The 54902-nt window shown below is 75.6% G+C and carries 60 protein-coding genes, 1 tRNA gene and 1 riboswitch (2 of these 62 cut by a window edge); of the genes, 34 read left to right on the top strand and 27 right to left on the bottom strand.

Annotation, left to right across the window (positions count from 1 at the left end; genetic code table 11):
* The 5 genes from FB458_RS05420 to argS all read right to left on the bottom strand — a co-directional run.
* Window positions 1–535: the 5' portion of a Re/Si-specific NAD(P)(+) transhydrogenase subunit alpha gene (locus tag FB458_RS05420; RefSeq protein WP_141847424.1), read on the bottom strand. 1001 nt of this gene lie to the left of the window's left edge; only the first 535 of its 1536 coding nucleotides appear in the window; it begins with the start codon at window positions 533–535; its stop codon lies beyond the left edge, outside the window.
* Window positions 536–696: 161 nt separating this feature from the next.
* Window positions 697–858 (bottom strand): hypothetical protein, encoded by a 162-nt coding sequence (locus FB458_RS21225; RefSeq protein ID WP_170185574.1) that lies wholly within the window; start codon window positions 856–858, stop codon window positions 697–699.
* A 196-nt stretch (window positions 859–1054) separates the two neighbouring features.
* The gene (locus FB458_RS05425; protein ID WP_141847426.1) at window positions 1055–1816 is read right to left on the bottom strand and encodes an FAD:protein FMN transferase; all 762 of its coding nucleotides are present in this window, start codon (window positions 1814–1816) and stop codon (window positions 1055–1057) included.
* Entirely contained in the window at window positions 1813–2049 is a 237-nt protein-coding gene (locus FB458_RS05430; RefSeq protein WP_141847428.1) for a hypothetical protein, read from the bottom strand. Before FB458_RS05430 ends, FB458_RS05425 begins: the two co-directional genes overlap by 4 nt.
* A gap of 115 nt (window positions 2050–2164) precedes the next feature.
* Window positions 2165–3910: an arginine--tRNA ligase gene (gene argS, locus FB458_RS05435; RefSeq protein ID WP_141847430.1), complete on the bottom strand. Its 1746-nt coding sequence runs from the start codon at window positions 3908–3910 to the stop codon at window positions 2165–2167.
* 139 nt (window positions 3911–4049) lie between these two features.
* Between argS and FB458_RS22030 the strand changes: the two genes are divergently transcribed.
* From FB458_RS22030 to FB458_RS05450, 3 genes are read left to right on the top strand one after another with little or no spacing between them, the layout of a single operon-like run.
* Window positions 4050–5135, top strand: coding sequence for a DUF4328 domain-containing protein (locus tag FB458_RS22030; RefSeq protein ID WP_141847432.1), 1086 nt, complete (start codon window positions 4050–4052; stop codon window positions 5133–5135).
* A 23-nt stretch (window positions 5136–5158) separates the two neighbouring features.
* On the top strand, window positions 5159–5638 hold the full coding sequence (locus tag FB458_RS05445) for a heme-degrading domain-containing protein (protein WP_141847434.1): 480 nt from the start codon (window positions 5159–5161) through the stop codon (window positions 5636–5638).
* A gap of 54 nt (window positions 5639–5692) precedes the next feature.
* The gene (locus tag FB458_RS05450; RefSeq protein WP_141847436.1) at window positions 5693–6289 is read left to right on the top strand and encodes a GNAT family N-acetyltransferase; all 597 of its coding nucleotides are present in this window, start codon (window positions 5693–5695) and stop codon (window positions 6287–6289) included.
* Window positions 6290–6340: 51 nt separating this feature from the next.
* On the opposite strand, the gene FB458_RS05455 is transcribed toward FB458_RS05450, so the two are convergent.
* A complete protein-coding gene (locus FB458_RS05455; protein WP_141847438.1) occupies window positions 6341–6982 on the bottom strand; it encodes a hypothetical protein in 642 nt (213 codons plus the stop codon).
* A gap of 53 nt (window positions 6983–7035) precedes the next feature.
* Between FB458_RS05455 and FB458_RS05460 the strand changes: the two genes are divergently transcribed.
* The 4 genes from FB458_RS05460 to FB458_RS05475 are packed head-to-tail and all read left to right on the top strand — an operon-like array spanning window position 7036 to window position 9105.
* Entirely contained in the window at window positions 7036–7791 is a 756-nt protein-coding gene (locus tag FB458_RS05460) for a RecA family protein (RefSeq protein ID WP_141847440.1), read from the top strand.
* A 52-nt stretch (window positions 7792–7843) separates the two neighbouring features.
* The gene (locus FB458_RS05465; protein WP_141847443.1) at window positions 7844–8449 is read left to right on the top strand and encodes a GNAT family N-acetyltransferase; all 606 of its coding nucleotides are present in this window, start codon (window positions 7844–7846) and stop codon (window positions 8447–8449) included.
* Between the two features lie 9 nt (window positions 8450–8458).
* The gene (locus FB458_RS05470) at window positions 8459–8779 is read left to right on the top strand and encodes a nucleotidyltransferase family protein (protein WP_141847445.1); all 321 of its coding nucleotides are present in this window, start codon (window positions 8459–8461) and stop codon (window positions 8777–8779) included.
* Window positions 8776–9105, top strand: coding sequence for a HepT-like ribonuclease domain-containing protein (locus FB458_RS05475; RefSeq protein ID WP_141847447.1), 330 nt, complete (start codon window positions 8776–8778; stop codon window positions 9103–9105). The genes FB458_RS05470 and FB458_RS05475 overlap by 4 nt, the downstream gene beginning before the upstream one ends.
* A 4-nt stretch (window positions 9106–9109) precedes the next feature.
* Here FB458_RS05475 and FB458_RS05480 read toward each other — a convergent pair whose 3' ends face one another.
* On the bottom strand, window positions 9110–10753 hold the full coding sequence (locus FB458_RS05480) for an AMP-binding protein (protein ID WP_141847449.1): 1644 nt from the start codon (window positions 10751–10753) through the stop codon (window positions 9110–9112).
* A 104-nt stretch (window positions 10754–10857) separates the two neighbouring features.
* Here FB458_RS05480 and FB458_RS05485 point away from each other — a divergent pair, with 104 nt between their 5' ends.
* A complete protein-coding gene (locus tag FB458_RS05485) occupies window positions 10858–11433 on the top strand; it encodes a hypothetical protein (protein WP_141847451.1) in 576 nt (191 codons plus the stop codon).
* A gap of 3 nt (window positions 11434–11436) precedes the next feature.
* On the opposite strand, the gene FB458_RS05490 is transcribed toward FB458_RS05485, so the two are convergent.
* On the bottom strand, window positions 11437–12117 hold the full coding sequence (locus tag FB458_RS05490) for a nucleoside/nucleotide kinase family protein (protein WP_246061081.1): 681 nt from the start codon (window positions 12115–12117) through the stop codon (window positions 11437–11439).
* An 87-nt stretch (window positions 12118–12204) separates the two neighbouring features.
* Between FB458_RS05490 and FB458_RS05495 the strand changes: the two genes are divergently transcribed.
* Entirely contained in the window at window positions 12205–12816 is a 612-nt protein-coding gene (locus FB458_RS05495; RefSeq protein ID WP_141847453.1) for a 4'-phosphopantetheinyl transferase family protein, read from the top strand.
* 123 nt (window positions 12817–12939) lie between these two features.
* Here the strand turns inward: FB458_RS05495 and FB458_RS05500 are convergent, their stop codons facing one another.
* Together FB458_RS05500 and FB458_RS05505 are read right to left on the bottom strand one after the other, a co-directional pair.
* A complete protein-coding gene (locus tag FB458_RS05500; RefSeq protein WP_141847455.1) occupies window positions 12940–13401 on the bottom strand; it encodes a MaoC/PaaZ C-terminal domain-containing protein in 462 nt (153 codons plus the stop codon).
* A 10-nt stretch (window positions 13402–13411) separates the two neighbouring features.
* Complete coding sequence (locus FB458_RS05505; protein ID WP_170185575.1) at window positions 13412–14074, bottom strand: DNA-3-methyladenine glycosylase family protein; 663 nt, start codon at window positions 14072–14074, stop codon at window positions 13412–13414.
* A gap of 175 nt (window positions 14075–14249) precedes the next feature.
* Between FB458_RS05505 and FB458_RS05510 the strand changes: the two genes are divergently transcribed.
* The 6 genes from FB458_RS05510 to FB458_RS05535 all read left to right on the top strand — a co-directional run bounded on the left by FB458_RS05510 (window position 14250) and on the right by FB458_RS05535 (window position 21196).
* Window positions 14250–14663, top strand: a complete 414-nt coding sequence (locus FB458_RS05510; RefSeq protein WP_141847459.1) for a hypothetical protein — start codon at window positions 14250–14252, stop codon at window positions 14661–14663.
* A 228-nt stretch (window positions 14664–14891) separates the two neighbouring features.
* A complete protein-coding gene (locus FB458_RS05515; RefSeq protein ID WP_141847461.1) occupies window positions 14892–16469 on the top strand; it encodes a prenyltransferase/squalene oxidase repeat-containing protein in 1578 nt (525 codons plus the stop codon).
* Window positions 16466–17476: a hypothetical protein gene (locus tag FB458_RS05520; protein WP_141847463.1), complete on the top strand. Its 1011-nt coding sequence runs from the start codon at window positions 16466–16468 to the stop codon at window positions 17474–17476. Before FB458_RS05515 ends, FB458_RS05520 begins: the two co-directional genes overlap by 4 nt.
* A 26-nt stretch (window positions 17477–17502) precedes the next feature.
* Window positions 17503–18663 carry a CbiQ family ECF transporter T component gene (locus tag FB458_RS05525; protein ID WP_211355938.1) on the top strand — a complete coding sequence of 387 codons (1161 nt, stop codon included), beginning with the start codon at window positions 17503–17505 and terminating at the stop codon, window positions 18661–18663.
* Window positions 18660–20327 (top strand): ABC transporter ATP-binding protein, encoded by a 1668-nt coding sequence (locus FB458_RS05530; protein ID WP_141847467.1) that lies wholly within the window; start codon window positions 18660–18662, stop codon window positions 20325–20327. Before FB458_RS05525 ends, FB458_RS05530 begins: the two co-directional genes overlap by 4 nt.
* The gene (locus FB458_RS05535; protein WP_246061082.1) at window positions 20318–21196 is read left to right on the top strand and encodes an ECF transporter S component family protein; all 879 of its coding nucleotides are present in this window, start codon (window positions 20318–20320) and stop codon (window positions 21194–21196) included. Before FB458_RS05530 ends, FB458_RS05535 begins: the two co-directional genes overlap by 10 nt.
* Before the next feature lie 21 nt (window positions 21197–21217).
* Here the strand turns inward: FB458_RS05535 and FB458_RS05540 are convergent, their stop codons facing one another.
* Window positions 21218–21694, bottom strand: coding sequence for a hypothetical protein (locus FB458_RS05540; protein ID WP_141847469.1), 477 nt, complete (start codon window positions 21692–21694; stop codon window positions 21218–21220).
* On the bottom strand, window positions 21691–22791 hold the full coding sequence (locus tag FB458_RS22035; RefSeq protein ID WP_211355939.1) for a prenyltransferase/squalene oxidase repeat-containing protein: 1101 nt from the start codon (window positions 22789–22791) through the stop codon (window positions 21691–21693). Before FB458_RS22035 ends, FB458_RS05540 begins: the two co-directional genes overlap by 4 nt.
* 117 nt (window positions 22792–22908) lie before the next feature.
* Window positions 22909–22988: riboswitch (cobalamin riboswitch) on the bottom strand.
* A 216-nt stretch (window positions 22989–23204) separates the two neighbouring features.
* On the opposite strand from FB458_RS22035, the gene FB458_RS05550 reads away from it, so the two are divergent.
* The 5 genes from FB458_RS05550 to FB458_RS05570 are packed head-to-tail and all read left to right on the top strand — an operon-like array spanning window position 23205 to window position 29188.
* Window positions 23205–24338: a polyprenyl synthetase family protein gene (locus FB458_RS05550; protein WP_141847471.1), complete on the top strand. Its 1134-nt coding sequence runs from the start codon at window positions 23205–23207 to the stop codon at window positions 24336–24338.
* A complete protein-coding gene (crtI, locus tag FB458_RS05555) occupies window positions 24323–25864 on the top strand; it encodes a phytoene desaturase family protein (RefSeq protein WP_141847473.1) in 1542 nt (513 codons plus the stop codon). Before FB458_RS05550 ends, crtI begins: the two co-directional genes overlap by 16 nt.
* On the top strand, window positions 25861–26811 hold the full coding sequence (locus FB458_RS05560; RefSeq protein ID WP_141847475.1) for a phytoene/squalene synthase family protein: 951 nt from the start codon (window positions 25861–25863) through the stop codon (window positions 26809–26811). The genes crtI and FB458_RS05560 overlap by 4 nt, the downstream gene beginning before the upstream one ends.
* Entirely contained in the window at window positions 26808–27569 is a 762-nt protein-coding gene (locus FB458_RS05565) for a class I SAM-dependent methyltransferase (protein ID WP_141847477.1), read from the top strand. Before FB458_RS05560 ends, FB458_RS05565 begins: the two co-directional genes overlap by 4 nt.
* Window positions 27566–29188 (top strand): FAD-dependent oxidoreductase, encoded by a 1623-nt coding sequence (locus tag FB458_RS05570; RefSeq protein WP_141847479.1) that lies wholly within the window; start codon window positions 27566–27568, stop codon window positions 29186–29188. Before FB458_RS05565 ends, FB458_RS05570 begins: the two co-directional genes overlap by 4 nt.
* On the opposite strand, the gene FB458_RS05575 is transcribed toward FB458_RS05570, so the two are convergent.
* Window positions 29149–30165: a DUF5914 domain-containing protein gene (locus tag FB458_RS05575; protein WP_211355940.1), complete on the bottom strand. Its 1017-nt coding sequence runs from the start codon at window positions 30163–30165 to the stop codon at window positions 29149–29151. The genes FB458_RS05570 and FB458_RS05575 overlap by 40 nt on opposite strands.
* Before the next feature lie 31 nt (window positions 30166–30196).
* A complete protein-coding gene (locus FB458_RS05580; protein ID WP_141847481.1) occupies window positions 30197–30685 on the bottom strand; it encodes a DUF4385 domain-containing protein in 489 nt (162 codons plus the stop codon).
* Between the two features lie 123 nt (window positions 30686–30808).
* Here FB458_RS05580 and FB458_RS21565 point away from each other — a divergent pair, with 123 nt between their 5' ends.
* A complete protein-coding gene (locus tag FB458_RS21565) occupies window positions 30809–33427 on the top strand; it encodes a glycoside hydrolase family 25 protein (RefSeq protein WP_211355941.1) in 2619 nt (872 codons plus the stop codon).
* Between the two features lie 20 nt (window positions 33428–33447).
* Complete coding sequence (locus FB458_RS05590; protein WP_141847483.1) at window positions 33448–34290, top strand: retropepsin-like aspartic protease; 843 nt, start codon at window positions 33448–33450, stop codon at window positions 34288–34290.
* Window positions 34291–34302: 12 nt separating this feature from the next.
* On the opposite strand, the gene FB458_RS05595 is transcribed toward FB458_RS05590, so the two are convergent.
* Complete coding sequence (locus FB458_RS05595) at window positions 34303–34509, bottom strand: hypothetical protein (protein ID WP_246061083.1); 207 nt, start codon at window positions 34507–34509, stop codon at window positions 34303–34305.
* 106 nt (window positions 34510–34615) lie between these two features.
* On the opposite strand from FB458_RS05595, the gene FB458_RS05600 reads away from it, so the two are divergent.
* Entirely contained in the window at window positions 34616–34936 is a 321-nt protein-coding gene (locus tag FB458_RS05600) for a PASTA domain-containing protein (RefSeq protein ID WP_211355942.1), read from the top strand.
* 10 nt (window positions 34937–34946) lie between these two features.
* Window positions 34947–35873: a threonine/serine dehydratase gene (locus FB458_RS05605; protein ID WP_141847487.1), complete on the top strand. Its 927-nt coding sequence runs from the start codon at window positions 34947–34949 to the stop codon at window positions 35871–35873.
* Between the two features lie 25 nt (window positions 35874–35898).
* Here FB458_RS05605 and FB458_RS05610 read toward each other — a convergent pair whose 3' ends face one another.
* Entirely contained in the window at window positions 35899–36573 is a 675-nt protein-coding gene (locus tag FB458_RS05610; protein ID WP_141847490.1) for a VOC family protein, read from the bottom strand.
* A 156-nt stretch (window positions 36574–36729) separates the two neighbouring features.
* On the opposite strand from FB458_RS05610, the gene FB458_RS05615 reads away from it, so the two are divergent.
* A complete protein-coding gene (locus tag FB458_RS05615) occupies window positions 36730–38493 on the top strand; it encodes an HNH endonuclease signature motif containing protein (RefSeq protein WP_141847492.1) in 1764 nt (587 codons plus the stop codon).
* A gap of 32 nt (window positions 38494–38525) precedes the next feature.
* Here the strand turns inward: FB458_RS05615 and FB458_RS05620 are convergent, their stop codons facing one another.
* Entirely contained in the window at window positions 38526–39341 is an 816-nt protein-coding gene (locus FB458_RS05620; protein ID WP_141847493.1) for an SDR family NAD(P)-dependent oxidoreductase, read from the bottom strand.
* Between the two features lie 17 nt (window positions 39342–39358).
* Between FB458_RS05620 and FB458_RS05625 the strand changes: the two genes are divergently transcribed.
* On the top strand, window positions 39359–39766 hold the full coding sequence (locus FB458_RS05625) for a hypothetical protein (protein WP_141847495.1): 408 nt from the start codon (window positions 39359–39361) through the stop codon (window positions 39764–39766).
* Between the two features lie 29 nt (window positions 39767–39795).
* Here FB458_RS05625 and pdxR read toward each other — a convergent pair whose 3' ends face one another.
* A complete protein-coding gene (gene pdxR / locus FB458_RS05630; protein ID WP_141847497.1) occupies window positions 39796–41172 on the bottom strand; it encodes a MocR-like pyridoxine biosynthesis transcription factor PdxR in 1377 nt (458 codons plus the stop codon).
* Window positions 41173–41237: 65 nt separating this feature from the next.
* On the opposite strand from pdxR, the gene FB458_RS05635 reads away from it, so the two are divergent.
* Window positions 41238–42122 carry an EamA family transporter gene (locus tag FB458_RS05635; RefSeq protein WP_141847499.1) on the top strand — a complete coding sequence of 295 codons (885 nt, stop codon included), beginning with the start codon at window positions 41238–41240 and terminating at the stop codon, window positions 42120–42122.
* Window positions 42119–42616 carry an anthrone oxygenase family protein gene (locus tag FB458_RS05640; RefSeq protein ID WP_170185576.1) on the top strand — a complete coding sequence of 166 codons (498 nt, stop codon included), beginning with the start codon at window positions 42119–42121 and terminating at the stop codon, window positions 42614–42616. The genes FB458_RS05635 and FB458_RS05640 overlap by 4 nt, the downstream gene beginning before the upstream one ends.
* Before the next feature lie 12 nt (window positions 42617–42628).
* On the opposite strand, the gene FB458_RS05645 is transcribed toward FB458_RS05640, so the two are convergent.
* Window positions 42629–42907: a hypothetical protein gene (locus FB458_RS05645; protein WP_141847503.1), complete on the bottom strand. Its 279-nt coding sequence runs from the start codon at window positions 42905–42907 to the stop codon at window positions 42629–42631.
* Window positions 42908–43040: 133 nt separating this feature from the next.
* Between FB458_RS05645 and FB458_RS05650 the strand changes: the two genes are divergently transcribed.
* Window positions 43041–44345 (top strand): MFS transporter, encoded by a 1305-nt coding sequence (locus tag FB458_RS05650; RefSeq protein ID WP_141847505.1) that lies wholly within the window; start codon window positions 43041–43043, stop codon window positions 44343–44345.
* Window positions 44346–44372: 27 nt separating this feature from the next.
* On the top strand, window positions 44373–44726 hold the full coding sequence (locus FB458_RS05655; protein WP_170185577.1) for a ParB/RepB/Spo0J family partition protein: 354 nt from the start codon (window positions 44373–44375) through the stop codon (window positions 44724–44726).
* Between the two features lie 50 nt (window positions 44727–44776).
* On the opposite strand, the gene FB458_RS21230 is transcribed toward FB458_RS05655, so the two are convergent.
* From FB458_RS21230 to FB458_RS05665, 3 genes are all read right to left on the bottom strand, one after another.
* The gene (locus FB458_RS21230) at window positions 44777–45028 is read right to left on the bottom strand and encodes a hypothetical protein (protein ID WP_170185578.1); all 252 of its coding nucleotides are present in this window, start codon (window positions 45026–45028) and stop codon (window positions 44777–44779) included.
* A 52-nt stretch (window positions 45029–45080) separates the two neighbouring features.
* Window positions 45081–46046: a cupredoxin domain-containing protein gene (locus FB458_RS05660; protein WP_141847509.1), complete on the bottom strand. Its 966-nt coding sequence runs from the start codon at window positions 46044–46046 to the stop codon at window positions 45081–45083.
* Between the two features lie 166 nt (window positions 46047–46212).
* Window positions 46213–46285, bottom strand: a tRNA-Arg gene (locus FB458_RS05665).
* 318 nt (window positions 46286–46603) lie between these two features.
* On the opposite strand from FB458_RS05665, the gene FB458_RS05670 reads away from it, so the two are divergent.
* A complete protein-coding gene (locus FB458_RS05670; protein WP_141847511.1) occupies window positions 46604–48481 on the top strand; it encodes a phosphoenolpyruvate carboxykinase (GTP) in 1878 nt (625 codons plus the stop codon).
* Between the two features lie 101 nt (window positions 48482–48582).
* Here FB458_RS05670 and FB458_RS05675 read toward each other — a convergent pair whose 3' ends face one another.
* The 4 genes from FB458_RS05675 to FB458_RS05690 all read right to left on the bottom strand — a co-directional run bounded on the left by FB458_RS05675 (window position 48583) and on the right by FB458_RS05690 (window position 50933).
* Window positions 48583–48786, bottom strand: coding sequence for a cold-shock protein (locus FB458_RS05675; protein ID WP_141847513.1), 204 nt, complete (start codon window positions 48784–48786; stop codon window positions 48583–48585).
* Window positions 48787–49023: 237 nt separating this feature from the next.
* Window positions 49024–49767, bottom strand: coding sequence for a dienelactone hydrolase family protein (locus tag FB458_RS05680; RefSeq protein ID WP_141847515.1), 744 nt, complete (start codon window positions 49765–49767; stop codon window positions 49024–49026).
* A gap of 10 nt (window positions 49768–49777) precedes the next feature.
* Window positions 49778–50440 carry a sulfotransferase family protein gene (locus tag FB458_RS05685; protein ID WP_141847517.1) on the bottom strand — a complete coding sequence of 221 codons (663 nt, stop codon included), beginning with the start codon at window positions 50438–50440 and terminating at the stop codon, window positions 49778–49780.
* 13 nt (window positions 50441–50453) lie between these two features.
* Window positions 50454–50933, bottom strand: coding sequence for a hypothetical protein (locus FB458_RS05690; RefSeq protein WP_141847519.1), 480 nt, complete (start codon window positions 50931–50933; stop codon window positions 50454–50456).
* A 296-nt stretch (window positions 50934–51229) separates the two neighbouring features.
* Here FB458_RS05690 and FB458_RS05695 point away from each other — a divergent pair, with 296 nt between their 5' ends.
* A complete protein-coding gene (locus FB458_RS05695) occupies window positions 51230–51967 on the top strand; it encodes a response regulator transcription factor (protein ID WP_141847521.1) in 738 nt (245 codons plus the stop codon).
* The gene (locus FB458_RS05700) at window positions 51945–53522 is read left to right on the top strand and encodes a sensor histidine kinase (protein ID WP_141847523.1); all 1578 of its coding nucleotides are present in this window, start codon (window positions 51945–51947) and stop codon (window positions 53520–53522) included. The genes FB458_RS05695 and FB458_RS05700 overlap by 23 nt, the downstream gene beginning before the upstream one ends.
* Before the next feature lie 80 nt (window positions 53523–53602).
* Here FB458_RS05700 and FB458_RS05705 read toward each other — a convergent pair whose 3' ends face one another.
* Entirely contained in the window at window positions 53603–54169 is a 567-nt protein-coding gene (locus FB458_RS05705) for a CGNR zinc finger domain-containing protein (RefSeq protein ID WP_211355943.1), read from the bottom strand.
* Window positions 54170–54206: 37 nt separating this feature from the next.
* On the opposite strand from FB458_RS05705, the gene FB458_RS05710 reads away from it, so the two are divergent.
* Window positions 54207–54902: the 5' portion of an MFS transporter gene (locus FB458_RS05710; RefSeq protein ID WP_141847527.1), read on the top strand. Its footprint extends 570 nt past the window's final position; the window shows 696 of its 1266 coding nt (coding positions 1–696); the start codon lies at window positions 54207–54209; its stop codon lies beyond the right edge, outside the window.

Raw genomic sequence — 54902 nt, forward strand, 5'->3', positions numbered from 1 at the left:
CGAGGCCGGCGACCCCCGCGCCGATGACGAGGACCGTGGCGGGTGGGACCTTGCCGGCCGCCGTCACCTGCCCGGTGAAGAGGCTGCCGAACTCGTGGGCCGCCTCGATGACGGCGCGGTAGCCACCGATGTTGGCCATCGAGGAGAGGACGTCCAGGGCCTGCGCCCGCGAGATCCGCGGGACGGCGTCCATGGCGAGGACGGTGACCGGGCGGCCGGCGAGCCGCTGCACGAGCTCGGGCTTGAGGGCCGGCGAGATGAGGCTCGCGAGGACGGCGCCGTCGCGCAGCGCGTCGATCTCGACGTCGCTCGGGGCGTTGATCTTGAGGACGACGTCGCTGTCGAGGGCCTCGGCCGCGCTGCCCAGCCGTGCCCCCGCGGCGACGTACACCTCGTCGGGGAAGGCGGCCAGCGCGCCGGCGCCGGTCTCGACGAGGACGTCGTACCCGAGCGCGCGCAGCTTCTCGACCGAGGCGGGGGTGGCCGCGACGCGCGTCTCCCCCGGGGCGGTCTCGCGGGGAACTCCGATGCGCATGGGACCTCCGGGTCGGCGTCCGCTGCTCCCGGCGGTGGGAGCGGGGGCGTCGGCCACGGCGGTGGCCGGCACGGGCAACCTACGGGGTCGGGCGCGTCCCGGGGAACACCGTGTCCACCGGGCGCGCCGTGGTGGTCCTCACAGGCGGCCCGTCGCGGGGGTCAGAACAGGCCCTGCCAGACGAGGACGACGAGCAGCACGATGATGACGACGCCGCCGAGGAAGAGCGACGAGCCCACGTCGCGCTGCCGGCGGTCGTACGACGTCGGGCCCGGCACCTGCGCGGGCGGCGGCTGCGCCGGAGGCTGCTCGTCGTCGGTCATGCCTGGTCAACGAGGGGGCCGCCGCCGGGTCACGCGAGCGGCGCCGCCCGTCCCGGGACGGTCTGAAGGCCCGCGAGCGTGGTCATCGCGGGCCTTCAGGGTCGTGGGGACGGCTGCACCGTCCCGTCACGATAGCGAAGCGTTACCGCGCGGCGCGAGGGTTCCGAGACAACTCACACCAGTGTCTCGGGGTCGGTCACAGCTCGGCCCCCTCCGGCCAGTCGCCGACGAGGACCGGCGCTCCCGGGCCCGGGGGGACCAGGCGCGCCGGCCAGCCGTCCGCGTCCCGCACGCGGCCCCGCACCAGCCCCGTCGCCAGCCCGCGCGCGGCGACGGCGTCGGGCGCCACGACCGTCGCCGCCGACCACGGGTCCCCGTCGACCCCGGCGGCCGTGGCCAGGGCCAGGCCGGTGGGGACCGCGACGAGCGCGGCGGGCCCGCCGTCGGCGTGCTGCACGAGCACCTCCCAGCCGAGCTCGGCCCCCGAGCCGTCCGGACCGGCGGTGGCGATGTCGCCGCCGATGCTCACGAGGCAGGCGACGTCGAGCTGCGTCGCGACGACCTCGGCGCAGCGGTCCGCGCCCCACGCGCGGGCCACCACGCCGACGTCGAGCGTGGCCCCGGGCGCGACGCGCACGAGCCGCTGGTCGACCACGACCTCGAGACCGCCGACCAGCCCCCGCTCGAGACCGGCCGCGACGAGCGCGGTGAGGGTCGCGGACGTCGTCACCCACCGACCGGAGGGCAGCCGGTCGGCCTCGCCGTGCGGGCCGGCGGCCAGCTCGACGTGGGCGAGGACGTCGTCGACGAGCCGCTTGGCCGAGCGCAGGGCCGCCGGGTCCGCCGTGACGAGGCGCACGGTCGTCCCCCACAGCGCCCACTCGTAGGCGGGGCCGTGCAGCTCGAGGGCCGGGCCGGGGGGTGTGAGGGAGCCGGGGTCGACGGCCTGGGCGCTCATCGCTGGCCCCCCGTCCGGGCCACGGCGCCGACCGTGCCGGTGACGGCGGAGAGCCCGGCGCCGAGGGTGCCGGTGGCGGACGCGGCGGACGTGGCGGTGGTCGCGACGGCGGCGGTCGCCGCGGGCAGGTGCCCGACGAGCGAGCCACCGAGCAGGACGGCGAGGCCGCCGGCGGTGGCGGTCGCCCGCAGCCGGGTGCGCCGGGCGAGGGTGGTGGCGGGGGTGGTGGGCATCGCGGGCTCTCCTGGGCGTCGGGGCGGCTGCTGACCCCTCGACGGTCCCGTCCGGCTCTGTCGGGCGGCTGTGCCCGGCGTGTGGGGTGCCGGTGCGCTGCGCCTCCGCCGCTCGTCACATCTGCTGCGGGGCCTCGATCCCGAGCAGCCCCAGGCCGAGCAGGAGGACGCGCAGGCTCGCGGCGCACAGCGCGAGCCGCGACTCACGGGCCTCGCTGGTCGCGGCCTTGAGCACCGGGCACTCCTCGTAGAACGCGGACAGCGTCTGCGCGAGGTCGAAGAGGTAGACGCACAGCCGGTGCGGTTCCAGCTCGTCCCCCACCGCGGCGACGACGCCGCCGAACCCGAGCAGCGCCAGCGCGAGGGCGCGCTCGGCCGGCTCGGTGACGACGACCCGGCGAGCGACCGCCTCCTGCGGGTCCAGCCCGGCCGCGCGGAAGATCGAGCGCAGCCGGGTGACGGCGTACTGCAGGTAGGGGCCGGTGTTGCCGGTGAGGGCGAGCATCCGGTCGAGGTCGAAGACGTAGTCGCTGTCGTGGGCGACCGACAGGTCGGCGTACTTGACCGCCCCGATGCCGATCTGCCGCCCGATCTCGGCGCGGGTGGCGGCGTCGAGGTCGGAGCGGCGCTCCTCGACGACGGCGGTCGCCGCGGTGACCGCCTCCTCGAGCAGCGCCATGAGCCGCAGCGCGCTGCCGGCCCGGGTGCGCAGCAGCTTGCGGTCCTCACCGAGGACGCTGCCGATCTTGACGTGGACCACCTCGACGTCGTCCGGCACCCAGCCGGCCAGCCGCGCGGTCTGCCACACCATCTCGAAGTGCTGCGCCTGGGTGACCCCGACGACGTAGAGCACCCGGTCGGCGTGCAGGTCGTGCACCCGGCGGCGGATGGTCGCGAGGTCGGTGGTGCCGTAGCCGTAGCCCCCGTCGGACTTGCGGACGATGAGCGGCACCGGCTTGCCCTCGCGACCGGTGTACCCGTCGAGGAAGACGCACAGCGCGCCGTCCGAGACCGTGGCCAGGCCCTTCTCCTGCAGCTCGTCGCAGATCCCCGCGAGCTCGTCGTTGTACGTCGACTCCCCGGCCAGGTCGACGTCGGTGAGGGTGACCCCGAGGGTCGCGTACACCTTGTTGAAGTAGACCCTGGACAGGCCGACCAGCCGCTCCCAGGTGGCGAGGGTGCCCGCATCGCCGGACTGGAGCGTCGTCACCCGGGCGCGGGCACGGGTGGCGAAGGCCTCGTCGCCGTCGAACTTCACCCGGGCCGCCTGGTAGAAGGCGTTCGGGTCGGTCTCGAGCAGCGCCGCGTCGGGGCTGTCCTCGCCGACGTCGAGCAGGTGCTCGATGAGCATGCCGAACGGGGTCCCCCAGTCGCCGACGTGGTTCTGCCGCACGACGGTGTGGCCCAGCTCCTCGAGGGTGCGCGCCAGCGCGTCGCCGACGATGGTCGTGCGCAGGTGCCCGACGTGCATCTCCTTGGCGACGTTGGGCGAGGAGTAGTCGATGACGACGGTGCGCGGGTCCTGGACCGGCACCCCGGCGCGCTCGTCGGCGGCCAGCGCCGCCGCCTGCGCCGAGACCCACGCGTCGGAGACGGTGAGGTTGACGAAGCCGGGCCCGGAGATCTCCAGCCCCGAGACGACGTCGCGCACCCCGAGCGCCTCGAGCTCGGCGACGATCTTCGCGGCGACGTCGCGCGGCGGCATCCCGACCCGCTTGGCCAGCGCCAGGGGCGCGTTGCTCTGCAGGTCGGCGAACTGGCTCGGGCGTAGCACCGGGTCCGCGCCGCGGAAGTCCTCCCCGAACGCCTGCGCGATGGCGGCGGTGACGAGGGGGGCGAGCGCGGCGGACGGCGAGACCATGGGTCCAGCCTAGGGCGGTCGGCCTCCCCTTTCCGTCGACGTCCCGGCGAGGCCCCGCGGGGCCCGTCCCGTCCGAGTGGCGCCGTGGCCTGGACGTTCGGACGACGACGAGACGCGGCTTTTGCACCACGATGTCCGGGTGAACGGTGACCTCGACGCCCCGGGCTGGACCCTCCCCGGCGACGCTTCCGCCCCCGCACCCACCGGCACCGACCTCAGCCGGGTGACGAGCCGGGCCGAGGCGCGCGCCCTCGCCGAGGCGGCCGCCCAGGCGCAGGCCGCCGCGGCGGACGAGGAGGAGGCGTCGTACGGCCTGGGCCGGGCCGTCCCACCGCCCGCCCCGGTGACCCACACCGACCCGTTCGCCCCTGCGCGGCGACCGGCCGCACCCCGCCCGCCGATCACCCCCGCACCCGTCCCGAGCCCGCACGCCCCGGCGTCGCACGTGCCCGGGCAGTGGGGCGCCGCGGCGCCGACGCCGCCGCGCCCCTACACCCCCGTCGCCGCGCCACCGCCCGCCGTCGAGCCGCCCCCGCTCAAGGCCCAGCGCTCCGGTCTCAGCCTGTTCGGGACGACCGTGCGTGTGCTCAGCATGCTCTCCGCGGCCGTTTGCGGTGCCGGAGCACTGGCCTGCCTGGCCATCTCGAACGACCTGACCGCGGCCGGTGCCGGGTCGCTCTCGGACCCGCGCACCCCCTCCCCCTCCGGGGTCGTGCTGCTGGTGCTGCTCGCCGCGCTCCTGGTCAGCAGCCTCTCGCAGATCTGCCTGATCGTCTGGCTGGCCATGCTGGCCCGGGACCCCCGCGCGGACAGGCGCAAGATCAAGCACGGTCCCGTCGGCACGGTCCTGGGCTTCCTCCTGCCTGGCCTGCGGATGGTCTGGCCCTACCAGTCGATGCGGGACGTGTGGCGCGCCACTGACCTGCGGCCCGCGAGCAAGCCCACGCCGATGTCGATCCTCGGGTGGTGGGCGTTCACCCTCGGCTCCTACGTGGCCATGTTCTTCACCGGCTTCTACGCCCAGCCGTACCTGACGACCCCGGACGGACGCGGCCTGGTCGCCCACCTGTGCCTCGGGACGGCCCTCTACTGGCTGCTGTCGGTGGGCGCGGAACTGTGCCTGTCCTTCGCCATCGGTCGGGTCTGCTTCCACCTCGACGCGCACGACCTGCTCGTCGCCCACCACGAGCGCACCCACCCCTCCTCGCTCTACCGGACGGCCTGACCCGCACGGGCTAGCGTTCCCCCGTGCCCGACGACGACCTCGCCGCCCTCATCGCCACGCTCGAGGAGCAGGAGCGCGAGCTCGTGCTCACCCGCTTCGACCACGACGACGCGTGGTCGCTCGGGAGCCGGCTCGTCGCGCTGGCTCGCGAGCGGGGGCTGCCGGTGACGATCGACATCCGCCGCGGGTCGCACCAGCTCTTCCACGTCGCGCTGGCCGGGACGACCCCCGACAACGACCGGTGGGTCGAGCGGAAGGTCCGCACCGTCGAACGGTTCGGGGCGAGCTCGTTCCTCGTCGGTCGCCGTCTCGCCGCCCGGGGCCGGGTCCTCGACGCCGACGCCGGGCTGGACCCGGCCGAGTACGCCGCGCACGGCGGGTCCTTCCCGATCCGGGTGGTCCACGTCGGGCCGGTCGGCACCGTCACCGTCTCGGGCCTGCCGCAGGCCGACGACCACGCCCTCGTGGTCGAGGCGCTGCGCGCCCACCTCGCGCAGGGCTGAGGTCGGCGCGGTTCCGGACGCGGATCGTCCGCAGGACGCCGTACGGTGCCGGTCATGGCGAGACGCGCGAAGGTCACCGTCGACCTCGAGGAGCTGTCGGTCCGGCCGCTGACCCCCGAGACGTTCCCCGACTTCGCGGGGCTCGTCGAGCGCAGCGGCGGGATGTTCGCCTCCTGCTACTGCACGTGGTTCCACCCCGACTGCGCCGAGCGCGGGGTGAGCGCCGAGGGTAACCGGGCGCTCAAGGACCGGCTGGTCCGGGACGGCGTCGCCCACGCCGCCCTCGTCTACGACGGGGAGACCGCGATCGCGTGGGCGGAGTACGGCTCGCCCGAGGAGCTGCCGCGGATCCGGCACCGCAAGGAGACGGACGCGACGACGACCACGCCGCCGGACTACCGGGTCACGTGCCTGGTCACCGACACCGCCTACCGCGGCCAGGGCGTCTCCGAGCGAGCGCTGCGCGGCGCCGTCGAGCTCATCGCCGCCGCCGGAGGCGGTGTCGTCGAGGGTTACCCGCACGACCTGCGCGGCGCGCGGATGTCGGCCTCGTTCCTCTACAACGGGACCCGCGAGATGTTCGAGCGCGTCGGGTTCACCTACGACCGCCCCAAGGGCGAGAAGAACTGCGTCATGCGGATGACCGTATGAGCACGCACCCGCGGCCAGGTCATCACCACGTCTCAGGCAGTGGGGCTCCGGTCACACTCCCCGTCGGTACGCCCAGATCGCGTGATCGAGACGGTACGCGTCGACCCCCAGGGTGGAGGCGACGGCCTTGACCAGTCGCGAAGCCTCTGACGGGGGTGCGCCTGGCACCTTGTCACGGACGAACCGCACCACCCAGGTGTCCGCCTTCACATCATCGAGGTCGCAGAGCATGCGCAGGTAGGCCCAGGTGACGGGGCCACACCCGTGAACGCTCAGGTAGGCCTGTTTGGCAGCGACCGGGTCGCGTCGTAGGTCTTCGGCATGTCGGATCCCCATCGCGGTGAAGCTGCGAGCGACGTCCTGGACGACGTCGGCCTTGGGACGGCCCGCGACCTTCGCATCGTTCCTCAGCACCGACCGCACGCTCTGCGGATCATCCCGGGCCAAGACGTCCAGATCGTCCGCCGTCCCGCCTCGATGGCTGCGCCACCGATCGACCACGCCGATCACACCGGTTCCCCGGCCCCGGTCGCCGTACCTCGCACGGATCGAGAACACGGTGTCGATGACCGCCGCCTCGATCTCGTCGGGCCACCCCCCGGGCCAACCCTGGGGGTTCGTACCCACCGTTTCGGTCACGTACGTCATGAGGATGTCGACGTCCTGCGGATCGGGCACAGTTCCGTCGCTCATGCCGAGAACGTAGAGCAAAGACACTTGTCGGTGGGCGATGTCATCGTCGCCGCATGACGCGCGCCCCGGCCAGATCGTGGAGCCAGGCCGTGGCGATGGTTCCCGGCGGGGGCACCTGGCCGGTCGACGGGCTGCTGCCCGACGCGTCCGTCGGGCAGCGACCGACCGGCATCGTCCCGCTCGACGAGGTGATGGGCGGGGGTGTGTCACCAGGGGAGATCCTCGCGCTCGCAGGTCCGCCCCGAGCGGGCGTCAGCCGGCTCGCGGTCCGGCTGGCGCTCGGGATCGGGCGTGACGCCTCGGTGTGCATCGTCAACGGACACTTGCCAACTCGACGTCTGCTGCCGGTGATCGACGCGACGGGGCACGACCTCGGCGGCGACGGACCGAGAACGCTGGATGTGGCCTCCTGGATGCCGCTCCCCGACTCGCCGGCGCACCCCGCCTGGTTCGAGTCCACGTACGACGTCGTCGTCGTGGACTGTCTCGACGAGATGACGACGTCCCACTGGGTCCGGACGACATCACTCTCGGACGTCGGACGGCGGCTACGCGAGTGCGCCAGAAGGTCGTCCACCACCCTCATCATCACGGGGCGATCAGCTGCGGTCGATCGGGGGGCGGCAGCCGGCACTACGGACCGGGGGCCGGACGGTGATGTGTTCGACGACGTGGCCGACGTGCACCTTCGGCTGGGTGGAGGCGGGGACGACGTGGAGTTGGTGGAGGTCGAGGTGCGGGGAGGTCGGCGGGCGGTTCACCGACTCTCCTTCAGCCACACAGGCGTCGCGCGACTCCAACCGACCTGAGCGGCGTTCCGCCCAGGCCCCGTACGACGCCGCCGCGCCCTAACCTCGCGGCATGCCCGAGTTCACCTGGCGACCGGCCAACGAGACGAGCCGCGAGGACGTCGACGCCGTCTTCGAGGCGGGTGGCGCGGCGAGGTGCCGGTGCCAGGCGCTCAAGGCGCCGGGGTGGATCTGGCGCGACACCACCCAGGAGGAGCGCGAGGCCTCGCTCGTCGAGCAGACCGGGTGCGGCACGGCCGGGCCCACGTCGGGCCTCGTCGGGTACGTCGACGGCGAGCCCGCCGGGTGGGTCGCGGTAGAGCCGCGCGAGGGCTACCCGCGGATCTGGGCGCGGCAGAAGGCGTGGATGCGGATGGACCCGGACCTGCCGGGGGTGTGGTCGGTGACGTGCTTCGTCGTGCGCAAGCCGTTCCGCCGGCAGGGGCTGATGTACGAGCTCGCCGACGCGACCGTCGAGTACGGCCGGCAGGTGGGCGCGCAGGTGATGGAGGGCTACCCGACCGAGCCGCCGCCGGGGAAGGTCGTCATCTGGGACGAGGCCTCGGTCGGCCTGCTCCAGGTCTTCCTCGCCGCCGGCTACCAGGTCGAGGCGTCCCCGACGCTGCGGCGCCGCGTCGTACGGCACCGGCTCGGCGCGACTGCGATCACTGATGGCTAACCTGGGAGAGTGACGACGGACCCGACGACGAGCGAGGCGCTGAGGGCGCGCATCGCCGAACGCCGCGACGAGATCGAGGTCGTCCTGCGGCGGTACGGAGCCACGAACCTGCGACTTTTCGGGTCGGTGGCTCGCGGCACGGCCACGCACCAGAGCGACATCGACCTCATGGTCGACCTCTCCCCGTCGGCCGACAACGAGCTGCTCCGCGTCGCGGGGCTGACCGAGGAGTTGGGCGATCTCCTCGGAACCGGGGTCGATGTCGTCGCACCCACCCTCCTGCGTGAGACCGTGTCCGCGACGGCGATGTCGGATGCGATCTCGGTGTGAGTCGAACCGTCGACGACCGGATCGGCGACATCCTCGATGCCGTGGATCGATGTGAGGAGTACGCGCCTCGCGTGCGCTCGTCCGAGATCGGCACAATGGCCTACGACGCGATCCTCCGCAACCTCGCCGTCATCGGAGAGGCGGTCAGGTCGCTCCCGGAGGAGGTCAGGAGCGCCATGCCGACGATCCCCTGGTCGTCCATCTCCGGACTACGGAACGTCGTGGTGCACGAGTACTTCCGTGTCGACCACGACCTGATCGTCGCGCTGGTGGAGAAGGAGCTGGGGGAGCTCAAGCGGGCCCTCCGCGACTACACGAAGGAGTGAGAGCTCAGGTCGTCGGTGCCAGGCCGAGACCGGCGACGGTCTTCTCGCGCATCTCGACCTTGCGCACCTTGCCGGTGACGGTCATCGGGAACTCGTCGACGATCATCACGTAGCGCGGGATCTTGTAGTGCGCGAGCTTGCCCGTGGCGAACGCGCGGACCGACTCGGCCGTCACCGGCTCGGCGCCGGGGCGCATCCGCACCCACGCGCACAGCTCCTCGCCGTACTTCTCGTCGGGCACCCCGATGACCTGGGCGTCGAGGATGTCCGGGTGCGTGTAGAGGAACTCCTCGATCTCGCGCGGGTAGACGTTCTCGCCGCCGCGGATGACCATGTCCTTGATCCGGCCGGTGATCTGCACGTAGCCGGCCTCGTCCATCACCGCGATGTCCCCGGTGTGCATCCACCCGTCGCGCAGCACCTCGGCCGTCTTCGCCGGCTCCTCCCAATAGCCCAGCATCACCGAGTAGCCCTTCGTGGCGAGCTCGCCGGCCTGCCCGCGCGGCAGCACCTCACCGCTGGCCGGGTCGACGACCTTGACCTGCAGGTGCGGGCCGACCCGGCCGACGGTGCCGACCTTGCGCTCGAAGGAGTCGTCGACCCGCGTCTGCAGCGACACGGGCGAGGTCTCGGTCATGCCGTAGGCGATCGACATCTCGTCGATGCCGGCGGCCATGACCTTCTTCATCATCTCGGCGGGGCACGGTGAGCCGGCCATGATCCCGGTCCGCAGCGACGAGACGTCGTACGACGTGAAGTCCGGCAGTGCCCACTCGGCGATGAACATCGTGGGGACGCCGTACAGCGAGGTGCAGCGCTCGTCCTGGACCGCGCGCAGCGTCGCGGCGGGGTCGAAGCCCGGCGCCGGGATGACCATCGCCGCGCCGTGCGTCGTGCACGCGAGGTTGCCCATGACCATCCCGAAGCAGTGGTAGAAGGGCACCGGGATGCAGACCCGGTCGACCTCCGAGTAGCCGCACAGCTCGCCGACGAAGTAGCCGTTGTTGAGGATGTTGCGGTGGCTCAGGGTGGCGCCCTTGGGGAAGCCGGTCGTACCGGACGTGTACTGGATGTTGATCGCGTCGTGCCGGTCCAGCCCGCCCTGGATCTGCGCGAGCCGCTCGCTCGACACGTCGGCGGCCTTGTCCAGCAACGCCTCCCACGACTCGGTACCGATGAGGACGACCTGCTCGAGGCCGTCGAGCTGCGGCCGGACCTCCTCGAGCATCGCCGCGTAGTCGCTGGTCTTGAAGCTCGGTGCGGCCACGACCATCCGGATGCCGGCCTGGCGCAGGACGTACTCCAGCTCGTGGGTGCGGTAGGCCGGGTTGATGTTGACCAGGATGATGCCGACCTTCGCGGTGGCGTACTGGACCATCGTCCACTCGGCGCAGTTCGGCGCCCAGATCCCGACCCGGTCGCCCTGGACGATGCCGGCCCCGACGAAGGCGCGGGCCAGCCGGTCGACCTCGCTCGCCAGCTCGGCGTAGGTCCACCGCGCCCCCTGCGCGACGTCGACGAGAGCCTCGCGGTCCCCGAACCGCGCGACCGTCGCGTCGAAGCTGTCGCCGATCGTCGTCTCGAGGAGCGGGACGTCGGTCTCGCCGGCGGTCTGCGAGGGCGCGGTGGACGCGGTGGTGTCGGACATCGGTGGCCTTCCGGACGGTGGGCGACGCTGCTGAGGGCAGTCCACTACGCCGTACGGCGTGCCCGCAAGGGAACGATCGCACCGCCGGGTGGTGTCCTGGGGGTATGCGCCCGACCCGCACCCCCTCGTCCGCCCGCCGCGCCCGCGTCACCTCCTCGGCGCTCGGCGGCGCCCTCACCGTCCTCGCCGCCCTCGTCCTCGCCGGCTGCGGCTCGGTCGTCGTCGCCTCCGGCGGCCCGACCTCCGGCGGCTCCACCACGAGCGCCGCGACACCGACCGCCGGGACGACGACACCGACGACGACCACGTCCAGCGCCAGCACCTCGTCCACCGGTACGTCGACGCCCACCGCCACCGTCACCCCGCCGAGCGGCGACCCGACCGACCCGGTCATGCCGGTCCGCTCCGGCCCGGCGTCGGTGGTCGGCACGGTGACCCAGGGTGTCGAGCCGCGCTGCCTGCTCGTCGGGCCCTACGTCCTGACCGGCACCGAGTCGCTGCCGCAGGCCGAGCAGGCCCTGCTCACGGCGGGCACGCGGGTCGCGGTGACCGGCACGGTCGATCCCGGGATGGCGTCGTACTGCCAGCAGGGCACGCTGCTCACCGTCCGGTCCGTGCACGCGGTCCGCCCGATGGGTCCCGGCCCCCAGGCCACGCCCACGGTCTTCACGACCCCCTGAGGGTCACAGGCCCGGGACGACGAGGTCGGCCAGCTCCCGGGTCGAGGCCACGAGCCGCGCGTTGACCTGGTCGGGGCCGTGCGCCCAGGCGGCCGCCGCGTCCGGCTCCTTGCCGAAGACCTCGTGCCGGTGCACGAGCCGGGCCAGGCGCACCCGGTCGGGCAGGTCGACGTACCAGACCTGCGTGAGGTGCCGGCGCACGGCGAGCCAACCGGGCTCGGGCAGCAGCAGGTAGTTGCCCTCGGTGACGACGAGCCGCGCGCCCGCCGGCACGACGAGCGCGGCGGCCAGCGGCTGCTCGAGGTCCCGCTCGAAGCCCGGCGCGAAGACGTCGCACCGGGGAAGACCCCGCACGCGCGCGAGGGTGGCGGCGTAGCCGTCGACGTCGAAGGTGTCGGGGGCCCCCTTGCGGTCACGCCGCCCGAGCCGGTCCAGCTGCGCGTCGGCGAGGTGGAAGCCGTCCATCGGCAGGTGCGCGACCGCGGCGGGACCGAGCGCGGGGTGGTCGGCGAGCGCCCGCAGCAGACCCTCGGCGAGCGTCGTCTTGCCGGCCCCCGGGGCGCCGGTGAGGCCGAGGACGGCCGGCGGCTCACCGGGGGCGGCGGCGAGCGCCAGGGCCCGCTCGACCAGCGCCTGCGGCACACCGACCGGGGCGCTCACGGGGCCGGTCGCGGGCTCGGGCACGGACGTATTCTGCCGCCCCTCGGACGATCGGCCGACCTCGTCGCGATCTCCCCTCCGCGACCGTCGGCCCGATGGTGCAATGACGACGTGACCGACGTGACGGTCTGGTGGGTCCAGGACGACGGGGACCCCGACACGGCCCACACCCTCCTCCGGCGCGCCGTCGCGCGCCGCCTCGGCGTGGCCGCGGCCCGGCTCGACATCGGGCACCGCTGCCCCGCCTGCGGCTCCACCGAGCACGGCCGGCCCGTGCTGAACCAGCCCGCCCGGCGCGGGCTGCACCTCAGCGTCGCCCGCGCGCCGGGCCTGGCGGCCGTCGCAGTCTCGAGCGTCGGGCCGGTCGGCGTCGACGTCGACGAGTCGGCCCGGTTCGCCTTCGCGGGCTTCGCCACCGTGGCCCTGCACCCCACCGAGGACCGCGTCGCCGACCCCCGCGCCCGCGCCACGACCTGGGTGCGCAAGGAGTCGGTCCTCAAGGCGGCCGGCACCGGCCTGCACCTCGACCCGCGCCGGGTCGCGGTCGGCCCCGCGCACGAGCCGCCCCGGGTCGACGTCCCGCCGCCCGGGCTGGAGCCGGGCGGGCTCTGGGTCACCGACGTCGCCGTCCTCGACACCCACACCGCGGCCGTGACCGTGCTGGCCCGGGTCGCGCCCCGGGTCGACGTGGTCGCGCCGGAGCGGACGGGTCGGCGCCGCTGACCTCCGGGTCGCCGTACGGCGGTCCCCACGACAGCAGGCGGTCCGGTCCGCCCCCGGGCCGGAGGGACGAATCGGACTCGAGGCTGCCGGGAGGACCGGACGGCGCACCATCGGCCGCCGGGGTCAGGTGGTCGGTCGCCGCCGCAGGTAGGCCTCGAGCTCGACGGTGAGGACGTCGCGCTCCCCGTCGTGCAGGCGCCCGCGGGTGACCGCGAGGGAGCGCCCGGGGCGGGAGAGGTCGACGTCGGTGACGGTGAGCTCGCCGTACAGCGTCGTCCCCGCCGTCACCGGGGCGAGGAACTCGACCGAGCGCAGCCGACGGCCGGCGAGCACGGCCCAGCCGGTATAGGCCCCGAGGACCGAGAGCCGCTGGTAGACGGCCAGGGTGTGGATGCCGCTGGCGATGAGCTCCCCGAAGTGGCCGGCCGCGGCGACCTGCTCGTCGAGGTGGAAGACCTGCGGGTCCCAGTGGCCGGCGAAGTCGAGGATCTCCTCCCGGGTCACCGTGTAGGACCCGAGGTCGACGACCGCGCCGACCTCGACGTCCTCGGCCCACCGGACCCCGCCCGTCCCCGTGTCGCTCACGCCGCCGACGCTACAGCGGCGAGTCCGGGCCCTCGAGGAGCAGGTCCACCGGGGTCTCCACCCGGCCGCGCCGCTCGAGGTAGCCGTGCCACAGCATGCGCGCGGCCGACGCCCGCTGCGGCCGCCAGCGCTCGCCGATCTCGTCCAGCTCGCGCTGGTCCGGCACCTGCGGCAGGTCGAGCGCCTCGGCGACGGCGACCTGCAGGGCGCGGTCGCCGACCGGCCACACGTCGGGTCGGGCGAGCGAGGCGAGCAGGTAGGTGTCGGCCGTCCACCGCCCGATCCCGGGCAGCGCGACGAGCCGCTCGCGCACGGCGTCGTCGTCGAGGTGCGCGAGCGCGTCGAGGTCGAGGGCACCGGTGGCGACCGCGTCGGCGAGCGCCCGCAGGTAGCGGTCCTTCTGGCGGGACACCCCGTCCTCGCGCAGCTGCTCGCTCGTCGTCGCCAGCAGCGGCTCGGGCCGCATCGTCCCGATCCGCGCCCGCACCTTGCGGTACGTCGCCGCGCCCGAGGCCAGCGACACCTGCTGCTCGAGCACGAGCAGCACGAGCGCGGGGAAACCCGGCGGACGGGTCCACACCTGCGGGACGCCGTACGTCGCCACGAGCGCGGCGAGGTGCTCGTCGGTCGCCGTCAGCCCGGCGAGGGCCGCCTCGAAGTCCTCCTGCCGCACGCCGTGACCGTACGACGCCCCCGCGCCCGGCGTCCCGGCGGGTCGGCCGGTGCGAGGTCGGCCGAGCGGCCCCTTCCGGCTGTCGGTGCACGGGGTTAGCGTCGGCCCGACCACCCGCCGACCCCGCCCGACCCGCCGACCCCGCCCGACCCGCCGACCCGCCCGAGGAGGACCGTTGGGACCGCACCGCCTGCCGCACCGCAACGTCGCGACCGCCCTCGTCGCCCCGGGGCTGCTGCCCGACCTCGAGCTGCAGCTGGCCACCCACGACCTGTGGCTGTGGCCGGTCGCGACGGCCCCCGGGGTCGTCGACGGGGAGCGCCGCGCCGTGCAGGTGCGCCGCCGGCTGGTCGTCGCCGCCCGCGGGGCGTGGGACTGCGCGTGGGGGTGGGTGCCGGTGTGGGTGGGCTTCGGCGGCACCTGGGACGACGGCCGGGAGCCGCTGCCGTGGGCGGCGCACGCGGCGCTGTGGTCGGTCATGGCCGGCCACGCCGACGGCGTGCGCTACCGCAAGCGGCTGGGCGGCGTTCCCCGCGCGCTGCTCTCGGTGACCCAGGTTGACTCCCCCGCGGGCCGGGTGGTCGAATGACCGGGCTCCAGCGACATCAGGGAAAGCCGGTCGAAGTCCGGCGCTGACCCGCAACCGTAGGCCTGTGGCCCGACCCCGTCGGGACCGGAGGGCGAGCCGGACCACCTGGCCGGGGCGAGCTCCAGCGTCGTCGTGGTCTGCGTCGCGGGTTCACCGGTTCCGGCGGACGCGTCGGTGGGCCGCGGGACTCGCGCCACGGGCCCCCAACCAGGAAGTGCCGGGTCCCCCGTGCCGCACCGCCTCCTCGTCCGCCCGTCCGGTCTGCTCACCGGTGCGCTCGCCGTCGCCTCCGGGCTGGTGGTCGCCGCCGCCGGCCTCGTCGGGACGGCGCCGGGAGCCCGGGCCGCCGGGGCGGTGGACCTGCAGCGCGGGTCGGACTACCTGGCCGGTCAGCTCACCGGCGCCCCCGGGGTCACCGGCCGGTACGCCGCCGGCTTCGGCCAGGCCGACCTGGGCCTGACCATCGACACCGGTCTCGCGCTCGCCGCGACCGGGCGCGACCAGAGCGCCCTCGCCGACGTCGTCGCCTTCGTCGAGCACGGGACCGACCCCAACGGCCAGTCGCTCGGCAGCTGGACCGGCATCACCGACCACGCCGCAGGCGTCCGTCCGGACTACCGCTCCGGCGGCTCGATCGCCAAGGCCGTCGTCCTCGAGCAGGTCGTCGGCCACGACCCCGCGTCCGTCGGCGGGCTCGACCTGCTGACCAACCTCGCCGAGACGGTGTGCCGCAAGCCGGACGCCAACGGCTGCGCCGCGCGCGGCAACTACCGCTACGCCACCTCGGTCTTCAGCCAGGCCCTCGGCGTCGTCGCGCAGACCCGGGCCGGGCAGGACGCCACCCGCCCCCTCGCCTACCTCGCCGGTCTCCAGGCGGCCGACGGGTCGTTCCCCAGCCTGCTGCCCAGCAGCGGCGACCAGGACGTCGACAGCACGGCCATGGCCGCCATGGCGCTCGACCTCGTCCCGGGCCACTCAGCCGCCGTCGACCGCGCCGTCGCGTGGGTCGCCTCCCGGCAGGGCGCCGACGGCGGCTTCGCCGGCACCTCGGGCTCCTCGCTCAACACCGCCGGCCTCGCCGCGCAGGGGCTGGCGCTGCGCCCGAGCACGTACGGCGCCACCCTGGCCCGGGTCCGCGCCTTCCTCGGCGCCCACCAGAACGCCGACGGCGGCTTCGGCATCTCCACGACGGAGACCGCGTCCGACGTGCGCGCCTCGGCGCAGGCCCTGGGCGGCGCCGTCGGCACGTCGTTCGGGACGCTGCGGCTGGCGACGACGCTGCCCGGCGCCGGCGCCGGCGGGTCGCCGCCCCCGACCGGCACGCCGACGCCCCGCCCGACCGGCCCCCGACCGACGTCCCCCGCCCCGCGTCCGAGCACCCCCGCCCCGGTCCCCGCTGGCGCGGGCGGCAGCGGGAGCGGCGGCGGGGCCGTCGGTCCCCGCACGGGTCCGGCCCTCGGCTCGGGCGTCGGCCCGGGCGCCCCGGGCACCGGGTCCTCCTCGCCCACCCCGGCGGCCTCGGCGACGTCCACGCCGTCCACGTCGTCGCCGTCCTCGTCGTCGCCGTCCACGCCGTCCCCGTCGTCGCCGTCGTCCGCGTCGGGCACCGCGACCGCGTCGGGCGCCGGCTCCACCCCGCCGCCGACCGCCGGGGGCCCGTCGACGCAGCGCACCTCGGCCACCACCGGCGGGGTCAACCCGCTGTGGTGGGTCGTCCTCGCCGTGGCGGTCGGCTTCGGCGTCGTCCTCGTCCGCACCCTGCGCGGGCGGCCCACGCCGGCCCGCCACCCCGGGGCGCACCGGTGACCCGGCTCGCGCGGCTGCTGGCCGCCGCCGGTCTCGTCACCGCCGCCGCCCTCGCCCCGGCCGGCACCGCGACCGGGGCGACCGTCCCCGCGGGGTCGGTCGCGATGAGCGCCTGCACGAGCGCCGACGCCGTCGTCGCCGTCGACTTCGGGCACTGGGGCGGCCCGGTCGTCCGCGGCTGCGGCACCGTCCCGACGACGGGCTACCAGCTGGTCAACCAGGGCGGGTTCAGCACCACGGGCACCCGCCACGACGGCCCCGGGTTCGTCTGCCGGATCGCCTCCACGTCCTACGCCGGCGGCGCGGCCTACCCGACGGCGGCGCAGGACGCGTGCGTCCTCACCCCACCGTCCAGCGCGTACTGGTCCTACTGGCACGCCGCCCCCGGCGCGACGACGTGGAGCTACGCGACGCGGGGCGCGATGAGCACCAGCCCCGAGGCCGGCAGCGCCGACCTGTGGACCTTCGGCTCGACCGACACCAGCGGCTCCGGCGGCAGCGGCCAGCCGAGGGTCACCCCGGCGCAGGTGCGCGCCGGCGCGACCGGCTCGGGCGCCCCGGGCGGCTCCGGCGGCTCGGGGTCGTCCGGCGGCTCGGGGTCGTCCGGCGGCTCCGGTGCGTCCGGCGGCGGCTCGACCCCCGCCCGTACGGCGACCCCGGGAGCCGCCGGCGCCCCGGCCCCCTCGGCGGCGGGCGGGCCCCCGTCGAGCACCCCGCCCGCGGGGGCCGCGCGGTCCTCCGCCCCGACCTCGTCGTCCGCCCCGACCCCGGCCACCACCACCCCGGCCACCAGGCCGACCGGCAGCACCACGGCCGGCGCCCCGACCGGCAGCGCGTCCGGCGCGACGAGCGCCCCGCCGATGGTCGACGCGTCGGGCCGCCCGGCCGCGTCGTCCGGCCCCGACCTCGCCTCGACCGGACCGGCGCTCGCCGGGCTCGTCGTCGTGCTGCTCGTCGGTGGCGCGGCTCTCGCCGTCGCCCGCCGGCGACGCCGTACGGACGCCTGATCGCCCACCGGAGCATGCTGGCGACCGTGTCCCCACCGTCCAGAGCGTCCCTCGCGCCCGCCCGGCTGCCGCGCGCCCTGCACCCCCTCGCCTGGTGGGTGTGGGCGGTCGGGCTGGCGACGGCGGCGAGCCGCACCGCGGACCCGGTCGTCCTGCTGCTCACGCTCGCCGTGCTCGGGCTCGTCGTCTCCGCCCGCCGGGCCGACGCGCCGTGGGCCCGCGCGCTGCGCTACTACCTCTACGTCGGCCTGCTCGTCGTCGGCCTGCGGATCGTCTTCCGGGTCGTCTTCCCCGGGCCGGCCGCCGCCGACGACACCGTCCTGCTCCACCTGCCGCAGCTGCCGCTGCCGGGCTGGTTCGCCGGCGTCCAGGTCGGCGGCGCCGTCACCCTCGAGGCCGTGACGTCGGCCGCGCTCGACGGGCTGCGGCTGGCCACCCTCATCGCCTGCCTCGGCGCCGCCAACGCCCTGGCCAACCCGCGGCGGGTCCTGCAGCTGCTGCCCGGCGCGCTCTACGAGCTCGGCGCGGCGACGACGGTCGCGGTCTCCGCGGCGCCGCAGCTCGTCGAGTCGGTCCAGCGGATCCGGCGGGCGCAGCGGCTGCGCGGCGGCTCCGAGCGCGGGCTGTCGGCGCTGCGCGCCATCGCCGTCCCGACCCTGCACGACGCCCTCGACCGCTCGCTGCGCCTCGCCGCCGGCATGGACTCGCGCGGCTACGGCCGGTCCGGCACGGCGACCCCCGCCACCCGCCGCGCCGCCCGCGCGCTGCTCCTCGGCGGGCTGCTCGCGCTGTGCGTCGGCGTCTACGCGCTGCTCGACCCGACGACCCCGCGGGCGCTCGCGGGCGTCGGGGTCGGCGCGGGGGTCGCCGCCAGCGTCGCCGGGCTCGCGCTCGGCGGCCGCCGGGTCAGCCGCACCCGCTACCGGCCCGACCCGTGGCGCTGGCCGGAGAGCGTCGTCGCGGCCGGCGGCGTGCTCGTCGCCGCCGTCTCGCTCGTCCTGCCGACCTACGACCCCTTCGCCCCCGGGGCCGGGGCCGCCGCGGACGTCCTCGGCGGGGCGTCGTACGTCGCCCTCGGGGCCCTCCTGCTCGCCGCGGCGGCGGGGTTCGCCGCGCCGGTCCCCGCGGCCACCACCCCCTCGGCCCGACCCGCGCCGGCGGCCGACCGGGCGGAGGTGGCCGCATGATCGAGCTGACGGGCGTGAGCGTCACCTACCCCGACGCCGACCGGCCGGTGCTGCGCGGGGTCGACCTGACCGTCGACGAGGGCGAGCTGTGCCTCGTCATCGGCCCGACCGGCAGCGGGAAGAGCACCCTGCTCGGCGCGGTCACCGGCCTCGTCCCCCACTTCACCGGCGGGCTGCTCGAGGGCCGGGTCCGGGTGGCCGGGCGCGACACGGCCGACCACCCGCCGCGCGAGCTGGCCGACGTCGTCGGGGTCGTCGGGCAGGACCCCCTCGCCGGGTTCGTCACCGACACGGTGGAGGAGGAGCTGGCCTACACGATGGAGCAGCTCGCGGTGCCGCCCGAGGCCATGCGCGCCCGCGTCGAGGAGGTGCTCGACGTGCTCGGTCTCGCCGACCTGCGCCACCGCCCGCTCGCCGACCTGTCCGGCGGGCAGCAGCAGCGGGTCGCCATCGGCGCCGCCCTCACCGCCCACCCGCGGGTCCTCGTCCTCGACGAGCCGACCTCCTCGCTCGACCCGGTCGGCGCCGAGGACGTCCTCGCCGCCCTCACCCGGCTCGTGCACGACCTCGGGATCACCGTCCTCGTCGTCGAGCACCGCCTCGAGCGCGTCCTGCCGTACGCCGACTCGCTCGTCCACGTCGGCGGCGAGGGCGGCGTCGTGCACGGCGCCCCGGCCGACGTCCTGCCGCTCGTGCACCTCGTCCCACCTGTCGTCGAGCTCGGGCGGCTCGCCGGCTGGTCCCCCGTGCCGCTCTCGGTGCGCGACGCCCGGCGTCGCGCGACGGCCCTGCGCCCCCGGCTGGCGCCCGTGGCCGGCGTGCCAGCGGTGCCCGAGCGGCCCGGGGCCCCCCGCGACGGCGGTCTCGCCGCCCGCGGCGTCACGGTCCGGTACGGCGACCTGCTCGCCGTCCGCGGGGTCGACGTCGACGCGCCCGCCGGCGTCGTCACCGGCCTCATGGGCCGCAACGGCTCGGGCAAGTCCTCGCTGCTGTGGGCCCTGGCCGGCGCGCGCAAGCGGGCGGGCGGCAGCGTCGCCGCCGGCCCGGACGGGGCGGACCCGGCCACCCGGTCCCCCGCCGCCGCGCGACGCCTCGTCGCGCTCGTCCCGCAGACCCCGACCGACCTGCTCTACCTCGACACCGTGGGCGCCGAGCTGGCCCGCGCCGACCGCGACGCCGCCGAGGGCGGCCGACCCGCCCGCGAGGTGCTCGACGCGATCCTCCCCGGGCTGGCCGACGACGCGCACCCGCGCGACCTGTCCGCCGGTCAGCAGCTGGCCCTCGTCCTCGCCGTCCAGCTGTCCGCCGGCCCCGCCGTCCTGCTGCTCGACGAGCCGACCCGGGGGCTGGACTACCGCGCCAAGGCGGCGCTCTCGCGGGTGCTGCGCGACCTGGCCGCGCAGGGCCGCGCCGTCGTCCTCGCCACCCACGACGTCGAGTTCGCCGCGACGACCTGCGACCGCGTCGTCGTCCTCGCCGAGGGCGACGTCGTCGCGCAGGGCCCCGCCCAGGACGTCCTCACCGCCTCGCCGTCCTTCGCCCCGCAGGTGGCCAAGGTCCTCGCGCCGTCGCGCTACCTCACCGTCGCGCAGGTCCGCGCCGAGCTCGGCGACGACGCCGCACCGGACCCCGCGGCCGCGGACCGGGGGTCGTCGTGGCGCTGACCCTGCCCCGCGCACCCAAGGCCCCGCACGACGCCGTACGGCGACCCGGGCGCGACGACGTCCACGCGGTGCGGCTCGGCCGCACCTCCGCCCTCGCGCTGGGTCTCGCGACCCTGCTCGGGGTCGTCGCCTTCTGCTGGCCGTTCCTCGTCGCCCCCGGCCGCGCCGGCTCGGGCGCGGTCGCGCCGCTGATGTTCGGCGTGCTGCTGCTGCTCGTCCTCGCCGTCGTCTTCGCCGCGGTCGCCGACGGCGGCATCGACGCCAAGGCGCTGGCCATGCTCGGGGTGCTGTCGGCCGTCGAGGCCGGCCTGCGGCCCCTCGGCGCCGGCACGGCCGGGATCGAGACGGTGTTCTTCGTCCTCGTCCTCGCCGGCCGGGTCTTCGGCCCCGGCTTCGGCTTCGCCCTCGGCTGCACGTCGCTCTTCGCGTCCGCGCTGCTCACCGGCGGGGTGGGTCCCTGGCTGCCGTACCAGATGTTCGGCAGCGCCTGGGTGGCCATGGGCGCCGGGCTGCTGCCCCGCGCCCGCGGGAAGGTCGAGCTGCTCATGCTGGGGGCGTACGGCGCCCTCTCGGCCTACCTCTACGGCTTCCTGCTCAACCTGTCATTCTGGCCGTTCTCGCTCGACCCCGGCAGCGGCATCGCCTACCAGGCCGGGCTGCCGTTCGCCGAGCTGTGGCGGCGCTACCTCGTCTTCGACGCGACGACGTCCCTCGGCTGGGACACCGGCCGGGCCCTGACCAACCTCGTCCTCGTGCTCGTCACCGGCCCGGCGCTGCTCGCGGTGCTGCGCCGGGCCGCGCGCCGGGCGGCGTTCCGCCCGCCGGTGGAGTTCCGGCCGCCCCCCGGCGGCCGGACCCCCACCCCCTGACGAGCCCGTCCTCGGACGAGGTCAGGGGGCCTTGATGCTCGGGGCGGTGCCCGCCCCGAAGGCCCAGCCCTCGACCGTGCCGGGGGTCGGGACCGAGCTGCCGGCGCCCTGGCTGCTGTAGCTCCAGGCCCCCTTGTGCGGGGCCTTCCAGTAGGACCAGTAGGCGTTCGCCGGGGGCGTGACGACGCAGGGGTCCTGCGCCTTGCTCGGCTTGTTGTTGATCCGGCAGACGAACGCCAGCCCGTAGCGCTGGGTCCCGGTCAGCGTGTAGCCGACGTCCTGGAGGGCCTTGAGCCCGGTCGTCGGGTGCGCGGTGTCGCACTTCTTCTGCACGCCGCCGCCGAAGGCGGTGAAGTCGACGACGACGGTGACGCCCGAGCAGGCCCAGGCCGCCTCGGCCGGCGCGGCCGGGACCGCGACGGCGAGGCCGGCGACCAGGCTGGTCCCGGCGACCAGCCCGGCCAGACGACGGCGGCCGCGCCGCGTCCGGGTGCTCACGACGCGCACGCGAAGGTCGGCTCGGCGGCGCGCTGCGACGCGGCGTCGAGGTGGCCGAAGGGCACGCCGGCGAGGCCGAGGATGCCCTGGACGGTGGCGCGGGTCGCCGTACCGGCGTCGAAGCCCGTGGCGTCGTAGGCGAGGGCGCCGCGCTCGTCGGCGGGCCCGGAGCAGGTCACCTGGACCGTCCTGAGCCAGGCGCGGGCCTTGTTCGCGGCGCCGCCGCGGCCGGCGCCCGCGAGCGCCTGCGCCGCCAGGCCGGTGGTGTTGGCGTTCTCCGGCCCACCGGCGGCCGCGAACCCGCCGTCGGCGCCCTGGTGGGCGACGAGCCAGCGCATGCCCGCCGCGGCGGCCGTCGACCGGCCGGTGGCGGCGAGGGCCTGGACGGCGAGCGCGGTCGCGTCCGGGTCGCTCGTGCAGGTGGTGGCGCCGAAGGACGAGGGGTAGCCGCCGTCGGCGCAGCGCGCGCCGGCGAGGAAGGAGACGGCGCTGCCGGGGGCGCCCTTCGCGGTGCGGGCCAGCGCGAGCAGGGCGTAGGACTGCCCGAAGGAGTTGCTGAAGTCGCCGTACTGCGAGCGGTCGGTGAACCGGCCGCTGGGGGCGAGCAGCCCGCGCAGCTGGGCGACGAGGTCGCGACCGCCGACGGCGGTCGGGTCGACGTGGCGGACCTCGGCGGTGAGCGCGAGCTTCGCGGTCGCGCCGGCGTACGCCTCGGTCGTGCCGTCGCCGGTGTAGGCGGCGACGTTGTCGGGGGTGCTCAGCCAGCCCCAGGCCCGCGCGGCGGGGGCCGCGTTCGTGCCGCTCGCGGCGAAGGCGAGCACGGCGTCGGCGGTGAGGCCCTGGTCGGGGTAGTCGGTGCCGCCGAAGGAGACGACGAGGTGGTCGCCGTCGACGAGCTGGTGACCGACCCAGGTGGCGGCCGCGGAGGCGCGGCCGGCGATGGCGAGCCCGGCGGCGGGGGACGCCGACGTGCCGGGCGCGCCGGGCGACGCGGCGGAGGCGGGGGCCGCGAGCGCGGCGCCCAGGGTGCCGGCCACGAGGGCGGCGAGGGCGCCCGCCGCGAGCGGGCGCCGGGTGGTGCGGGTGGTGAGGGGCACGGGGGGCCTTTCCGGGCCCGAGACGGCGGGGCCGGGTCCGGTCCACCCACGGGACCGCACGGGGCACCCGCCCCGCAGACCTCGACGGGGGTGGTGGTGACGCTGGAGGAGCGGCGCGGGCATCCGGACTCGCCCGCGACCGTCTCCGGCCGGGGCACACCGTTGCGGGTCAGTGCCGGAGTCCCACCGGCTTCCCCCACGACGAACCGTGTCGCAGTCTGGGGCACGACGCCCGGCCGGGTCAACGCGGGTGGGTCGAGCGCGGGTCGCGGACCCGTCCGGACCCGTCCTGGGGAGCGGAACCGCTGCCGCTCTGCCTACGATGAGTCGACCGTGCGGCCCTCCTGCCGCCCCGGCGGGTGCTTCACACACCGTGGCGCTCCAGCCCTCGCGAGAGGACACGTGGCCCAGGCATGACGTCAGACCCGGTGCAGACCGACCCCCTCGCCCTGCTCGTGGGACCGGCGGCCGACTACGTCGGGGCGGTGGACCGCGCGCTGGAGGAACAGCTCTCGCAGGTCGCGCTCATCCTCGATCGCGTCGCGGGGGCCGACGCCGGCCCGGACGCCCTGCCCGAGGGTGGGGCGGGCGACGACCTGCGGGTCGACGTCGTGGAGGAGCTGGGCACGCGGCTGCGCCACCACGGCAAGCGGCTGCGCCCGCTCTTCGCGCGCTGCGGCTGGGAGGTCGCCGGCGGGGACGAGGACACCTTCCCCGAGCTCGTCGACGTGGCCGCCGCGCTCGAGCTGCTGCAGCTCTTCGCCCTCGCGCAGGACGACGTCATGGACCGCAGCGCCGAGCGCCGCGGCCGCCCCACGCTGCACGTCGAGGCCGCCCGGCGCCACCGGGCGGCCGGGGGGCTGGGCGACCCCGTGCTCTTCGGCGACAGCGTCGCCGTCCTCGTCGCCGACCTCGCGCTCAGCGAGGCGACCCTGCTGGCGGCCTCGGTCGGCGGCGCGGTCACCGAGACCTGGCGGGTGATGGCGACCGAGCTCGTCGAGGGGCAGCTGCTCGACATCACCCACACCGCCTCGCGCCGCCGCGACGTCGCCACCTCGCGGCGGATGGCCCGGCTCAAGAGCGGCCGCTACACGATCACCCGGCCGCTGCAGCTCGGTGCCGCGGTCGCCGGCGCCGATGCCGAGCAGCTGGAGGCCCTGGGCCGCTGGGGCGACCTCGTCGGCGACGTCTTCGCGCTGCGCGACGACGTCCTCGGCGTCTGGGGCGACCCCGCGCGCACCGGCAAGCCCGCCGGCGAGGACCTCTCGTGCGGCAAGGCGACCGTGCTGCTGGTCTGGGCCCGCGAGATGGTCCCCGCCCACGAGCACCACCTGCTCGACGCGTGCGACGCCGGCGAGCTCGACGAGGTCGGGGTGCGCCGGCTCCGCCGCGCCATGGAGGACGCGGGGGTGCGCGAGCGCGCCGAGGCGCAGGTCACGGAGCTCGTCGCCCGCGCCGCCGACGACCTCACCGACCTGTGCGGCCCCGACGGCACGCACGCCACCCTGCGCTCCGCCCTCGATCTCGTCGCGTGGAGGACCCGTTGAACGTCGTCGTCGTCGGAGCCGGGCTGTCCGGTCTCGCCGCCGCTTGCCACCTGCGCGCCGACGGCCACGAGGTGACCGTCCTCGAGCGCGACCCCATCGTCGGCGGCCGCGCCGGGGTGATCGAGCGCGGCGGGTACCGCTTCGACACCGGGCCGGTCGTCATGACGATGCCCGAGCTGCTGCACCGCCCGCTGGCCGCGATCGGCGCCGACGGCGAGGCGCTCGTGCCGATGCGCCGGCTCGACCCGGCCTACCACGCGCACTACGCCGACGGCTCGCAGCTGCTCGTCCGGGGCGACATGGGTGACCTGCGCGAGGAGATCCGCCGGCTGAGCGGTGACCGGGACGCCGCGGGCTTCGACCGCTTCCTCGACTGGCTCCAGGCGCTCTACGACGTCGAGATGGACACCTTCATCGACCGCAACATCGACAGCCCGCTCGACCTCGTGCGCTCACCCCTGACCGCCCTGCGGCTGCTGCGGCTCGGCGGGCTGCGGGCGCTCGGACCGCGGGTCGGGTCCTTCTTCGAGGACGACCGGCTGGAGAAGATCTTCGGCTTCCAGGCCCTCTACGCCGGTGTCGCCCCCGCCGCCGCGCGCGCCGTCTTCGCCGTCATCACCTACATGGACACCGTCCGCGGCGTCTTCTACCCCGAGGGCGGCATGCACACCATCCCGCGCGGGATGGCGCAGGCGCTGCGCGATGCGGGCGTCGCGGTCGAGTGCGGCGTCGAGGTCACCGAGGTGCTGCGGCGCGGCGACGGCGCCGTGGCCGGGGTCGCGCTCGCCGACGGCACGCGGGTCGCCGCCGACGCGGTCGTCTGCACGGTCGACCTGCCGGTCGCCTACGCCCGGCTCCTGCCCACCGTCCCCGCCCGGCGCACCGTCCGCCGCGGCGACTACTCGCCGTCCGCGGTCGTCTGGCACGTCGGCGTCCGGGGCCGCGTCCCGGCCGGGACCGGGCACCACAACATCCACTTCGGCGCGCAGTGGGACGAGGCCTTCGAGGCGCTCATCGACCGCCAGGAGCTGATGCCCGACCCGTCGCGGCTCGTCACGGTCCCGTCGGTGACCGACCCGACCGCCGCCCCCGAGGGCTGCTCGACGCTCTACGTCCTCGAGCCGGTGCCGCACCGCGGGTCGTCGCTCGACTGGTCGCGCGAGGCGGGCCCGATGCGCGAGCGGCTGCTCGCCTTCCTGGAGGAGAAGGGCTACCCGACGGACATCGAGCAGGAGCAGCTCGTCACCCCCGACGACTGGCAGGACGCCGGGATGCACCTGGGGACGCCGTTCGCCCTGGCCCACACGTTCCGCCAGTCGGGGCCGTTCCGGCCGCACAACATCGACAAGCGGGTGCCGGGCCTGGTCTTCGCCGGGTCGGGGACGACCCCCGGCGTCGGGGTCCCGATGGTCCTCGTCAGCGGCCGGCTCGCCGCCGAGCGGGTGCGCCAGTACGCCGGCCCGGCCGCGCCGGCGCCGCGCCCGGCCGCCCCGGACGACCGTGCGGCGAGCGTGGGGGCGCGGTGAGCACCCTCGCCCCGCCGGCCCACCTCGAGTCCGGTTACGCCACGTGCGCCGGCCTGACCAAGCGCCACGGGACGACGTACTACTGGGGGGCGCGGCTGCTGCCGGCCGCCCAGCGCCGGCACGTCTTCGCCGTCTACGCGCTCGCGCGGCTGGCCGACGACCTCGTCGACGAGGCCGCCGGGCAGGAGCCGCACGAGCGGGCTGCGGCGCTGGACGCCTTCGAGCGCCGCTTCCGCGCGGCGGTCGACGAGGGCACCTCGGACGACCCGGTGCTGGCCGCCGTCGCGGCGTCGGTGCGCGAGTGCCGCATCCCCGACGAGGCCTTCACGCGGTTCTTCGACGCGATGCGCCGCGACCTCACGTGCGGCGAGTACGAGACGTGGGCCGACCTGCTCGGCTACATGGACGGCAGCGCCGCGGTCATCGGCGAGATGATGCTGCCGGTGCTCCGGCCGGACACCGAGGCCACGCAGCCGGCCCGCGCGCTCGGTCTCGCGTTCCAGCTCACCAACTTCCTGCGCGACGTCGCCGAGGACCTCGACCGCGGCCGGGTCTACGTCCCGCAGGAGGACCTGCGCCGCTTCGGGGCCGACCCGTGGGCGCGCACCGCGACGCCGGAGTGGAAGGCGTTGATGGCCTTCGAGATCGCCCGCAACCGCGACCTCTACCGCGAGGCGGACGACGGCTTGGCCGCGCTGCCGTCCGGCTCGCGCCGCTGCGTCGCGACCGCGCGGGTGCTCTACGCCCGGATCCTCGAGCGGATCGAGGCGGTCGACTACGACGTCTTCTCCGGCCGCGCCCGGGTGCCCACCCCGACCAAGGCGTCGCTGGCGGCGCGGATGCTGGTCGCCCGCGACCCCGAGCGGATCGTGCGGCGCGACAGGGCCGCCCGCTCGCTCCCCGTCACCTCACCCCTGACCACCGACCCCGAGGAGCAGACCACGTGACCACGCAGGACTGGGTGCTGGCCGACGCGTTCGACCGGGCCGCGCCCACCTACGACGCCATGGTCGCGCTCTCCCCGGGCTACCACCACCAGCTGCGTACCGCGGGGCTCGCGCTCGTCGACGCCATGGGCTCGGCCGCCGTGACCGCCGGCTCGACCCGGGTGGACGACGCACCGCACGTGCTCGACCTCGGCTGCGGCTCGGGCGCGAGCACGCAGGCGCTGCAACGGGCCTGGGCGTCGCGCCACCCCGGACGACCGCTGCGGGTCACCGGGGTCGACGCCTCCGCCGGCATGGTCGGCGAGGCCCACGACAAGCCCTGGCCGGCGACGACGTCGTTCGTCGTGCAGGACGCCGTCGGCTTCCTGCGCGACCTGCCGGACGGCTCGGTCGACGGCGTGCTCGGCGCCTACCTGCTGCGCAACGTCCCCGACCGGGCCGAGCTCGTCGCCGAGGTGGCGCGGGTGCTGGCGCCGGGGGCGCCGTTCGTCGTCCACGACTACTCGGTCGCCGGCAACCGGCGGGCCCGGGCGGTGTGGGCCGCCGTCTGCCACGGCGTGATCATCCCGCTCGCCGCGGTCAAGCGCTCCGACGTGCCGCTGCACCGCTACCTCTACACCAGCGTGCGCGACTTCGACTCCGTCGCGACCATCTGCCGGCGGCTGCAGGACGTCGGGCTCGTCGACGTGCGCCACCGCTCGTTCCCGGGCTGGCAGCGGCACGTCGTGCACACCGTCGTCGGCCGCCGGCCGCTGTGAGCCCGCTCCGCCACCGGGCGACGTACCGCCCGGGACGGGACCCGCGCGCCGTCTTCCACCCGGCCCCGCCGCCCGCTCACCCGGCCGAGGGGCAGGACGCCGCACGGCGGGTCGTCGTCGTCGGCGGGGGCATCGCCGGCATCTCCGCCGCCGTCGCGCTCGCCGAGCGCGGGGTCGACGTGACGGTGCTCGAGCGCGAGGCGCAGCTCGGTGGGCGGGTCCGTTCCTGGGACATCACCCTGCCCGACGGGTCGGCGTCGCGGATGAGCCGCGGCTTCCACGCGTTCTTCCGCCAGTACTACAACCTGCGCGCGCTGCTGCGCCGCGCCGACCCCACGCTGTCCGCGCTCCGACCGCTGGAGGACTACCCGCTGGCCCGCGCCGACGGCCCCGGCGACTCGTTCGCCGGCATCCCTCGCACGCCCCCGCTCAACCTCGCCGCGTTCGTCGCCCGCAGCCCCAGCTTCACCGCCGCCGACCTCGCCCGGGTCGACCTCGACCAGGCCCTCGGCCTGCTCGACCTGGAGTTCCCGCGCTCCTTCCACGACCTCGACGGGGTGAGCGCGTCGGAGGTCCTCGACCGGCTGCGCTTCCCCGCCGGCGCGCGCGACCTCGCCCTCGAGGTGTTCGCACGCAGCTTCTTCGCCGACCCGAAGGAGTTCTCCGGCGCCGAGCTGCTGGCGATGTTCCACCTCTACTTCGTCGGCTCCGCCGAGGGCCTGCTCTTCGACGTCCCCCGCGACGACTACGACCGCACCCTCTGGGCGCCGCTCGGCCGCTACCTGCACGAGCAGGGCGGGCGGGTGCGCGTCGGCGCGAGCGTCACCGGCGTCACCGAGGGCGACGACGGCGGCCTCCGGGTGCACGTGGGGGAGGAGACCCTCGAGGCCGACGCCGTCGTGCTCGCCCTCGACCCGCCGTCGCTGCGCGACGTCGTCGCCGCGTCGCCGGCCCTCGGCGACGCGGACTGGCGGGCCCGGGTCGGCGGCGTCCGCTCGGCCCCCGCCTTCGCCGTCGGGCGGCTCTGGCTCGACGGGCCCGTGCGCGGGGACCGCCCGCCGTTCCTCGGCACGAGCGGCTTCGGCCCGCTCGACAACGTCTCCGTCCTCGAGCGCTTCGAGGACCACGCCACGACGTGGTCGCGCGAGCACGGCGGCTCCGTCGTCGAGGTCCACGCCTACGCCCTCCCCGCGGGGTACGACGAGCCGCAGGTGCGCCGCGACCTGCTGGCCGCCCTGCACGCCGTCTACCCGGAGACGCGCGACCTCACGGCCGTCCACGAGGAGTGGCTGGTGAAGGCCGACTGCGTCCTCGTCGGCACCGAGGACTGGGGCTCGCGCCCCGGCGTCGCGACCCCCGACCCGCGGGTCGTCCTCGCCGGCGACGCCGTGCGCTGCGACCTGCCGGTCGCGCTGATGGAGCGCGCGGCGACGACCGGGGTGCAGGCGGCCGACCTCCTGCTCACCGGCTGGGGCCTGACCGGCCACGGCGTGTGGTCGGTGCCGATGGCGTCACCGCTGCGCGGGGTCACCGGCCCCGCCCGCCGCGGGGTGCGGGCCGCGCGACGGGTCCTCGGCTCTCAGTCGCGGGCCGCGGCCTCGCGCCGGCGCAGCAGGTAGCGCCGGGCGGCGTACTCGAGGTCGTCGGCCCACAGCTGGCGCTGCGAGGCCTTCATCCCCGGACGGACGAGCGGCGCGAGGGCGCGGGCGACCTGGAAGCCGCGCCGGCCGGAGGTCGCGACGACCGCCTCGGTCATCACCGTCGTCGCCCGGTGCGTCCCGGGCGCGGTCACCGGCGTCGCGTGCGTCTCGACGACGCTGCCCTCGCCCTCGCCCCCGGTGATCGTCATGACGACCGTGTGCGAGTCGGGGCAGGCGAACTCGGCGCGGACGGGCACCGCGAAGCGCTTCCCGAGCCGGTAGGCGACGTCGAGGACGAGCAGCTCGTCGCTCGACGCCTCGTCGTCCACGCTGAGGTCGCTGAACGCGTAGGGGTGCAGCCAGGCGCCGTGCCAGGGGTCGAGCCGGTTGGCGACGATGTCGCGCGGCTCGCAGCGGGCCACGAGCGAGACGACCGACGAGAGGGCGCTCGCTGCCTCCGGGCGGGCCGCGACGACGGGGCGCTCGGTCGGCTCGGCGCCCTCCTCGAGCGGGCCGACGCGCACCCAGACGAGCACGCCGTCGTCGTGCGCCGTGTAGGTCGCCCACCGCGGGCGGGTGTCCTTGCCGAGCGGCATGCCGTGCCAGCGGCACAGGACCTCGCCGCGCACGACGTCGCAGTCCGCCAGCAGCGCGCCGAGGTGCGGGCAGTGCCCGGGGCCGGCGAGCAGCGAGCCGTCCTCGTCGCGCCACAGCACGACCTCGCGGCCGGCGAGGGTGCGCACGAGCGTGCGCCCCGCGCGGACCTCCTCGGACGCGCCGGCGACGAGCCAGCCGTGGGTCGGCCGCGACATCGCGACGGCGACGGCCGCGTCGATCCGCGACGGCTTCGCGTCGCGCCACGTGCCCTCGAGCCGGTCCGGCGGGGTCTGGGGCATGAGGCGGACGGGGATGCGCTCGCGCGCCTCCCGCTGCAGGTCGGTGCGCCACAGGGCCATGCCTCCACGCTACGCGACGGGCCTCAGGCCCTCACCCGTGCGTACGACGGTGCTCGGCGCGCCAGGTCGTGTAGGCCTCGACCTGCTCGACGCCGTCCCACTGCTCCTTGAAGATCCGGGCCGACTCGGCCTTGGTCTCGTCCTGCGGGCCACGGGGCAGCTCGGCCCGGCCGTGCGCCCCGCTGACGCCGCGCCGGCCGGCCGGCACCGGGCCGTCGTACTTGCGCCCACCGGGGTGGTTCGCGTAGCGCCGGGCGCGGGTGAAGCCCATCTGGAGGAACTTGCGGGCCATGTCGGCTCCGACCAGGTCGCCGTCCGCGAGGTAGGTGTCGAAGGCCGCGCGCAGCGCGTCGGCCGAGGTGCGGGCCACGTCCGGCGTGCGGAAGCGCCACAGCGGCAGCAGCTCGCTCTTGTACGGCTCGACGGTGAGCACCCCCTGCTCGCCGCGGCCGACCCGGTAGGTCTCGGGGCGGGCGCGCGCGTCGCCGGCTCCGCCGCCGCCCGCCCCCTCGCCTCCCACGGGCCCATCCTCGCCCCTCGTTCCCCTCACGTCCCCCCGGCGACGGCCGATGACCCCGGCGGAGTCGGCCCTCCCCTCCCCCACCCGGTCGGCTCGGCCCCCGAGAACGTCCGGAGTCCCTCCATGCCCCTCCCCACCCGACGGCTGCTCGTCGCCCTGACCTCGCTCGTGCTGCTCGTCACCGGAGCCTCCGGTGCGGCGGCCGCGATCTACGGCCCGGACGTCTCCAGCTACCAGCACCCGAGCGGCTACAGCATCGGCTGGAGCTCGGCCAAGGCCAGCGGGAAGGCGACCTTCGGCTTCGTCAAGGCCACCGAGGGGACGGGCTACCGCAACCCGTGGTTCTCGACCGACTTCGCGAGCATGGCCTCCAACGGGATCATGCGCGGGGCGTACCACTTCGCGAACCCCGCGCAGAGCGCGTCGGCGCAGGCGTCGTACTTCGTCTCGGTGGTGGGCAGGCTCGACCGCGTCGGCGACCTGCCGCCGGTGCTCGACCTGGAGACGACGGGCGGGCTGAGCCCGACGTCCCTCGTCGCGTGGACGCAGACCTGGCTGCAGACGGTCCGCAACCTCACCGGGCGCACCCCGATGATCTACACCGGGCCCTACTTCTGGCAGTCGGCGATGGGCAACAGCCGGGCCTTCACCGGCTACCCGCTGTGGATCGCGTCGTACGGCGTCTCCTCGCCGCAGGTCCCGGGCGGGTGGCCGACGTGGACCTTCTGGCAGTACACCTCCTCGGCGTCGCTGTCCGGCGTGTCCGGCGCCGTCGACATGAACGTCTTCAACGGCACCATCGACCGGCTGCAGGCCCTCGCGAACTACAGCGCCACGCCCCCGGCGCCCCCGCTGCCGATCGGCCGGCTCGACGCCGTCACGTGGACCTCGTCCGCGCTGCAGGCCTCCGGCTGGGCGATCGACCCGACGACGAGCGCGCCGATCCGGGTGACCCTCGTCCTCGACGGGGCACCGTTCACCGCCCTCACCGCCTCCGCCTCCCGCCCCGACGTCGGCGCGGTCTTCCCGAGCGCCGGACCGAACCACGGGTACGTCGTCCCGTTCCGGGCCAACCCGGGACCGCACACGATCTGCGCGATGGCGACGGGCAGCAGCGGCAACCTCGCCGTCATCGGCTGCAAGAGCGTCACCGTCCCGGCCGCCGCCCCTGTCGGCACGCTGCAGAGCGCCACCTGGAACGGCACCGCGGTGACCGTCACCGGCTGGGCGCTGTCCCTCGGCACCACCTCCAGCGTGCCGGTCACCGTGACGGTCAACGGCCGGACGGCCGTGACGGCCGTCGCGTCGGTCTCGCGTCCGGACGTCGCCGCCGCCTACCCGGTCTTCGGCGCCGCGCACGGCTACCAGCTGACCTTCCCCGCGCCCTCCGGCGCCCAGCAGGTCTGCGTGACGGTCCCGGCCGTGGGCGGCTTCCCCGGCGGCCAGGTCGGCTGCCAGACGGTGGGCGTGCCGACGACCCCGCCGTTCGGCGGCGTGGACGCCGCGGGCTGGACCGGCCGGGCCCTCTCGGTCGCCGGCTGGGTGGCCGACCCGGCCGGCGCGACGTCGGTGCCGCTCAGCGTCACCGTCGACGGGGTCGCCGGCGGCAGCGGGGCCGCGAACGGGGCGGCGCCCGCGGCCGTCGCCGCGCAGTACCCGGCGTTCTCGTCGCTGCACTCCTACGCGACGCTGCTGCCCTCGCCCGCCGGCACCCACAACGTGTGCGTCACCGCGACGACGGTGATGGCCGCGCAGGTCGGCTGCCGTCAGGTGACCATCCCCTACACCCCCGCCGACGGTCGGCTGGACACCGCGACCTGGACGGGCAACGCCCTGTCCCTCACCGGCTGGGCCATCGACTGGTCCACGGCCGCGCCGACGACGGTCCGCCTGCTCGTCGACGGGAAGGTCGCCTCGACGCTCACCGCGTCCGGCAGCCGCCCCGACGTGGGCAAGGTCTTCCCCGCCAACGGCCCGCAGCACGGCTTCTCGGTCCTGCTGCCCGCCGCCGGCGGCACCCACCAGGTCTGCCTGCAGGCGACCGACCGCACCGCGGCGACCCTCGGCTGCCGCACCGTCGTCGTCCCCGCGAACCCGCCGATGGGCCGGGTCGACGGCGCGGTGTGGAACGGCTCGTCGCTCGACGTGCACGGCTGGGCGCTCAGCTTCGCCGCCGCGTCGCCGCTCCCGGTCTCCCTCCTGCTCGACGGCAAGGTCGCCCGGACGCTGACGGCGTCGGCCCTGCGCACCGACGTGGGCACCGTCTTCCCCGCCCAGGGGGCGAACCACGGCTACGTGACGACGCTCGCGGCGGCCCCCGGCCCGCACACCGTCTGCCTGACGACGCCGTACGGCTCGTCGTCGCTGACGCTGGCCTGCCGCGCGGTCGTCGTCCCCGCCAGCACGCCCGTCGGGCAGCTGGAGTCGGTCACGGTGGCCCCGGCCTCCACGACCACGGTGACGACCCGCACGGCGCGGGTCGTGGGCTGGGCGATCGACCCCGACGTGACCGCCCCGTCGTCGGTGTCGATCGCGGTCGACCGGGCCGCCCCGGTGACGGTGGTCGCGTCGGTCTCGCGGCCGGACGTCGCGACGCGCTACCCGGCGTACGGCGCCCTGCACGGGTTCGACTGGTCCACGACGCTCGGCCGGGGCACGCACACGGTGTGCGTCACGGCGCTCAACACGGGCGCGGGCACCACCGCCACGGCGCTCGGCTGCCGGACGGTCGTCGTCCCGTGACGGCGGCCTAGTCTCGCCGGGTGACCGGCACCCTCGACGACCTCCGCTCCGTCGAGCTGACCTTCCGCGTGACGTCGGGCCTGCGCCCGTACGTCGACGCCGAGGTCGGCGGCCTGCCCGTGCGGCTCATGGTCCACGCCAACGCGTCGTTCACGGCGATGGTCACCCACGACGTGGCCCGGCGCGCGGGCCTGGCACTCGGCCCGGCGGTGCGCGACGGGTACGGGATCAGCGCGGTCGGGCGCCTCGGCGGCCGAGGCCGGACGACGGCGACCGTCGCCGCCCTGCGGGTCGGCCCGGACGTCGCGCCGGACGTCGCGCTGGCCGTGTTCGACGTGCCGCAGGACCCGCCCGTCGACGGGATGCTCGGCCTCGGGTGGCTGCGCGAGCGCGCGGTGGCGGTGGACCTCGGCGCGGGGCGGCTGCGCTTCGGCGCCGGGCCGCCGGCGCCGGGGGCCCGGGTCGTGCCGATGGCCTGGGACGAGGAGTGGGGGGCGTACGTCGTCGCGACGACGGTCGACGGCCGTCCGGCGCGCTTCGTCGTGTCGACGGTGGCGGGGGTGGTCGTCGACGCCGTCGCCGCCGACCGGTTCGGCCTCGAGCGGGGACGGCCGCTCGGGGACGACGGCGGGCCGACGGGCACGGTCGTGGCGTCGTCCGCGGTGGCGGGCGGCTGGTCGGTGGGTCTCGGCGGGGCGTCGTACCCCGTCGCCGGAGGCAGCGTGATGGACCTCTACGCGTACGCCGAACAGGAGCGGCCCGAGCCCGGCCGGGCGGTGGACGGCTTCCTCGGATGCGACTTCCTGCTCACGTACCAGGCGGTCGTGGACGTCGCAGGCGAGCGGCTCGTGCTGCCCGCGTAACGCGGACGGCCCTCAGCGACCGGAGCGCTCGCGCTCCTCGCGCCGGCGCCGCGCCTCGGCGACCTTGGCGGCCCGCTCGCGGTCGAGGCGCTCGTGCGGGTCGCCCTGGCCGGAGAGCTGGGCCGGCCCGAAGAGGTGCATGACGACGTACCGGATCCGCCAACCCAGCCGGTAGGCCAGCGAGAGCCCCTCGTCGTCCTGCGCCACCTTGTCCTCCACCCGATCGCCGGCACCTGCGACCGGTCGCGCCGGTCGTGATCGTCCCGGCACCATCCTGTCAGCCGTCGGGCCCCCTGTGTCGTCCGGGGAGGCCTACGGTCGGTCGGTGACGACCGGGGAGACCGACCACGAGGTGACGGTCCCCGACGTCGTCGGCCTCGACGTGGACCTCGCCCGGCGCGTGGCGAGCGACGCGGGTCTCACGCTCGCGCAGCCCGACCCCGACGGACCGCCCCTGGGCGCGCTGACCTGGGAGCAGGGGTTCGTCGTCCAGACCCAGCGACCGGCACCCGGGACGCGGACCTGGCGTCACGACTCGCTCGTCATCACGTGGCGGCGCCCCGGTGGTGGTGACCCGTCGGGCGTGCGCGAGCCGCGCCGGCCCGGGCCGCACCACCTGGACGCGCAGGCCGCGCCGCCGGGGTGAGACTGGTCCGGTGGGAGTCACGCGCGAGGACGTCGTCGAGGCCGGCCGCCGGATCGAGGGGCACGTGCGCCGTACGCCGGTGCTGGGTCCCGGTGCGGGGGACGTCGCCTGGTTCAAGCTCGAGCTGCTCCAGCACTGCGGCGTCTTCAAGACGCGCGGCGCCTTCAACCGCCAGCTGGTCGGCCTCGAGCGCGGCGAGATCGGACCGGCCGGGATCGTCATCGCCTCCGGCGGCAACGCCGGTCTCGCGCAGGCCTTCGCCGCCCGCGCGCTCGGCGTCCGGGCGACGGTCGTCGTCCCGGAGTCCGCACCCGCGGTGAAGGTCGAGCGGATCGAGGCGTACGGCGCCCGGGTGCGTCGCGCCGGGGCCGAGTACGCGGCGGCGTACGTCGCCTCGCTGGAGATCGCCGAGGCGACCGGCGCGGTGGTGGTGCACGCCTACGACCAGCCGGAGGTCGTCGCGGGCGCCGGCACGCTGGCCGAGGAGCTGCTCGAGGACGTGCCCGACCTCGACACGATCGTCGTCGCCGTCGGTGGTGGTGGCCTGTACGCCGGTGTCGCGGCCGCCGCCCGCGGCCGGGCCCGGGTCGTCGCCGTCGAGCCCGAGCGGTGCCCGACCCTCGCGAGCGCGCTGGGCGCCGGCGAGCCCGTCGACGTCGCCGTGGGCGGCGTCGCGGCGGACTCCCTGGGGGCGCGCCGCCTGGGCGGGCTGGCCTTCGCGGCCGCGCAGGAGGAACGGCCGGTGTCGGTGCTCGTCACCGACGAGGAGATCGTCGCGGCGCGTGACAGGCTCTGGCGCGAGCTGCGGGTCCCGTCCGAGCACGGCGCGGCCGCCGCGTACGCCGCGCTGACGTCGGGTCGCTACGTCCCCGCCGACGGCGAGCGGGTTGCCGTCGTCGTCTGCGGCGCGAACACCGACCTGCGGACCCTCGCCTGAGGGACCCCGTACGGCGTCCGGAGGGTCACTCCCCGCGGCCCTCCCAGGTCGTCAGGCAGGCGCGGTTGCCCTCCGGGTCGGCGAGGACCCAGAACGCCGGCGCGCGGCCGTCGTCGACGACGGTCCCGCCGGCGGCGACGGCCGCGGCGATGCGGTCCTGCACGACCTCGGGCGCGATCCGCAGGTCGAGGTGCCACCGCTGGCGCGGCGTCGCGTGCGGGTCGGTGGGCTGGAACCAGACCGTCGGGATCCGCCCGGTCGCCTCCTGCAGCTGCAGCTCCCCCGACGCCTCGACGACCTCGGCGTCGAGCAGCGCGGCCCAGAACGGCCGGACCCGCGACGCGTCGACGGCGTCGAGGGCGAGCTCGAGGACGCTCAGCCGGTCGGGCCTGGCCGCGGCGCCCGCCTCGTGGGCGAGGGCGCTCACCCTCCGGGCCAGGGCGACGTCGCGCGCGGTCACGCCACCGGCGTCGTGGCTGTGCAGCCGGACGTCCAGGCGCCCGTAGGCCAGGTCGAGGGCAGGGTGGTGCGCGGCCTCCTCCGCGGCCGCGGCGACGGCCGCGACGAGGCGGGCCCCCGCCGCGAAGTCGCCGGTGTCGTAGCTGGCGTGCAGCCGGTCGAAGAGCATGCGCCAGTCGGGGAGGTCCGCGGCCTCGACGTCGCGGGCGGTGAGGACTGTCTCGCGGGACTCGTCGGTCATCTCCTCAGACTGCCGTACGGCGAGTTGTCAAGCAGATCGTCGGTCAGGGTGTCGAGAAGTCTGAATTGTCTATTCGGGCGAATCCTGCTGTGCAACAGCGGGATTGGCGTGCAACAGCCGGGTAGGGCTGTCGGTGGTCGCGTCTAGCGTGGGGGCATGGACGAGGACCTGACCCCGGAGCGCGGCGCGGCGGACGCCGCGGCTGCTGGTGCGGGGTCTTGGCGTCGGGTCGGGGACGTCCTGGGTGAGGCGGAGCGGTGGTCGGCGGGGTTCGGGAAGCAGCGTGACGGCGTCGCCCCTGGTGATCGGGGTGATCTCGGAGCCGAGCGGCTGCTGACCGACGCGACCGCCGTGGCGGTGGCGCACCTGCGAGCGGCAGCGGACTCGACGTCGACGTCGCAGGGGTGCCGGCTGTCCACCGGTCAGGTCCTCGCCGGGTTCGCGGACATCGGGGAGGCGCGGGCGCGGTTGGAGGTGCTCGAGCAGGTCCTGCTCGGGGAGGTCCTCTCGCGCGGCCTGGCCGCGGAGGCGGGATTCTCGGTGCCAGACTACCTGAGGCAGGCGCTGGGGGCGCGGGCGCCGCTGCCGGAGGTGAACGTGGTCGCGGCCGCGGTGCAGGTCGCGCGGGCCACCGCGGTCCTCGCGGACGGCTGCGAGCTTGGGGGCGCGTCCCGGGACCGGGTGCCCGGGGCGGACGTGGTGCGGGCGGCGATCTTCTCGACCGCGCTCCCGGTGGGGCGGGCCGCGCAGATCGTGCGGTTCGCCCAGCAGATCCAGCCCGTCGCGGACGAGGAGGACCTGACGACGTGGGTCGCCGGGTTCGTCGTCGGCGCCTCCGACGTGCTCCCCGAAGGGTCGACCGAAACGCGCGAGGCGGAGGCGCCGGGGGTGTCCCGCGGCGTGGACGCGAAGCTCCTGGCCCGGCACCTGCGCCAGGCCGCGCAGGTGGTCAAGCCGGCGAAGGACCTCGAGGACGACGAACGCCGCGCCCGGCTGGCGCGGGCGTTCACCCGCACCGACGGCGGCTGCTCCGCCTCCGGCCTCGCCTCCTACAAGCTGACCCTGGACGCCGAGGGCGCCGCGATCGTCGACGCCGCCGTCTCCGCCCTGTCCGCACCGCGCCGGTTGCAGGACGGCACCCTCGAACCGGGCGAGATGAGCGACCCCCGCTCGGCCGCGACCCGCCGCGCCGACGCCCTGCTCGACCTCGTCTCGCGCGCCGTCGCCGCCGGCGGAGGAGACCCTGGCGGCAGCAACGGTGGCGGCGCCAGCAGCAGCGGCAGCAGCGGCAGCGGCGGCGGCGGCTCGACCGATGGCCCGACCGGTGGGTCGACCAGCGGCACCACGGCTGCGCCGAAGGCGGATGCGGGTGCCGGGACGGGGGCTCATTCGGGCGCGGCTTCGGGCGCGGCTTCGTGGGCGGGCGCAGCGTTCGGGCCGCGGCCCGGGCTGAACGACAAGGCCCAGCTGCTCGTCACCATCGACCTCGAGGCCCTCACCGGCGCCCTCGACCGCGCCGGCATCACGAGCACCGGCGAGGTCCTGTCCCCCGCGACCGTGCGCCGCCTGGCCTGCGAAGCCGGGATCATCCCCGCCCTCCTCGGCACCGACGGACAGGTCCTCGACCTCGGCCGCACCAAGCGCCTCTTCACCCCCGCCCAGCGGCTGGTCGTGTGGCGACGCGACAAGCACTGCACCTACCCCGGCTGCACCGTCCCCGCCACCTGGTGCGACGTCCACCACGTCGACTGGTGGTCACGCGGCGGCACCACCGACCGCACCAACGCCGCCCTGCTCTGCCGACGCCACCATACCCACGTCCATCAGCACGACCTGCACGCCACCGTCACCCCCACCGGCGTCACCTGGCACGCCCCACCACCGACCCCACCACGACCGACACCCCCACTGCGTCGGTGAGAGGCGTGGCGCGCGGGTCGACCCCCGTCCGGTCAGGCCGAGGGGGGCGCCAGCCAGCCCGAGGTCGCGCCGAGGACCCTCGACCCGTCGAGGTCGGCGAGCGAGAGACCGACGAACTGGCGCGCGCTCTGCGACGTCTGCCAGCGGAACCGGTCCTCGTCGCTGGTCACCGCCTCGACGACGGCCCGCGCCGCGTCCTGCGGCGATTGCGCCGACGCGAAGGCGCCCGCGGTGCGGTCGAGATAGGCCTGCAGCAGGGCGTCGTACGGGCCGGGGTCGCTGTGCTGGACCGACCCGACGAACGACGACGCGACGGCGGCCGGCTCCACGATGCGCACCTGCACCCCGAACGGTGCGACGACCGGGGCGAGCGACTGCATGAGCCCCTCGACGGCGAACTTCGCCCCGCAGTAGGCGTCGGCGAACGGCTGCCCGACCGCGCCGCCGACGCTCGTCACGGTGACGACGCGACCACGTCCTCGCTCGCGCATCCCCGGGAGGACGAGGCGGGTGAGCCGCGCGACGGAGAGGTAGTTGGTCTCGAGCTGCGCCTGCAGGTCGGCGTCGGAGAGCTGCTCCAACGTGCCGACCGCGCCGCGGCCGGCGTTGTTGACCAGGACGTCGACCTCGCCCACGGCCGCGACGAGGGCTTCCGCCGCGGCGGAGTCCGTGACGTCGAGCGCGCGCACGTCGAGCGTGACCCCGGCCTCGTCCGCGGCGGCCCGCAGGTCGTCGGCGCGACCCACGTCGCGGACGGTCGCGACGACGTCGTACCCGGCCCCGGCCAGGCCGACGGCGGTGTGCAGCCCGATGCCGCTGGAGGTCCCGGTGACGATCGCGGTGCTCATGGGGCGAGTATGGCCCCGTGGAGGGTGGGAGCGGGAGCAGCGAGATCCGCCTGCGGATCTGGGGGACCTGGCCCCGGTGGCGTCGGGTCTGGGCCGTCGTCGGTGCCGTGGTGATCGTGGGCAACACCCTCCTGGGCCTCCTCACCCACGCACCGCGGGGCACGCTCGTCCTGCGCCTCGTCGTCCTCGCGGTGGCGCTGGGGCTGGCCGTGCACACCCGTCGGACCGTCGTCGTCACCCAGGACGACATCCGGGAGCCCGGGCGCCGACCCGTGCCGTGGAGCGAGGTCGCGCAGGTGCGGCGACCGACGGCGTTCAGCGACCAGGTGGTCCTGCGGATGACCTCCGGCCGCGAGCGTCAGGTCCAGCTCCCCGCCCGGCTGGCCCCGGACGTCGCGAGGCTGGGCGGCAAGGAGCTCTTCTGACTCCACCCGCCCGCCGTCGGCAGCGGCCCTCAGCGCCGGCGGGCGGGCGCCGGGAGCTCCTCGGCGATGAGCCGGACGGCGGCCCGCAGCCGGTCCGGCGGGTTCGCGGCGAACCCCAGCACGAGCCCGGGCGGGCCGTCGGCCCACCGGTGCGCCCCGAGGGTCGAGACCCGGACCCCGCGCTCCTCGAGGGCCTGCCGCACGGACTCCTCGTCGAGACCCCCCTCGGGCCAGGTCACGACGACGTGCACCCCGGCGCGGACCCCCGTGACCGTGCAGCCGGGCAGGGTGCGGGACAGCTCTTCGACGAGGGTGTCCCGGCGCAGCGCGAGCCGTCTGCGCTGTCGGCGCAGGTGACGCTCGTAGTCCCCCGACCCGAGCAGCCGCGCCAGGGTGAGCTGGTCGATCACGGGTGACCCGAGGTCGGCGTACCGGCGCGCGGCGACGACGTCCTCGCGCCACCGGTGGGGCACCACCATCCACCCGAGCCGCAGCCCGGGCGCGAGCGACTTCGACATGCTCCCCGTGTGCACGACCCGCTCCGGCGCCGACCGGTGCAGGGCGACCACCGGGGTGCGGTCGTAGCGCTGGTCCGCGTCGTAGTCGTCCTCGACGACGAGCAGGTCGTCCCGGTCCAGCCGGTCGAGCAGCCTGCGGCGCCGTTCGCCCGACAGCACCACCCCGGTCGGGAACTGGTGCGCCGGGGTGAGCAGGACGGCGGGGTCCTCGACCCGGTCCACCCGCAGGCCCTGCTCGTCCACGGGCACCGGGCGCGGTCGCATCCCCCAGTGCCGCAGCAGGTCCACCGCGTTCGGCGAGCCCGGGTCCTCTACCGCGATCCCCCGGCGGTCGGCGGCGACGAGCACCTGCGCCGTCACGGCGAGGGCCTGGGCCACGCCGGCCGTGACGACGACGGCGTCCGGCGAGACCCGCAGACCCCGGTGCCGCGCCAGCCAGGCGGCCAGCGCCGTCCGGAGCGCGAGGTGCCCGCGTGGGTCCCCGTACGCGAGGTCCGACGCGCTGGCCGCGGCCAGCGCCTCACGCTGGTGACGCAGCCACGCCGCCCGCGGGAACGCGTCGAGGTCGGGGCGGCTCGGGCTGAGGTCGAGGACGACGGGCGCCGGGGGCGCCGGCTCCGCGGGCGCGACGGGCGCCGGGTGCCGCCGCGCGACGACCGTCCCCGCCCCGGCGCGCGCGGTCGTCAGCCCCTCCTCGGCCAGCTGCCCGTACGCCTCCACCACCGCGCCCCGGCTGAGGCCGAGCTCGGCGGCCAGCTGCCGGCTCGGCGGCAGCGCCGTCCCCACCGGGAGGCGGCCGTCGGCCGTCGCCGCGCGGAGCCGGTCCGCGAGCCACACCGCCTTCCCCCCGCGGGGGGCCTCGGCCGCGTCGAGCTGGAGGAAGACCATTGGTCCAGTAGAACGTGCCCTCGTTGGTTCTTCTCGTCGGACCACCGCTCGGCCACGGTGGACCCATGACCACCACCACCCGACACCGCGGGACCGCCGTCGCCGGCGCCCTCACCGCGATGGCCCTGTGCGGCAGCAGCGTCGCCGTCGTCGGGCTCGTCCCGACCCGCAGCGCCCTGCTGTGCCAGGGGCTGCGGTACGCCGTCGCGGCCGCCGTCCTCCTCGCCGTCACGGCCGCCCGCGGCCGACCGGTGCGCCGGGTCGCCCCCCGCGACCTCCCCCGGACCCTGGCGGTCGCCGCCGTGGGGCTGGTCGGGTTCACCCTCGCGCTCACCGTCGCCGCGTCGCACGCCGACCCCGCGGTGACGGGGGTGGCCCTCGCCGCCGTCCCCGTCGTGCTCGTCGTGAGCGGGTCCGGCGCCCGAGGACGGGGAGCGTCGCCCCGTCCCCTGGTGGCCGGCCTCGTCCTCCTCGTCGGAGCCGTCCTCGTCGAGGGGGCCGGGAGGGCGGACGTCACGGGGACCGCGGCCGCCCTGGCCGCGCTCGCGTGCGAGGTGACCTTCACGCTCGCGGCCGTCCCGCTGGTCCGCCGGTACGGCGCCCCGTCGGTCACCACCCACTGCTGCCTCCTCGCGGCCGCCGCCCTCGTCGTCGTCGGGCTCCTGCGCGGCGAGCCGCTCCCGGACCAGCCGGGGGCGTGGCTGTCCACGGCCTACCTCGCGGTCGCGGTCACCGCTCTCGCCTTCGTGCTCTGGTACGACGCCGTCGCGGTGCTGGGGGCCGCGTCCGCCGGGGTCTGCGCCGGCCTGGTCCCGGCCGGTGCGGCCCTCACCCACCTCGCCACGGGCGGTCCTACCCCGTCACCGGGGGTATGGGCCGGGATCGCCGTCGTCGTCGTCGGCCTCGTGGTCGGTGCCCGCCCGATCGCGCGCGACGGTCTGCCGTCGTGAACCGGGCCGCCCTCGTCGCCCTGCAGGCCGTGACGGCCGTCCTCTCGGGGGGCACCGCGGTCGTGTACGTCGTGCTGTCCGCCCGGACCATGCCCCGGCTGGCCGTCCTCGCCGACCGGGTCGGCATCGAGCGGATGCAGCACATCAACCGCGTCGCCCTCCAGCCGCCGTTCATGACCTGCTTCTTCGGTGCGGCGCTCGGGTCGGTCGTCCTCGTGGCGCTCGTCGTCGCGGGCCGCGGCGGGCCCGCCGCGGGGGTGGCGGTGGCCGCCGCGCTGCTCTACCTCGCCGGCTTCGGGCTGACCGTGGCCTACCACGTGCCGCTCAACGACCGCCTGGCCCGGCTGGACCCCGGCGCCCTCGACTCCGTCGCGGTCTGGCGCGCCTACCTGGTGGGGTGGACCCGCGCCAACACGGTGCGGGCCGTCCTGTCGGCCGGCTGCGCGCTCCTGCTCGTCGGCGCCGCCGTCGGGTCGGCCCGGTCGGGTCGCTGACCCTCCCGGGTGTCAGGCGTCCTCGAGCCCGAGCGCGTCGCGGACCGCGTCCACGAAGGCCTCGGTCGACGTGTCCACCGCGGTCAGCACGTCGTTCGCCTCGGCCGTCGTCAGGGGTCCCCGGTGGCGGCGGACCTTGACGAACCGCGCCAGCTCCATGAGGCGCTCGACGGCCGCGTCCAGCTCGGGCGACTCGGCGACGGCGCGGGTGCGGTCGGGGAGCCGGTGGACACGGGGCCTCGGCCCCGGTCCGCCGCTGATGGGCGGCAGGGGACCGGGCGGATTGCTCACACACCACAGTCGCAGAGTCCGGCACCCCTGTCCGATCGGGTGGCTCGTCGGGTGGCTCGTCGGGCGGGAAGCCGCACCGCCCGGCGCCCTCGGCGGCGTACGCTCGCTGCCGCGCCGACGAGAGGGAGAGCGGATGTCCGAGCGGGCCGTGGACCCGAGCCGTCCGTCGGCGAGCGCGCGGGGCCACCGGGTCCACCCGGCCTGGTGGGTGGCCGCGGTCGTCTTCCTCGCGATCTTCGGGGCCGCCGGCTTCCGTGCCGCCCCCGGCGCCCTCATGGTCCCGCTGCACGACGAGTTCGGCTGGTCGACGACGGTGATGTCGGCGGCGGTGAGCGTCAACCTCCTGCTCTTCGGGCTGATGGCCCCGTTCGCGGCGGCGCTGATGGACCGGCTGGGGATCCGCCTCGTCGTCTCGGGGGCCCTGACGCTCATCGCGCTCGGGTCCGCCGGCAGCGTCGTCATGACCGCCTCCTGGCAGCTGTTCGTGTTCTGGGGCCTGCTCATCGGGACCGGGACGGGGTCGATGGCGCTGGTCCTCGCCGCCACCGTGACCAACCGATGGTTCGTCCGACGCCGTGGCCTCGTCATGGGCGTCCTCACGGCCGGCAGCGCGACGGGCCAGCTCGTCATCCTGCCGCCGGTCGCGGCCCTCGCCGACGGGGTCGGCTGGCGGGTCGCGTCGCTCGTCATCGGCGGCGTCGCGCTGCTCGCGGTGCCGCTGGTGTGGCTCGTCGTCCGCGACCACCCCGCCGACCGCGGCGCCCTCCCCTACGGCGCCGACGAGGCGACGTACGTCGCCCCTCCGGTCGCCACCGGGGGCGCGTTCGCGCGGGCGGTCGACGGCCTGCGGTACGCCGTCCGGCAGCGCGCCTTCTGGGCGCTGGCGGCCGCGTTCGCCATCTGCGGCGCGACGACGAACGGCCTCATCGGCGTGCACTTCATCCCCTCCGCGCACGACCACGGGATGCCCGAGACGACCGCCGCCGGGCTGCTCGCCGTCGTGGGGGTCTTCGACATCGTCGGCACGATCGCGTCGGGGTGGCTCACCGACAGCGTCGACCCGCGGCTGCTGCTGCTCGCCTACTACGCGTTCCGGGGCGTCGGGCTGCTCCTGCTGCCCTCGCTGCTCAGCGCGACGATGCACCCGAGCATGGTGCTGTTCGTCGTCGTCTACGGGCTCGACTGGGTGGCCACGGTCCCGCCCACCGCAGCGCTGTGCCGCGAGCTCTTCGGCGAGCGCGGCACCATCGTCTTCGGCTGGGTCTTCGCCTCGCACCAGGTCGGCGCGGCGCTCGCCGCGTTCGCCGCCGGCGTCGTCCGCGACACCTTCGGCACCTACAGCTATGCCTTCTGGGGCGGCGCAGCCCTGTGCGGCGTCGCGGCCGTCGTGTCGCTCCTCGCCCGGCCCCGGCCCGCAGCCGCACTCGCGGACGCCTGATCGACGCCCCGTGACGGGGTCAACCACATGCCGATGACCGAGAAGTGCTCGCTCGATCGACCGTCCGGTCGCGCGTTCTGGTGGACACCGACCCTCTGGGCGGCGTCGGGTTCTCTGCCGGTGCGTCCCGTGCCCGTCTCCGACTTCCCGGAGCTCGATGAGGACTGCTGGTTCAGCGGGCGCGCGCCGAGCGTGCGGGAGGTCGCCGAGCACGCGCGCCGCATCGAGAGGGCGGACCTCGCCCACCCCGTCATCCTCTCTGCAGCCGGTGAGCTGATGGACGGCGGGCACCGGCTGGCCAAGGCGTGGTTGCTCGGCCTGAAGCATGTCGACGCCGTCCGGTTCGCCGTCGACCCCGAGCCCGACTGGGTCGAGTCCTGAAGGAGAGCGGCCAGGGCGGCCGGCGCAGGCCCTGGCGACGCGGCGGGCCGTCAGGCCAGCAGGTCGTCGTCCACGAGGTCGGCGTTCTCGCGGTGGTTCTCACGAGGGGTGCTGTCGGGGGTGCTCGGCACCGCGTCGGCCCCACCCTGGGCCGTCTCCGGGTCGGAGAAGGAGGACCCGGCCTCCGAGACGGTCAGCCCGTCCTCGCGGTCGTCCTGGTCGGCGTCCTCGGCGGGGACGGGCGGCTCGGGCGTGGACTGGGCGGGCGTCGAGGTGTCGTGCGGCGTGGGGTCGGCGGTCACGGGCGGGGACGTACCCGGCCCGGCCACCGACCACACGCCGCGCGCGGGAGCCTCAGACCGTGGTGGCGAAGCGGAAGTGGCAGGTGTCCATCCGCTGGGCGACGCCACCCACGGCGGTGAGCTTCACCTGGGTCCAGTGGCCGTCGACGTCCGGCCCGGCCCATCGCAGGGTCGAGACGAGCTGGTACCGGCCGACCGGGAGCGGGCCCCCGTGCTCGCCGGTGCAGTGCAGGACGCGGTTGGCGCCGGCGACCGGCTGGACGACGCCGCAGCTCGCGCCGCGCGCGGGCGCGTTGGTCCCGATCTGGGTCCAGGGCCCCGAGCCGGGCAGGCTGACGTCCACGGACGCGATCTCCTCCCCCGGCACGACGGTCATCGAGATCGGCACGGTCGCGGTGCCGCTGAGGACCGTGTCGGGGTCGGCGACGAGGGGGGCGGTGCGCAGCTCCGCCGTGGAGTAGTAGTGCGAGCCGTCGACGACGGGGAAGGCGTCGCCGCCGTAGCGGCCGACCTGCCCCGTGGCGTCACGCGCGTCGACCCAGGTGTGGCCGAACACGCCGGCCGGCAGGACGCCCGTGTGCGTGACCGGGAGGGTCACCTGGTAGCCGCCCGACGGCAGCGACGGGGCGTCGGCGGCCCCGGACCGGTCGCCGCAGACGTAGGCGAGGTTGCGCACGCCGACCGAGCGGCAGTGGATGCCGAGCTCCCGGACGTCGACGTCGGGGGACCCGGTCCAGGTCTCGTCGGTGCCGGCGGGCACGTGCACCTCGAACCCGACGACGCTCGTGGCCTGGACCCGGACCTGGACGGTCAGCCAGCCGCGGCCGTCGTCGACGGTGAGCCGGGTGACCAGCGCGGACGTGCCCGAGTCGGGCACGTCGGTGACGGCGTGGGCCGGGGCGGCGCCGAGGGCGAGCGCACCGGCGGTGAGCAGGGAGCCGAGGGCCAGCCGGCGCGAGAGCCGGGTGCGGGAGCGGGGGTGGAGGGACCGGAGGGCGGTCAGGGGGGACGAAGGCATGGGGAGTCCTTGTGGTCGATCGTGGGGGAGAACGACTATATCGGACAACTCGGACTAAAAGGATGTCGTGGGACCGGGCAATCGCCGCCGTCGGTCACGGGGCACGAGTAAGGCCCCGACCAGCGTCTCCGCCGGCCAGGGCCCCGTCGTCTGTCTCAACACAGAGTGCGCCCGAAGGGATTCGAACCCCTAACCTTCTGATCCGTAGTCAGATGCTCTATCCGTTGAGCTACGGGCGCGGGTGCTCCGCCCGAGGGCGGAGCAACGATCGCCAAGACTACCGGCCCCCCCCACCGGACACGAAATCGGTTCGGTGCCAGGGCCGCCCGCGGGGCGCCGTACGTCAGTCGTGTGATGTAAGCGTTGCCGCCCTGACCTGCGCAAACACCTGTGACGGGACTCACGGGTGACCGGGACCTCGGACCGCTCCGCGGGCCGTCGGAGCCGGGCTACGTTGACCCATCACTGCTCACCATGTGGACACCGAGGTCCCGGAGCACCATCCAGCGACACGACCGGGGCCGCCGTTCGGCAGCCTGTGAAAGGGAACGGGACGGATGACGATCGAGACGAGCCGGCAGCACGGCCACGGGCAGGACCACTCCGGACGCGACGCCGGCCCGGAGCGCGACAAGCCCGTCGGGGGCACGACGCACGCCGGGCTGCAGGCCTGGGTCGACGAGGTCGCCGCCCTCACCACCCCCGACGAGGTCGTCTGGGTCACGGGGTCCCAGCAGGAGTGGACCCGCCTCACCGACAAGCTCGTCGCGGCGGGCACGTTCACCCGCCTGGACCCGGAGAAGAAGCCGAACTCGTTCCACGCCGCCTCCGACCCGACGGACGTCGCCCGGGTCGAGGACCGCACCTACATCTGCTCCGTCGACGAGCGCGACGCCGGTCCCACCAACAACTGGATGGCGCCGGAGGAGATGAAGGAGATCATGCGCGGGCTCTACGCCGGCTGCATGACCGGCCGCACGATGTACGTCGTCCCGTTCGTCATGGGCCACCTCAACGCCGAGCACCCGATGTTCGGGGTCGAGATCACCGACAGCGAGTACGTCGTCGTCTCGATGCGGGTCATGGCCCGCACCGGCGTCAGCGTCCTGCGCCGCATCGAGGAGCTCGACGCCGACTACGTCCCCGCGCTGCACTCGCTCGGCGCCCCGCTGCAGCCCGGCCAGGCCGACGTGCCGTGGCCGTGCAACGAGACGAAGTACATCGTCCAGTTCCCCGAGCAGCGGATGATCTGGTCCTACGGCTCCGGCTACGGCGGCAACGCGCTGCTGGGCAAGAAGTGCTACGCCCTGCGGATCGCCTCGGTCATGGCCCGCGACGAGGGCTGGCTGGCCGAGCACATGCTCATCCTCAAGCTCACCTCGCCGGAGCAGCAGACCTACTACGTCGCCGCCGCGTTCCCCTCGGCCTGCGGCAAGACCAACCTCGCGATGCTCGCGCCCACCATCCCGGGCTGGACGGTCGAGACGCTCGGCGACGACATCGCCTGGATGCGCTTCGGCGAGGACGGCCGGCTCTACGCGGTCAACCCCGAGTTCGGCTTCTTCGGGGTCGCACCGGGCACCAACGAGCACACCAACCCCAACGCGATGCGCACCATCAACCTGGGCAACTCGGTCTTCACCAACGTCGCCCTCACCGACGACGGCGACGTGTGGTGGGAGGGCCTGGAGAACACGCCGGCCCACGCGACGTCGTGGAAGGGCGAGGACTGGACCCCGGACTCGGGAGAGCTGAGCGCGCACGCCAACAGCCGCTACTGCACCCCGATCGAGCAGTGCCCGATCCTCGCCGACGAGTACCACGACCCGCAGGGGGTGCCGATCTCGGCGATCTTCTTCGGCGGTCGCCGCCGCGACACCGTCCCGCTGGTCACCGAGTCGCGCGACTGGGTGCACGGCACCTTCATGGGCGCGACGCTCAGCTCGGAGACGACGGCCGCGGCGACCGGTCAGGTCGGCGTCGTGCGCCGCGACCCGATGGCCATGCTCCCGTTTATCGGGTACGACGCCGCCGACTACTTCCAGCACTGGATCGACCTCGGCAAGGACGCCGACGCCACCAAGCTGCCGAGGATCTTCTACGTCAACTGGTTCCGCCGGGACGACGACGGCGACTTCCTGTGGCCCGGCTTCGGCGAGAACGCCCGCGTCCTCAAGTGGGCCATCGAGCGGATGGAGGGCAAGGCCGCCGCCGTCGAGACCCCGATCGGCCACGTCCCGACGCCCGAGGCGCTCGACACCACCGGCCTCGAGATGACCCCCGAGCAGGTCGAGGCCGCCCTGGCCGTCGACCCCGAGGAGTGGAAGCAGGAGATCCCGCAGATCGAGGAGTGGTTCGCCCGGTTCGAGGGCAACCTGCCGACCCAGCTCCAGGTCGAGCTCGACGGCCTCAAGGCGCGCCTCGGTCTGCTCTGACGACCCGTACGGCGCCCCGCGCGGGCGCCGTGCGGCACCAGGACGCGACGACGCCCCCCGGCCGGAGCCGGGGGGCGTCGTACGTCAGGCTGTGCGCGGTCTCAGACCGGGCGGACCTTCTCGGCCTGCGGGCCCTTGGGGCCCTGCGTGACCTCGAACTCGACCCGCTGGGCCTCGTCGAGCGAGCGGTAGCCGCCCGAGTCGATCGCGGAGTAGTGGACGAAGACGTCGGGGCCGCCGCCGTCCTGCGCGATGAAGCCGAAGCCCTTCTCGGCGTTGAACCACTTCACGGTGCCTTGTGCCATGGGAACAATCTCTCTCTTCGTGCGATGGGCCGGCACACCTCGTGACGACCCAGCTGCAACCCTGTCCCACACCACTGCCGGGCGGACCCGGACCGTGCTGCAACACCAGAAAAAAAGGCCCGCGTCTGGCGGGCCGGTCTTCGACATGCGAGGAATGAACTGCAACCGAGAGCAGGGTAGCAGGTCGGGTCGGCGCGGCCCGGTGTCGGCGGGGAACCGACCCCGGGCCGCGCGCGCTCAGCCCAGGGTGCGGCGGTAGAGCTCCTCGAGCTCGGTGAAGGATCGCTCGGCACCGGCTTCCTGGTACATGGACGTGTCGGCCATCGAGTACCCGTGGGGCGCGTCGGGGTAGATCTCGTTGCGCGCCCGCAGGCCGGCCTTCTCGAGCGCCTCGCCGAGGGCCTGCACGGCCTCCGGGGGCATCGACCCGTCGTGGTCGGCGTGGCCGAGGACGAACTCGGCCCGGGCGTTGGCCAGCCCCAGGTGCGGGCTGTCCGGCTCGTCGGTGACGAGACCGCCGCCGTGGAAGCCGCCGACGGCGGCGACCCGCTCGGGGTGCCGCGAGGCGGCCCGCAGGGCGAGCCGCACCCCCATGCAGTAGCCGACGACGCCGACCTTGTCGCCGACGACGCCGTCGAGGCCGGCGAGCGCGTCGAGGTACGCCGCGATGTCCGGCTGCGCCTGGTCGGTCGTCAGCCGGCCCACCCGACCCATGGCCGAGCCCATGAACTCCTCGCGGGCTCCGGGCTCGCGCAGGTCCGCCGTCGGCGAGGTCTCCTGCGCGCTCCCCTCCCGCCAGAAGACGTTGGGCGCGAGGACGACGTACCCCCACCCGGCGATGCGGTCGGCCATCCGCGCGATCTGCGGCCGCAGGCCGATGGCGTCCATGAAGAGCAGCACGCCCGGGCCGGAGCCCGAGGCCGGCCGGGCGACGTACGCCTCGGCGGTCCCGTCGTTGACGGGGATCTCGATGAGGTCCATGAGGGGGACGCTAGCCCCGGTCGTCGGCGCGTGTCCTGGGAGGGTCGGCGCTCCCGGCGGCCTCGCGGCGGGCGTTGAGGTGCGGGAACGGCTCCGCCGGTACGGCGACCCCCAGCGCCCGCGCCAGCGGCTCCCACCCGTCGCCGACGCTCCACTCCACGAGCCGCTCCGGCGGGCAGGTGGCGCGCACGTCGGCGACGTGCCGCTCGTACGCCGCCACGGTCGCCTCCTCGTCGAGCACCGCCTCCCAGGAGCCGAACTCGGTGTCCCACACCAGCTGGACGAGGGCGAGGCCCTCGGGGGCGGGCTGGTCACCGGGGAACACCCGGCCCGGGCGGCTGCGCGGGTGGACGGTCGTCGTGAGACTGGCGTACCACTCGTGCGGGTCGCGGACGGTGAGCAGCACCGGGGCGTCCGGGTGGCGCTGCGCCAGCTCGCGCCAGGCCCAGCAGAACGGCCAGTCGACGCCCGAGCGGTAGAACGGCTCGAGGCGGTCGAGCGCGGGCTCCCCGCGCCGGTACGCCGCCCACAGCCGCGCCTCGTCCGGGTGGGTGAACATGCGGCTCATGTGGCACACCGGGCCGGCGCCGAGGCGCTCGAGGGCGGCCGCCACCGAGGTGGTCCCCGTCCGGCCCCAGCCCGCTCCGATGATCCGCACCGCGTCGTCGGTCATGACCTCGATGCTGTCAGGAGCCGGGGGCCTGCCGCGCCCCCTGCTGAGCCTGCGGCCCGAAGCCCTGCTGACCCTGTTGCCCGAAGCCCTGCCGCCCCTGCTGACCCTGTGGCCCGAAGCCCTGCTGGCCCTGCGGCCCGAGGCCCCGCTGGTGCCGTCCGCCGAACCCGCCGCCCGGGAAGCCGCCGCCCGGGCCCATCCGGCTCTCCCCCGACCCGGTCGAGATCCCGTCCGGCGTCAGCGCCGCGGCGGCGACGCCGCCCGCGGTGGTGAGGGCGAGAGCCGCGCCGAGCACGGCCGCCGTACGCCGCCCCGACCACCGCCGCCGGTCCGCCGGCGTCGCGGCGGTGCCGCCGGGCGGCGGGAGGACGGCGTCCTGCGGGGGGCCGGGCGGGGGCGGGACGGCGTCGTACCGGCGTCCGTCGGCCTCGACCGCCCAGGCGCGGGTCGGGGGGACGAGCGGCGTGGCGGGGCGCTCGGGGTGCTGGGTCACGGGGACCTCCTGGGCGGCTGGGACGGGACGGAGGACAGGACGGGGGACGACGACGAACCTCTGCCCGCCGTCGCGCGTTCTGCTCACAGCGGGCCCCCAGCGGGACCGGCTCGGTGGCGGGCGGCCGTCGACGGCTGGAGACGGCCGACGACGACAACCCGTGACGGTGACGGCCCCGTCTGTGGTGGACCTGTGGCGGCCGTGTCGGCATGCTGTCGGCGCGGCACAGAGCGCCCACAGGATCGTCACAGGGAAGCCCTACCCCGCCCCTAGCCCACACACCGAGGATGCTCACCATGAACAAGGCACCGGCCAAGGCCCCCCAGCTGCAGCGCCCGGACGGGTCGGCCCCGCGCGTGCTCGTCGTCGACGACGAGCACAACCTCACCGAGCTGCTGAGCATGGCGCTGCGCTACGAGGGCTGGGAGGTCCGGTCCGCCGCGACCGGGATGGCGGCGGTGCGGACGGCGCGCGAGTTCGACCCCGACGCGGTCGCCCTCGACATCATGCTCCCCGACATGGACGGCCTCGAGGTCCTGCGCCGGATGCGCGAGCACGACGACCGGGTCCCGGTCCTCTTCCTCACGGCCAAGGACGCCGTCGAGGACCGCATCGCCGGCCTCACCGCCGGCGGCGACGACTACGTGACCAAGCCGTTCAGCCTCGAGGAGGTCGTCGCGCGGCTGCGCGGGCTGATGCGCCGTACGGCGATCCTCGCCGCCGACGCCGACGACAGCCGCCTCGTCGTCGGCGACCTCACCCTCGACGAGGACAGCCACGAGGTCACCCGCGGCGGCGACAGCATCACCCTCACCGCGACCGAGTTCGAGCTGCTGCGCTACCTCATGCGCAACCCCAAGCGGGTGCTGTCGAAGGCGCAGATCCTCGACCGCGTGTGGAACTACGACTTCGGCGGCAAGGCCAACGTCGTCGAGCTCTACATCTCCTACCTGCGCAAGAAGATCGACGACGGCCGCGAACCGATGATCCACACGATGCGAGGCGTGGGGTATGTCCTCAAGCCCACTGTCTGAGGGCGACACCCCCACCTTCTACTCCAGCCCGCCCGCACCGCGGTTCGTCTCCGGCGCCGTGCCGCCGGAGGGTCACCGCGCGTCGCCGTACGGCGTCGTCCGCGGCTGGGGCCGGGCGGTGGCCAGCCCCCACCGCTGGCCGCTGCGCACGAAGATCGTCGTCGCGATGCTGGCCCTGTTCACCGTCGTGACGATGGCCATCGGGGCGGCCTCCGTCATCGCGCTGCGCAACTACCTCTACGCGCAGATGGACCAGCAGCTGATGTCCACGCTGCAGCGCCCGCCGCCGCTCGAGCCCAACTGCGGCAACGGCGACGAGAGCTACCGCGGCCCGGGCAACGAGGGCCTCATCGCCGTGCAGTCGATCGACAGCTCGGCCGCGCAGGGCTGTGCCTCGGACAACGACAACCAGCGCTCACAGCTCACCTTCGCGCAGCTGTCCGAGATCTTCGCCGCGGGGCTGCGCGAGCCGACCAACGTCGCCCTGCCGTCGCTCGGCGAGTACCGACTGGTCGCCGCGCAGGCGACCATCCGCGGGACGAACACGGTCGTGACCGTCGTGGTGGGTCTGCCGACCATGCCGGTCGAGCGGGTCCTCGCCCGCATGACGACCATCGTCGTCCTCGGTGTCCTGGGCGGCCTGCTCGTCGTCCTCGTCGCGGGAACCTACATCGTGCGACGCAGCCTGCGCCCGCTCGACCGGGTCGCCGCGACGGCGACCCGGGTCAGCCACCTGCCGCTCGACCGCGGTCAGGTCGACCTGTCCGAGCGGGTGCCCGAGGAGGACACCGACCCGCGGACCGAGGTCGGACAGGTGGGCCTCGCCCTCAACGAGATGCTCGAGCACATCGACGGCGCGCTGCAGGCCCGGCACCGCAGCGAGGAGCGGGTCCGGCAGTTCGTCGCCGACGCGAGCCACGAGCTCCGGACCCCGCTCGCCTCGATCCGCGGCTACGCCGAGCTGACCCGTCGCGAGCCGGAGCCGGTGCCGGCGTCGGTCACCCACGCCATCGGGCGGATCGAGTCCGAGGGCGTGCGGATGAGCTCGCTCGTCGAGGACCTGCTGCTGCTCGCGCGGCTCGACGCCGGCCGGCCGCTGGAGACCGAGACCGTCGACCTCAGCCTCCTGCTCGTCAACGCGGTCAGCGACGCGCACGCCGCGGCGCCCGAGCACGTCTGGGAGCTCGACCTGCCCGACGAGCCGGTCGAGGTGCCGGGTGACGGCTCGCGGCTGCACCAGATCGTCGCGAACCTGCTGGCCAACGCCCGCACCCACACCGACCCGGGGACGATCGTGCAGACCAGCCTCGCCCGCGAAGGCGACCGGGTGCGGATCACGGTGCACGACGACGGGCCGGGCGTGCCGACGTCGTTGCAGGCCAACGTCTTCCAGCGCTTCGCCCGCGGTGACACCTCGCGCAACCGCGCCGGGGGCAGCACCGGTCTCGGCCTGTCCATCGTGGCCGCCGTGGCCCAGGCGCACGGCGGCACCGTCGAGCTGCGCTCGCAGCCGGGGGACACGACGTTCTCGGTCCTGCTGCCCGCCCCCGCCTGAGCCCCCGCCTGACTTCAATGTCCGCACCGCCGCGGCACCGGTGCCCCCGCGGTGCGGACGCCAGGATCGGGACGCCCGGGTCAGGTCGCGGCGCGGGCGCGGTGCGCCGCCGCCTTGACCCGGCTCTGGCAGCGCGGTGAGCAGTAGCGTCGGGTGCCGTTCCTCGTCTCGTCGAGGAAGACCCGGTCGCACGGGTCGGCGTCGCAGACCCCGAGCCGGCCCGCCCACGCGCTGCCCACGACGAGGGCGAGGGCCGACGCGATCCCCGCCATCCACCCGAGGACGACGCCGTCGTCGGGACCGTGGAAGTGCAGGCTCCAGCCGTCGTCGAACCGGTCGAGCCGCGGGCGCGCCGAGGTGTCGTCGAGCAGCGCGTTGACCAGCCGTGCCGCCTCGTCGACCCGGCCCGCGTCACCGGCGGCGAACACCGCCCGGACCCGTTCCGCCCACCCGGCCAGCTCGGCGGCCTGGGCCGCCGTCACCCGGCTCGCCCGGCCCTGCGACACCAGGGCCGCCCGGGCCGCCGCGACCGCGGCCGGACCGCGCGGGACGTCGTACGGCGTCGTGCCGTCGTGCCCGGGCGTCAGCCCGTCGACCAGCGCGCAGGCGGCGGCGAGCAGGGTCCGCACGTGACTGTCGAACTGCACTTGACCAGTCACTCCCTTCGTCGTAGCGTCCTCGGAGATGACTACCGAAACCCATGATGCCAGTCACGCGTCCACCACCGCACCCCGGTGGCGCGACCTGCCGGCGCCGCTCTGGGCGCTCGTCGTCGCCCGGGCGGTCAACCGGGTCGGCGCCTTCACGCTCCCCTTCCTCGGGGTCGTGCTCGTCGACCGGCTGGGCACCTCCGCGGCGGTCGCCGGCGCGCTCGTCGCCCTCTTCGGCGTGGCGACGATCCCGTCGCGGCTGCTCGGCGGGGTGCTGGCCGACCGCCTGGGCCCGGTCCCGACGATGACCGTCGGCCTGGTCGGCTGCGCCGTCGGCCAGCTCCAGGTCGCCGCCGCCGGGGGCCTCGCGGCGGCGGCCGTCGGGGTGGTCGTCCTCGGGCTGGCCTTCGAGGTCTACGAGCCGCCCAGCCAGGCCCTCGTCGCCGACCTCGTGGGCGACCGCCTGCGCCCGATCGCGTACGGCGCCCTCTCGGCGGCCCTGGCGGGGGCGGGGCTGGTCGCCGGTCCGCTCGCGGTGCGGCTCGGCGGGATCGACGTGCGCGGGCTGCTCGTCGCCGACGCGGTCAGCTGCCTCGTCGCCGCCGGCCTCGTCGTGGCCGTCGTCCGCCCCGCGCTGCGCCACCACGCTGCGTCCCCTGCGTCCGGGACGTCGGCGCCTCCGACCGCCGACCTCTCGGACGCACCCGCTCCGTCGACCCCGGCCACCACC

The organism is Lapillicoccus jejuensis, assembly GCF_006715055.1.
Taxonomy (GTDB): Bacteria; Actinomycetota; Actinomycetes; order Actinomycetales; family Dermatophilaceae; genus Lapillicoccus; species Lapillicoccus jejuensis.

What these genes read in the sequence shown, in the direction of transcription:
- FB458_RS21225 (WP_170185574.1), bottom strand. Translation starts at nt 858, where the DNA reads ATGACCGACGACGAGCAGCCTCCGGCGCAGCCGCCGCCCGCGCAGGTG.
- FB458_RS05425 (WP_141847426.1), bottom strand. Translation starts at nt 1,816, where the DNA reads ATGAGCGCCCAGGCCGTCGACCCCGGCTCCCTCACACCCCCCGGCCCG.
- FB458_RS05430 (WP_141847428.1), bottom strand. Translation starts at nt 2,049, where the DNA reads ATGCCCACCACCCCCGCCACCACCCTCGCCCGGCGCACCCGGCTGCGG.
- argS (WP_141847430.1), bottom strand. Translation starts at nt 3,910, where the DNA reads ATGGTCTCGCCGTCCGCCGCGCTCGCCCCCCTCGTCACCGCCGCCATC.
- FB458_RS05450 (WP_141847436.1), top strand. Translation starts at nt 5,693, where the DNA reads ATGGCGAGACGCGCGAAGGTCACCGTCGACCTCGAGGAGCTGTCGGTC.
- FB458_RS05455 (WP_141847438.1), bottom strand. Translation starts at nt 6,982, where the DNA reads ATGAGCGACGGAACTGTGCCCGATCCGCAGGACGTCGACATCCTCATG.
- FB458_RS05460 (WP_141847440.1), top strand. Translation starts at nt 7,036, where the DNA reads ATGACGCGCGCCCCGGCCAGATCGTGGAGCCAGGCCGTGGCGATGGTT.
- FB458_RS05465 (WP_141847443.1), top strand. Translation starts at nt 7,844, where the DNA reads ATGCCCGAGTTCACCTGGCGACCGGCCAACGAGACGAGCCGCGAGGAC.
- FB458_RS05480 (WP_141847449.1), bottom strand. Translation starts at nt 10,753, where the DNA reads ATGTCCGACACCACCGCGTCCACCGCGCCCTCGCAGACCGCCGGCGAG.
- FB458_RS05485 (WP_141847451.1), top strand. Translation starts at nt 10,858, where the DNA reads ATGCGCCCGACCCGCACCCCCTCGTCCGCCCGCCGCGCCCGCGTCACC.
- FB458_RS05530 (WP_141847467.1), top strand. Translation starts at nt 18,660, where the DNA reads ATGATCGAGCTGACGGGCGTGAGCGTCACCTACCCCGACGCCGACCGG.
- FB458_RS05550 (WP_141847471.1), top strand. Translation starts at nt 23,205, where the DNA reads ATGACGTCAGACCCGGTGCAGACCGACCCCCTCGCCCTGCTCGTGGGA.
- FB458_RS05575 (WP_211355940.1), bottom strand. Translation starts at nt 30,165, where the DNA reads ATGGCCCTGTGGCGCACCGACCTGCAGCGGGAGGCGCGCGAGCGCATC.
- FB458_RS21565 (WP_211355941.1), top strand. Translation starts at nt 30,809, where the DNA reads ATGCCCCTCCCCACCCGACGGCTGCTCGTCGCCCTGACCTCGCTCGTG.
- FB458_RS05610 (WP_141847490.1), bottom strand. Translation starts at nt 36,573, where the DNA reads ATGACCGACGAGTCCCGCGAGACAGTCCTCACCGCCCGCGACGTCGAG.
- FB458_RS05615 (WP_141847492.1), top strand. Translation starts at nt 36,730, where the DNA reads ATGGACGAGGACCTGACCCCGGAGCGCGGCGCGGCGGACGCCGCGGCT.
- FB458_RS05620 (WP_141847493.1), bottom strand. Translation starts at nt 39,341, where the DNA reads ATGAGCACCGCGATCGTCACCGGGACCTCCAGCGGCATCGGGCTGCAC.
- pdxR (WP_141847497.1), bottom strand. Translation starts at nt 41,172, where the DNA reads ATGGTCTTCCTCCAGCTCGACGCGGCCGAGGCCCCCCGCGGGGGGAAG.
- FB458_RS05635 (WP_141847499.1), top strand. Translation starts at nt 41,238, where the DNA reads ATGACCACCACCACCCGACACCGCGGGACCGCCGTCGCCGGCGCCCTC.
- FB458_RS05650 (WP_141847505.1), top strand. Translation starts at nt 43,041, where the DNA reads ATGTCCGAGCGGGCCGTGGACCCGAGCCGTCCGTCGGCGAGCGCGCGG.
- FB458_RS05655 (WP_170185577.1), top strand. Translation starts at nt 44,373, where the DNA reads ATGCCGATGACCGAGAAGTGCTCGCTCGATCGACCGTCCGGTCGCGCG.
- FB458_RS05660 (WP_141847509.1), bottom strand. Translation starts at nt 46,046, where the DNA reads ATGCCTTCGTCCCCCCTGACCGCCCTCCGGTCCCTCCACCCCCGCTCC.
- FB458_RS05670 (WP_141847511.1), top strand. Translation starts at nt 46,604, where the DNA reads ATGACGATCGAGACGAGCCGGCAGCACGGCCACGGGCAGGACCACTCC.
- FB458_RS05675 (WP_141847513.1), bottom strand. Translation starts at nt 48,786, where the DNA reads ATGGCACAAGGCACCGTGAAGTGGTTCAACGCCGAGAAGGGCTTCGGC.
- FB458_RS05680 (WP_141847515.1), bottom strand. Translation starts at nt 49,767, where the DNA reads ATGGACCTCATCGAGATCCCCGTCAACGACGGGACCGCCGAGGCGTAC.
- FB458_RS05685 (WP_141847517.1), bottom strand. Translation starts at nt 50,440, where the DNA reads ATGACCGACGACGCGGTGCGGATCATCGGAGCGGGCTGGGGCCGGACG.
- FB458_RS05695 (WP_141847521.1), top strand. Translation starts at nt 51,230, where the DNA reads ATGAACAAGGCACCGGCCAAGGCCCCCCAGCTGCAGCGCCCGGACGGG.
- FB458_RS05700 (WP_141847523.1), top strand. Translation starts at nt 51,945, where the DNA reads ATGTCCTCAAGCCCACTGTCTGAGGGCGACACCCCCACCTTCTACTCC.